The sequence below is a fragment of the Mesorhizobium sp. LSHC412B00 genome, from assembly GCF_000503035.1.
In the GTDB taxonomy this organism is placed as follows: domain Bacteria; phylum Pseudomonadota; class Alphaproteobacteria; order Rhizobiales; family Rhizobiaceae; genus Mesorhizobium.
Window position 1 is genome coordinate 345,679 of record NZ_AYWB01000004.1, and the last position, 57,671, is coordinate 403,349.

General features: G+C 63.9%; 48 protein-coding genes, 1 tRNA gene and 2 pseudogenes (1 of these 51 running past the window's edge). 23 read left to right on the top strand and 28 right to left on the bottom strand.

Annotated elements, in window-relative coordinates; translation table 11 throughout:
- On the bottom strand, window positions 1-733 hold the 5' portion of the coding sequence (locus X757_RS154270; RefSeq protein WP_023725938.1) for a branched-chain amino acid ABC transporter permease. It extends 173 nt beyond the left edge of the window; 733 of the gene's 906 nt are visible here — the first part of the coding sequence; it begins with the start codon at window positions 731-733; the stop codon falls past the left edge of the window.
- 88 nt (window positions 734-821) lie between these two features.
- Here X757_RS154270 and X757_RS154265 point away from each other — a divergent pair, with 88 nt between their 5' ends.
- From X757_RS154265 to X757_RS154225, 10 genes are all read left to right on the top strand, one after another.
- Window positions 822-1,433: a CGNR zinc finger domain-containing protein gene (locus X757_RS154265; protein WP_023725939.1), complete on the top strand. Its 612-nt coding sequence runs from the start codon at window positions 822-824 to the stop codon at window positions 1,431-1,433.
- On the top strand, window positions 1,426-1,956 hold the full coding sequence (locus X757_RS154260) for a hypothetical protein (protein WP_023725940.1): 531 nt from the start codon (window positions 1,426-1,428) through the stop codon (window positions 1,954-1,956). The genes X757_RS154265 and X757_RS154260 overlap by 8 nt, the downstream gene beginning before the upstream one ends.
- Window positions 1,957-2,177: 221 nt before the next feature.
- On the top strand, window positions 2,178-5,648 hold the full coding sequence (locus tag X757_RS154255; protein ID WP_023725941.1) for an indolepyruvate ferredoxin oxidoreductase family protein: 3,471 nt from the start codon (window positions 2,178-2,180) through the stop codon (window positions 5,646-5,648).
- A gap of 91 nt (window positions 5,649-5,739) precedes the next feature.
- Window positions 5,740-8,055: a bifunctional diguanylate cyclase/phosphodiesterase gene (locus tag X757_RS154250; RefSeq protein WP_023725942.1), complete on the top strand. Its 2,316-nt coding sequence runs from the start codon at window positions 5,740-5,742 to the stop codon at window positions 8,053-8,055.
- Between the two features lie 167 nt (window positions 8,056-8,222).
- On the top strand, window positions 8,223-8,993 hold the full coding sequence (locus tag X757_RS154245) for a hypothetical protein (protein WP_023683521.1): 771 nt from the start codon (window positions 8,223-8,225) through the stop codon (window positions 8,991-8,993).
- A 99-nt stretch (window positions 8,994-9,092) separates the two neighbouring features.
- Complete coding sequence (locus X757_RS1000000166400) at window positions 9,093-9,242, top strand: DUF3096 domain-containing protein (protein ID WP_023671341.1); 150 nt, start codon at window positions 9,093-9,095, stop codon at window positions 9,240-9,242.
- Window positions 9,243-9,407: 165 nt separating this feature from the next.
- A complete protein-coding gene (locus tag X757_RS154240; protein WP_023671340.1) occupies window positions 9,408-9,632 on the top strand; it encodes an aa3-type cytochrome c oxidase subunit IV in 225 nt (74 codons plus the stop codon).
- 83 nt (window positions 9,633-9,715) lie between these two features.
- The gene (locus X757_RS154235; RefSeq protein WP_023695932.1) at window positions 9,716-10,993 is read left to right on the top strand and encodes a Re/Si-specific NAD(P)(+) transhydrogenase subunit alpha; all 1,278 of its coding nucleotides are present in this window, start codon (window positions 9,716-9,718) and stop codon (window positions 10,991-10,993) included.
- Window positions 10,993-11,418 carry a proton-translocating transhydrogenase family protein gene (locus X757_RS154230; RefSeq protein WP_032885960.1) on the top strand — a complete coding sequence of 142 codons (426 nt, stop codon included), beginning with the start codon at window positions 10,993-10,995 and terminating at the stop codon, window positions 11,416-11,418. Before X757_RS154235 ends, X757_RS154230 begins: the two co-directional genes overlap by 1 nt.
- Window positions 11,419-11,424: 6 nt before the next feature.
- Window positions 11,425-12,822 (top strand): NAD(P)(+) transhydrogenase (Re/Si-specific) subunit beta, encoded by a 1,398-nt coding sequence (locus X757_RS154225; RefSeq protein WP_023671337.1) that lies wholly within the window; start codon window positions 11,425-11,427, stop codon window positions 12,820-12,822.
- A gap of 92 nt (window positions 12,823-12,914) precedes the next feature.
- On the opposite strand, the gene X757_RS154220 is transcribed toward X757_RS154225, so the two are convergent.
- Window positions 12,915-13,832: a membrane protein gene (locus X757_RS154220; protein ID WP_023725943.1), complete on the bottom strand. Its 918-nt coding sequence runs from the start codon at window positions 13,830-13,832 to the stop codon at window positions 12,915-12,917.
- Between the two features lie 332 nt (window positions 13,833-14,164).
- Here X757_RS154220 and X757_RS154215 point away from each other — a divergent pair, with 332 nt between their 5' ends.
- Complete coding sequence (locus X757_RS154215; RefSeq protein WP_023725944.1) at window positions 14,165-15,610, top strand: hypothetical protein; 1,446 nt, start codon at window positions 14,165-14,167, stop codon at window positions 15,608-15,610.
- A gap of 134 nt (window positions 15,611-15,744) precedes the next feature.
- Here X757_RS154215 and gyrB read toward each other — a convergent pair whose 3' ends face one another.
- From gyrB to X757_RS154200, 3 genes are all read right to left on the bottom strand, one after another.
- Window positions 15,745-18,216 carry a DNA topoisomerase (ATP-hydrolyzing) subunit B gene (gene gyrB / locus X757_RS154210; RefSeq protein WP_023725945.1) on the bottom strand — a complete coding sequence of 824 codons (2,472 nt, stop codon included), beginning with the start codon at window positions 18,214-18,216 and terminating at the stop codon, window positions 15,745-15,747.
- Window positions 18,217-18,361: 145 nt separating this feature from the next.
- Entirely contained in the window at window positions 18,362-20,992 is a 2,631-nt protein-coding gene (locus tag X757_RS154205) for a caspase family protein (RefSeq protein ID WP_023725946.1), read from the bottom strand.
- Between the two features lie 76 nt (window positions 20,993-21,068).
- Entirely contained in the window at window positions 21,069-21,638 is a 570-nt protein-coding gene (locus X757_RS154200) for an NADPH-dependent FMN reductase (protein WP_023725947.1), read from the bottom strand.
- Between the two features lie 210 nt (window positions 21,639-21,848).
- Between X757_RS154200 and X757_RS154195 the strand changes: the two genes are divergently transcribed.
- Window positions 21,849-23,219 (top strand): cytochrome P450, encoded by a 1,371-nt coding sequence (locus X757_RS154195; RefSeq protein ID WP_023725948.1) that lies wholly within the window; start codon window positions 21,849-21,851, stop codon window positions 23,217-23,219.
- A 14-nt stretch (window positions 23,220-23,233) separates the two neighbouring features.
- Here X757_RS154195 and X757_RS154190 read toward each other — a convergent pair whose 3' ends face one another.
- From X757_RS154190 to X757_RS1000000168495, 8 genes and pseudogenes are all read right to left on the bottom strand, one after another.
- A complete protein-coding gene (locus X757_RS154190; RefSeq protein ID WP_023725949.1) occupies window positions 23,234-24,214 on the bottom strand; it encodes a complex I NDUFA9 subunit family protein in 981 nt (326 codons plus the stop codon).
- Window positions 24,215-24,318: 104 nt separating this feature from the next.
- Window positions 24,319-24,768, bottom strand: a pseudogene (locus X757_RS01000000164695) (DoxX family protein).
- Window positions 24,769-25,094: 326 nt separating this feature from the next.
- Window positions 25,095-26,096 (bottom strand): Ldh family oxidoreductase, encoded by a 1,002-nt coding sequence (locus tag X757_RS154185; protein WP_023725950.1) that lies wholly within the window; start codon window positions 26,094-26,096, stop codon window positions 25,095-25,097.
- A gap of 114 nt (window positions 26,097-26,210) precedes the next feature.
- The gene (locus X757_RS154180; protein WP_023725951.1) at window positions 26,211-27,020 is read right to left on the bottom strand and encodes an ABC transporter permease; all 810 of its coding nucleotides are present in this window, start codon (window positions 27,018-27,020) and stop codon (window positions 26,211-26,213) included.
- Window positions 27,020-27,685, bottom strand: coding sequence for an ABC transporter permease (locus X757_RS154175; RefSeq protein ID WP_032893169.1), 666 nt, complete (start codon window positions 27,683-27,685; stop codon window positions 27,020-27,022). Before X757_RS154175 ends, X757_RS154180 begins: the two co-directional genes overlap by 1 nt.
- Window positions 27,686-27,893: 208 nt before the next feature.
- Window positions 27,894-28,694 (bottom strand): transporter substrate-binding domain-containing protein, encoded by an 801-nt coding sequence (locus X757_RS154170; RefSeq protein WP_023671323.1) that lies wholly within the window; start codon window positions 28,692-28,694, stop codon window positions 27,894-27,896.
- Window positions 28,695-28,748: 54 nt separating this feature from the next.
- Window positions 28,749-29,564 (bottom strand): ABC transporter ATP-binding protein, encoded by an 816-nt coding sequence (locus X757_RS154165; protein WP_023671322.1) that lies wholly within the window; start codon window positions 29,562-29,564, stop codon window positions 28,749-28,751.
- A 144-nt stretch (window positions 29,565-29,708) separates the two neighbouring features.
- Window positions 29,709-29,864, bottom strand: a complete 156-nt coding sequence (locus X757_RS1000000168495) for a hypothetical protein (RefSeq protein WP_196815015.1) — start codon at window positions 29,862-29,864, stop codon at window positions 29,709-29,711.
- Here X757_RS1000000168495 and X757_RS154160 point away from each other — a divergent pair.
- From X757_RS154160 to X757_RS154145, 4 genes are all read left to right on the top strand, one after another.
- Window positions 29,791-30,663, top strand: coding sequence for a dimethylarginine dimethylaminohydrolase family protein (locus X757_RS154160; RefSeq protein ID WP_023725952.1), 873 nt, complete (start codon window positions 29,791-29,793; stop codon window positions 30,661-30,663). The genes X757_RS1000000168495 and X757_RS154160 overlap by 74 nt on opposite strands.
- Window positions 30,633-31,301 (top strand): TetR family transcriptional regulator C-terminal domain-containing protein, encoded by a 669-nt coding sequence (locus tag X757_RS154155; RefSeq protein ID WP_023725953.1) that lies wholly within the window; start codon window positions 30,633-30,635, stop codon window positions 31,299-31,301. The genes X757_RS154160 and X757_RS154155 overlap by 31 nt, the downstream gene beginning before the upstream one ends.
- Window positions 31,298-32,878: a 5-guanidino-2-oxopentanoate decarboxylase gene (locus X757_RS154150; protein WP_023725954.1), complete on the top strand. Its 1,581-nt coding sequence runs from the start codon at window positions 31,298-31,300 to the stop codon at window positions 32,876-32,878. Before X757_RS154155 ends, X757_RS154150 begins: the two co-directional genes overlap by 4 nt.
- A 188-nt stretch (window positions 32,879-33,066) precedes the next feature.
- Complete coding sequence (locus tag X757_RS154145; protein WP_023725955.1) at window positions 33,067-33,774, top strand: SDR family NAD(P)-dependent oxidoreductase; 708 nt, start codon at window positions 33,067-33,069, stop codon at window positions 33,772-33,774.
- A 135-nt stretch (window positions 33,775-33,909) separates the two neighbouring features.
- Here the strand turns inward: X757_RS154145 and X757_RS154140 are convergent, their stop codons facing one another.
- The 5 genes from X757_RS154140 to aroA all read right to left on the bottom strand — a co-directional run bounded on the left by X757_RS154140 (window position 33,910) and on the right by aroA (window position 39,474).
- Window positions 33,910-34,731: an MOSC domain-containing protein gene (locus tag X757_RS154140; RefSeq protein WP_023725956.1), complete on the bottom strand. Its 822-nt coding sequence runs from the start codon at window positions 34,729-34,731 to the stop codon at window positions 33,910-33,912.
- Window positions 34,732-34,979: 248 nt separating this feature from the next.
- Entirely contained in the window at window positions 34,980-36,677 is a 1,698-nt protein-coding gene (rpsA, locus tag X757_RS154135) for a 30S ribosomal protein S1 (RefSeq protein ID WP_023671316.1), read from the bottom strand.
- Window positions 36,678-36,881: 204 nt separating this feature from the next.
- On the bottom strand, window positions 36,882-37,526 hold the full coding sequence (cmk, locus tag X757_RS154130; protein ID WP_031201346.1) for a (d)CMP kinase: 645 nt from the start codon (window positions 37,524-37,526) through the stop codon (window positions 36,882-36,884).
- A 26-nt stretch (window positions 37,527-37,552) separates the two neighbouring features.
- Complete coding sequence (locus X757_RS154125; RefSeq protein WP_023695919.1) at window positions 37,553-38,056, bottom strand: hypothetical protein; 504 nt, start codon at window positions 38,054-38,056, stop codon at window positions 37,553-37,555.
- A gap of 59 nt (window positions 38,057-38,115) precedes the next feature.
- Window positions 38,116-39,474, bottom strand: coding sequence for a 3-phosphoshikimate 1-carboxyvinyltransferase (aroA, locus tag X757_RS154120; RefSeq protein ID WP_023725957.1), 1,359 nt, complete (start codon window positions 39,472-39,474; stop codon window positions 38,116-38,118).
- A 206-nt stretch (window positions 39,475-39,680) separates the two neighbouring features.
- On the opposite strand from aroA, the gene X757_RS154115 reads away from it, so the two are divergent.
- From X757_RS154115 to X757_RS0133760, 3 genes are all read left to right on the top strand, one after another.
- A complete protein-coding gene (locus X757_RS154115; protein WP_023683538.1) occupies window positions 39,681-40,073 on the top strand; it encodes a TIGR02300 family protein in 393 nt (130 codons plus the stop codon).
- 173 nt (window positions 40,074-40,246) lie between these two features.
- Window positions 40,247-40,322: transfer RNA gene (locus X757_RS154110), tRNA-Ala, on the top strand.
- A 102-nt stretch (window positions 40,323-40,424) separates the two neighbouring features.
- Window positions 40,425-40,814: a hypothetical protein gene (locus X757_RS0133760; RefSeq protein ID WP_245275050.1), complete on the top strand. Its 390-nt coding sequence runs from the start codon at window positions 40,425-40,427 to the stop codon at window positions 40,812-40,814.
- Window positions 40,815-40,862: 48 nt separating this feature from the next.
- Here the strand turns inward: X757_RS0133760 and X757_RS154105 are convergent, their stop codons facing one another.
- The 5 genes from X757_RS154105 to msuE are packed head-to-tail and all read right to left on the bottom strand — an operon-like array spanning window position 40,863 to window position 45,555.
- Window positions 40,863-41,627, bottom strand: coding sequence for an ABC transporter ATP-binding protein (locus tag X757_RS154105; RefSeq protein WP_023683542.1), 765 nt, complete (start codon window positions 41,625-41,627; stop codon window positions 40,863-40,865).
- Between the two features lie 24 nt (window positions 41,628-41,651).
- Entirely contained in the window at window positions 41,652-42,650 is a 999-nt protein-coding gene (locus X757_RS154100) for an ABC transporter substrate-binding protein (RefSeq protein WP_023725959.1), read from the bottom strand.
- A gap of 42 nt (window positions 42,651-42,692) precedes the next feature.
- Window positions 42,693-43,541: an ABC transporter permease gene (locus tag X757_RS154095; RefSeq protein WP_023711343.1), complete on the bottom strand. Its 849-nt coding sequence runs from the start codon at window positions 43,539-43,541 to the stop codon at window positions 42,693-42,695.
- Window positions 43,542-43,565: 24 nt separating this feature from the next.
- A complete protein-coding gene (locus X757_RS154090) occupies window positions 43,566-44,942 on the bottom strand; it encodes an LLM class flavin-dependent oxidoreductase (RefSeq protein WP_023683544.1) in 1,377 nt (458 codons plus the stop codon).
- Between the two features lie 55 nt (window positions 44,943-44,997).
- Entirely contained in the window at window positions 44,998-45,555 is a 558-nt protein-coding gene (gene msuE / locus X757_RS154085; protein ID WP_023683545.1) for an FMN reductase, read from the bottom strand.
- A 60-nt stretch (window positions 45,556-45,615) separates the two neighbouring features.
- On the opposite strand from msuE, the gene X757_RS1000000167910 reads away from it, so the two are divergent.
- Both X757_RS1000000167910 and X757_RS154080 read left to right on the top strand, forming a co-directional pair.
- Window positions 45,616-45,813, top strand: coding sequence for a hypothetical protein (locus X757_RS1000000167910; RefSeq protein WP_155923261.1), 198 nt, complete (start codon window positions 45,616-45,618; stop codon window positions 45,811-45,813).
- Between the two features lie 82 nt (window positions 45,814-45,895).
- The gene (locus X757_RS154080; RefSeq protein WP_023725960.1) at window positions 45,896-46,915 is read left to right on the top strand and encodes an LLM class flavin-dependent oxidoreductase; all 1,020 of its coding nucleotides are present in this window, start codon (window positions 45,896-45,898) and stop codon (window positions 46,913-46,915) included.
- Window positions 46,916-46,995: 80 nt separating this feature from the next.
- Here the strand turns inward: X757_RS154080 and X757_RS154075 are convergent, their stop codons facing one another.
- From X757_RS154075 to X757_RS154055, 5 genes are all read right to left on the bottom strand, one after another.
- Window positions 46,996-47,841, bottom strand: a complete 846-nt coding sequence (locus X757_RS154075; protein ID WP_023671304.1) for a fumarylacetoacetate hydrolase family protein — start codon at window positions 47,839-47,841, stop codon at window positions 46,996-46,998.
- A 146-nt stretch (window positions 47,842-47,987) separates the two neighbouring features.
- Window positions 47,988-48,719, bottom strand: a complete 732-nt coding sequence (locus tag X757_RS154070; protein WP_023725961.1) for an SDR family oxidoreductase — start codon at window positions 48,717-48,719, stop codon at window positions 47,988-47,990.
- A gap of 292 nt (window positions 48,720-49,011) precedes the next feature.
- Window positions 49,012-51,384: an aldehyde dehydrogenase family protein gene (locus X757_RS154065; protein WP_023725962.1), complete on the bottom strand. Its 2,373-nt coding sequence runs from the start codon at window positions 51,382-51,384 to the stop codon at window positions 49,012-49,014.
- A gap of 225 nt (window positions 51,385-51,609) precedes the next feature.
- Entirely contained in the window at window positions 51,610-52,659 is a 1,050-nt protein-coding gene (deoC, locus tag X757_RS154060; RefSeq protein ID WP_023689207.1) for a deoxyribose-phosphate aldolase, read from the bottom strand.
- Window positions 52,660-52,877: 218 nt separating this feature from the next.
- Window positions 52,878-53,705, bottom strand: coding sequence for a ferredoxin--NADP reductase (locus X757_RS154055; RefSeq protein ID WP_023689206.1), 828 nt, complete (start codon window positions 53,703-53,705; stop codon window positions 52,878-52,880).
- Between the two features lie 220 nt (window positions 53,706-53,925).
- On the opposite strand from X757_RS154055, the pseudogene X757_RS01000000164700 reads away from it, so the two are divergent.
- Both X757_RS01000000164700 and X757_RS154050 read left to right on the top strand, forming a co-directional pair.
- Window positions 53,926-55,978, top strand: a pseudogene (locus X757_RS01000000164700) (hydantoinase/oxoprolinase family protein).
- 1 nt (window position 55,979) lies between these two features.
- Window positions 55,980-57,662, top strand: a complete 1,683-nt coding sequence (locus X757_RS154050; protein WP_023725963.1) for a hydantoinase B/oxoprolinase family protein — start codon at window positions 55,980-55,982, stop codon at window positions 57,660-57,662.
- Window positions 57,663-57,671 lie beyond the last annotated feature (9 nt).

The following is a 57,671-nucleotide window of genomic DNA, read 5'->3' on the forward strand; positions in this document are numbered from 1 at the left end:
CCACCGCCGTCACGAACAGGATTTTCAGCCCGTAGACGAGGCCGGAGCCGAAGCTGACATTGCCGTAGTAAAGGGCGGCCATGATTCCGGCCAGCGCGGCGCAGAAACCGCCGAACAGCACCGCATGCCGGAACACTGCGCGCACGTCCACGCCGCACATGGCAGCCGCTTTGGGATCGTCGGAGACGGCGCGCCAACGGCGACCGAAGCCCGAGCGGGCAAACGCCCATGCAGCGAGCATGATCGCTGCCAGAACCACCGCGCAATCGATGAGCTGGATCAGCGTCAGCGTCGCCTGGAAGCCGGCATCCTGAGCGAAGACAACGGGTTGCGCCAGCATCGGCGGCAGCCACCAGTCATGCGTGTCGGCGGCGATACGGCTTGCTTCCGACAGCACGAGCAGGATGCCGAGCGTCGTCACCACAATGGCATTGGGCGTGCGGTCGGCCAGCGGTTCGAAGACGCTGCGCGACAGCACGTGGCCGATCAGCGCGGCATAAAGGAAAGCCGTGACGACGCCGAGCACTACTGCCGCCAGCAAGGTCAGCCACAATACCTGATAGCCGAAGGCCACGGTCAGGATCATCGTCTGGCCGCAAAAGGCGAACAGCGCGCCATAGGCGAGATTGGTCCGGTGCAGGATGCCGTTGGTCAGCACGTAGCCGAAGGCAAGCAGCGCATAGAGCGCGCCGGAATGCAGCCCGTTCAGCACCTGCTGGAAGAAATAGAGCATAGACAGCTTTCCGGGCGCCGGAGCCCGCGCCAAGGTTTGCATCGTAAATCTAACTTGTCAAACGCGATTTATCGGTTAGATTTCCGGCATGACGGTATCCTGGACCCCGCATCGCTTCACCGGCGGCATTCTTGCGCTCGATACGGCCAACACCGTGGTGTTGCGCAACGATCCGGAAAAGACCTTCGACCGTTTTGACGATCCGGCCGAGATCGCGCGCTTCGCCGATGCCGCAAGCGGCTTTCGCGGCGCCGAGCTTGGCGGCAGACCGCTGGAGGCGACCTCGCCGGACAGCATCGCGCCGGTGGTGCTGGCGATCCGCGAGACGACCGACCGCCTGTTTCGCGGCGCGGTGTCGAAAGGTGCGCTTGCCGCCGGCGACCTCGCCGCTTTTCTCAAGGCCTGCGCCAACGGCCTCGATCGGAGCCCTGCCGAAATCGGCGCACCGGGTAGACCGTTCGGCGATCCATCGACGCCGATCGCGTTCGAGGCGGCGCTGGCGGTTTCGGCCTTGTCGCTGCTGCGCGACGACACGGTCGCCAGGCTCAGGATCTGTCCCAATTGCAGCTGGCTGTTCGTCGACAGGAGCCGCAATTCCAGCCGCCTTTGGTGCGATATGGCTGTGTGCGGCAACCGCCAGAAAGCAAGCCGTCACTATCGCCGCCGCCGCACGGCGCCCCATGAGGTCAACAATGCCTAGGGTTGTTTTTCGTTCGATCCTTGTCGGTGCTGCGCTCATTGCAGCCGTTGCGCTTGGCGCCTGCCGCGACACCGGCGGCGACGGCAAGCTGTTCGAGGTTTCCGGCAAGGTCGTCGTCTTCAACTACCGTCTCGCCCGGGCGACCTATGTCGTGACGCTGCGGCCCCTGCAGCCGATGGGCGAAGGCCAGGTTGCGGTCGCCAGTTTCCAGAATCCGGCCGGCGGCCCTCCCCTGGTAGTCGAGCAGAAGGTCTGGCCGAAGCTCGACAAGGTCAGCCTGGAGAGCCCGGCGCTCACCTGCATCGTCAAGGACAAACCCTATGCGATCTCCATCAACATCAGGGGTCCTGACGGCACGTTCCTGCAGAAGATCGACACCACGCTGATGTCGAGCGAGGACCAGTCGATCCTTCCCGACCGGCCGCTGGTGGTCGACCAGCTCTATACGGCCAATCCCGATCTTGCCGGCCATCCCGACGGCAAGCTGCCGGGTGAGCCGAAGCCGGATTGCTCGAAAGGCTGACGCGTCTTTGCCCGGCGCGACTGCGTGGAAATTTTCGGTCGCCGGACAACCGCCGCGGACCGATTTCGTGCCGGATACGCGACGGCAGCGGATCGTTCGTTGCGCTTTGCCTGGCACTTTCGATTTCGTTTGACCTGCCTTGCAAGCGGAGAAAGACTGCGCCATCTCACTCCTACGTTGGCTGCGCGCCCCCGGTGCTGTCTCCGCAGAGGAAATGCCTGATGACGCTGCACGACGTCGCGCTCGACGACAAGTTCGATCTTGGTAAGGAGCGCATCTTCCTGTCCGGCGCACAGGCGGTCATCCGCATGCTTTTGATGCAACGCGAGCGCGACCGCCGGGCCGGCCTCAACACGGCCGGCTTCGTGTCCGGTTATCGCGGCTCGCCGCTCGGCGGCCTCGATATGCAGCTGTGGCGGGCGAAAAAGCAGCTGGCGCAGGCCGACATCGTCTTCCAGCCCGGCCTCAACGAGGAGCTTGCCGCCACCGCCTGCTGGGGCTCTCAGCAGACGGAATTGCTGGGCGAAGGCAAGCATGACGGGGTGTTTTCGGTCTGGTACGGCAAGGGACCGGGCGTCGACCGCTCCGGCGACGTTTTCCGCCACGCCAACCTCGCGGGATCGTCGAAGCATGGCGGCGTGCTTGCGCTGATGGGCGACGACCATATGGCCGAATCATCGACCAATGCGCACGCCACCGAATTCCTGTTCGTCGACACCATGGTGCCGATCCTCAATCCGGCCGGCGTTCAGGAGATCATCGACTACGGCCTCTACGGCTTTGCCATGTCGCGCTTCGCCGGCACCTGGGCGGCTATCAAATGCGTCAAGGACAACATCGAATCGACGGCCTCGGTCGATGCCGCGCTCGAGCGCCTGAACATCGTCGTGCCGGAGTTCGATATGCCGTCCGGTGGCCTCAACATCCGCGACGAGATCGACATGCTCGGACAGGAGGAGCGCCTGCATGAATACAAGCGCGCCGCTGCGTCCGCCTTCATCCATGCCAACGGCCTGAACCGCATCGTCTATTCGGGCGGCCGCGCGCCGAAGCTCGGTATCATCACGCTCGGCAAGAGCTATCTCGATGTCCGCCAAGCGCTGGAAGACATCGGCATCGACGAGGCCGCCGCCGGCCGCATCGGCATCCGCCTGTTCAAGGTCGGTTGCCCATGGCCGCTCGACCTGCAGCATATCGCCGAATTCGCCCGCGGCCTCGACACCATCGTCGTCGTCGAGGAGAAGCGCTCGCTGATCGAGGTGCAACTGCGCGAAAACCTCTACGGCACCGCCACCCAGCCGATGATCGTCGGCAAGAAGGACGAGCGCGGCGACTGGCTGTTCCCGGCCAAGGGCGCGCTCGACCCCAACGAGATCGCCATTGCGCTGGGCGAGCGCATCCTGCGCACAATCGGCCCTTCGGAAGAGATCACTGCCAAGGTGGCAAAGCTGCGCCAGTTCCAGGCGATGCTTGCCGACACCAGCGATATCGGTTCGCGCACGCCGTTCTTCTGCTCCGGCTGCCCGCACAATTCCTCGACCAAGGTGCCGGACGGCTCGATCGCCGCCGCCGGTATCGGCTGCCATTTCATGGCGCTGTGGATGGACCGCAACACGGTCGGCTTCACCGCCATGGGCGGCGAGGGCGCACAATGGGTCGGCCAGGCGCCATTCTCCAAGCGCGGCCACATTTTCCAGAATCTCGGCGACGGGACCTACAATCACTCCGGCACGCTGGCGATCCGCTTCGCGCTGTCGACCGATGCCAACATCACCTACAAGATCCTCTACAACGACGCCGTCGCCATGACCGGCGGCCAGCCGCATGAGGGCGGCCTGACTGTCGACATGATCGCCAGGCAGGTGCGCGCCGAAGGCGTCGAGCGCATCGCCATCGTCACCGACGAGCCGGACAAATATGCGGGGAAGGCCGAATTCCCCTCCGGCGCCACCATCCACCACCGCGACGACCTCGACCTCGTCCAGCGCGAGCTGCGCGACGTCAAGGGCGTCTCGGTGCTGCTCTACGACCAGACCTGCGCCGCCGAAAAGCGCCGCCGCCGCAAGCGCGGCACCTTCCCGGATCCCGACAAGCGGGTCTTCATCAACGAACTGGTCTGCGAGGGCTGCGGCGATTGCGGGGTGCAATCGAACTGCGTCTCGATCCAGCCGGTCGAAACCGAGTTCGGCCGCAAGCGCAGAATAGACCAGTCGAGCTGCAACAAGGACTTCTCCTGCGTCAACGGCTTCTGCCCGTCCTTCGTCACCGTGCACGGCGCCAAGATCAGGAAGGCCGAAGGCATTGCCGGGCGCTCCGACCCGCTTGACGGCGTGCCGGTGCCAGCCGAATTCCCGCTCGGTAGCGAGGGTTGGGCGGCGATCATCGACGGCGTCGGCGGCACCGGCGTCGTCACCATAGGTGCTGTGCTCGGTATGGCCGCCCATCTCGAGGACAAGGGCTGCGGCATGATTGACATGGCCGGCCTCGCCCAGAAGGGCGGTTCGGTGTTCACCCATGTCCGCATCGCCCGCACGCCGGACGACATCCACGCGATCCGCGTTTCGGCCGGCAAGGCCGACCTGGTACTCGGCTGCGACCTTGTCGTGTCCGGCGCCAAGAAGGTGCTTGGCGCGGTGCGCGAAGGCCATACCATCTTCCTCGCCAACACCGCCGAGATCATGCCCGGCGAATTCGCCCGTTCGGCCGATTTCTCGCTGCCGATCGAGCGCCTGAAGAAGGCGATCCGTGCTGCTGCCGGCGAAGACAAGACGCATTTCTTCGACGCCACGCGCACCGCCACCCAATTGTTCGGCAATTCGCTCGGCGCCAACATGTTCATGCTCGGCTTCGCTTTCCAGCATGGCGGGCTGCCGCTGTCGGCGCAAGCCGTTGAAAGAGCAATCGAATTGAACGGCGAGGCGGTGGCGATGAACATCGCCGCGTTCCGCTGGGGCCGGCGCGCCGCGCATCAGCCGGACTTTGTGCGCGGCCTCATCGCGCAGCCGGGCAAGGCCACTGAGATCGCCGAGACGCTGGACGATATCATCGCCCGCCGCGTCGCTTTCCTCTCTGCCTATCAGAATGCCGCCTATGGCAGGCGCTATGCCGAGAAGCTGGCGGTTTTGCGTGCTGCCGAGGCCAAGGCCGTGCCTGGCTCGACCGCGGTGACCGAGGCCGCCGCCAGAAACCTGTTCAAGCTGATGGCGATCAAGGACGAATATGAGGTGGCGCGGCTCTACACCGACGGCTCCTTCGCTATGGAGCTCTCAAAACAGTTCCAGAGCTACGACAAACTCGAATTTCATCTGGCGCCACCGATCATGGGCAGGCGCGGCAATGACGGCAAGCCGAGGAAATCGAGCTTCGGCCCGTGGATGATGAAGGGATTTCGCCTGCTGGCGGCGCTGAAAGGCCTGCGCGGCACGGCCTTCGACGTGTTCGGCTACAGCACTGAGCGGCGCATCGAGCGGCAGCTTCTGGCCCGCTATGAGGCCGATCTGGAGCTTGTCGCCAAGGCCCTTGCGCCAGGCAGGATCGAGGCCGCCATCGCCCTTGCCTCGGTGCCGGCGCTCATTCGCGGCTACGGCCATGTCAGGCAGGCCAGCGCCGAAAAGGCGGCGGATGAACGAAATCGCCTTCTTGAACGATTCAAGTTGCCGGTGCAGCCAAGCGCATTACAAGCCGCTGAGTAGCCAAAAGGGCCGGAAAAACAGGCCCTTCAGCGCGAGCTAAAGGTTTTTTAATGGGACTATGCCAAGGCTGTGGTTCAGTTGGGCGCCAGTAATGGGCAGAACAAAGACCGATAACATCCCTGTGGATGTTTATATCCAGTTTGTGCGCTCGTTGTTCGACAACGCGCATATGCTGGTCATTGGCGCGCTTTGCCACGCAACCGCCAGCCTTATGGTCTATTGGCGCAACGGCCAGCCTGTCTTCCTGGTTCTTGCCGGAGCACTGCTTGGCATCGGCGTTTGGCGGTATTTCAGCTTGCGGCGGTTCCATCGCCTAGGTGGTTCCATCCACGATGCCTTGGATGCGACACGATGGGAGCGCGAATATATCCTGAACGGCAGCATCCAGGGGCTGATGCTGGGCCTGTTCTGCTTCATTTCGATCTATGTCTACTCGGATGCGTATGCCGAGATCGCAGCGCTCGCCATAACGCTTGGCTCTCTGGTCACGGTCGTAGGCCGAAACTACGGCTCGCCCCGCATGGTCACGATCTTCGCGGTAACCTTCGTCGGGCCGATCGCAGCAGCCCTTATCCTCAGGTTTGACATCCCCAGTGTCGTGCTTGGGCTGCTCATCATCCCGTTCATGTTCATCATCAAGGGCAGTGCCGACCATGTGCGCAACGTGCTGTTCTCGGCCGTGGTCGGGCATAAGCAGGCGAGGCAAATCGCGCAGCGCTTCAACCGCGCACTCAACACCATGTCGCATGGCCTAGTCATGCTCGGACCCGACGGCAAGGTCGTGGTCGGCAATGCCGAAGCAGCGCATCTGATGTCGCTGCGCTCGCCCGACCAGCTGCTCGGGCGGTCGATCCATTCGCTGCTCCTGCGCGGCGTTGCGGGCGGCATGCTGGCGCCGAAAGACTGCCGCTATGTCGAAGCGCAGCTGACGCGCGCGTTGCGCGAAGGCCGTGACCGCAAGGTGCTGGTCTCCTTCTCCAATGGCCAGCACTACGAGTTCTCGGCCCGCGAGGGCAATCAGGACCTCGGCGTCATCACCTTCGAGGACGTCACCGCCCGCGTCGAGTCCGAAGAAAAGATCCGCTTCATGGCGCGCTATGACAGCCTCACCGGCCTACCGAACCGCGCCTATTTCCATGAGCTCGTCGGCGAGGCCATGGCGTCGGGCAGCCGCGACCGGCTGTGCGCGCTGGCGGTGCTCGATCTAGACGATTTCAAGAGCGTCAACGACACACTTGGCCATCCGGTCGGCGATGGGCTGATCTATGCCGTTGCCGAGCGACTGGCGGCCGTCGCCGGGCAAGGCGTCAATGTCAGCCGTTTCGGCGGCGACGAGTTCATGATCTTCTTCGACCGCGTCGAGGATGAAAGCCATCTGACGGGCCTGCTCGACCAGATCTTTGCCGATCTGCAGGGCGAAGTCGATGTCGCTGGTCACAGCCTGCGCATCCAGGCAAGCGCGGGCGCCGTGCTGTCCAGGGTCGAGGACACCGATGTCGACGCCATGATCGTCAAGGCCGATCTGGCGCTCTACAAGGCCAAGGAACTCGGCAAGAACAACTGGCGACTCTTCGAGGCGGCGATGGATGCGGCGTTCCGCAACCGCCAGATGATGAAGGCCGACCTGCGCACGGCTGTGGAGGGCAAGGCCTTGCGGGTGGTCTATCAGCCCATCGTGGCGATGAACACCATGCGCATCGCCAGCTGCGAGGCGCTGTGCCGCTGGGATCATCCCGACCTCGGGCCGGTTTCGCCCAGCGTCTTCATTCCGCTGGCCGAAGAAATGGGCATCATTTCCGAGATCAGCACCTTCGTGCTCGCGGCGGCCTGCGCTGAATGCGCCAAATGGCCCGCACAGACCAGCGTGTCGGTCAACCTTTCGGCCAAGGATTTCCGCAGCCGCGACGTCGTCCAGAAGGTTCGCGACGCGCTTGCCACTTCGGGGCTCGCCGCCGGCCGCCTCGAGATCGAAGTCACCGAAACCGCGCTGCTCGACGACAAATCGCTGACGCGCCAGTATATCGAGGAACTGAAGCAGCTTGGCGTGCGCATCGCGCTCGACGATTTCGGCACCGGCTATTCAAGCCTGAGCTACCTCCACAAGCTGCCGCTCGACAAGATCAAGATCGACCGTTCGTTCCTGATGGACGTGACCCAGAACAAGCGTTCGCTCGACTTGTTGAAGGGCATCGTGGATCTGACCCGCGTGCTCGGGCTGACCGTCACCATCGAAGGTGTGGAAACGTTCGAACAGCTGAAGATCCTGGTGCATTCGGTGAAACCCGACCTCGTCCAGGGCTTCCTCTTCGGCGCAGCTCTCAGCGCGTCCGGCATCGAAACGATGTCCAGTGTGACCTGGCCCTTCGCCGCGGAATTGCGGCCCGTCGCCAAACTCGCGACCACATGAAGCCCAACCTTTAAATCGCGCTTGGAAGCCGTCAAAAAAGCTGTGAATTGCCAAAACGTTAACCTATTGTTAACGTTAATATTCGGTAAACACAGACGATTAGAGTTTCATCTTCTTGTTCATTCGGTCGTCCGGTATGGTTTAGTTGCGACGGCACGAGGGTAACAATGGAAACTCAGCTAGCAGGTATGCCTCTGGTGGCTTCTAGGGCCACCGCTCAGTCTCCTTCGGTGTTTTCTCGTCATATCATGGACGTCCTGGAGCACGTCGAGTATCGCCTTTGCGACGGTGCCGAGGATTTGGAAGCCATCTATCGACTTCGCTACAAATCCTACCTTCATGCTGGCATGGTGAAGCCCGATGCCTCGCGTATGGTAAAGGACGACTTCGACGATCTGCGCAATTCCTACCGATTTGGCGTGTTCTTCGATGGTGTTCTGGTCAGCACCATCAGAATCCACTACGCCTGCGCGAAATACCCTGTTTCCCCCAGCACGGCCGTGTTCGGCGACACGCTGGCGCGGCGGCTGGCAGTTGGCGAGACGTTCGTCGATCCAAGCCGTTTCGCTGCCGATATCGAGTGGTCGACCAGCCTGCGCGTGCTGCCCTACGTGACGCTCAGGCTTGCGGTCGTAGCTTGCAGCCACTTCAAACCGACATATTGCCTGACGGCGGTCAAGGAAGAGCATGCCGGCTTCTATCATCGCATCTTCCGTTCCGAGCAGGCGGTGCCCCCCCGCATCTATCCCGGTCTCACCGTTCCCGTGCATCTGTTCCAGTCGAAGTGCTCCGAAAACATGCAGGCGACGCTGGATCGCTTCCCGTTCTTCAACTCCACGGCGTTCGAGCAGCGCATGCTCTTCCAACGCCCCAAGAGCGGCGAACTCGCACCGCTAACCATCCTGCCCACCGCCAAGTTTTTCCGCGAAGCCGCCTGACACCACTGAAGCCTGCGCAATTTGGCACGCGCACTCTGGAGCTTTCCCGCCGCTTCCGCGTTCTGGATGACGCCGACGCGGCCATAGAAAGGAACCGACATGCATATTCCCGAGCTAGCACTGACCCCGCTGATCTCGCTGATTGCCGGCGTGCTGATCCTGGTGATGCCGCGGCTGCTCAACTACATCGTCGCGCTCTATCTGATCGTCATTGGGCTGCTCGGGCTGTTTCCGCATTTAGCCGGTTGAAACGCAAAACCCTCAACCTTCGACGCCAGGCCGGCGACAAGCCCATACCGCCGGCTTTCAACATTCCTTTGAGGCTGTTGTCACTGGTCGTGCGGCAATAGCGCCATTGCTCTTGGCCCGGCTTTTCGCTATGTGCCTCAAAGATGTCTTCGAAGGGGTATTCCTATGGCTGATCACACGCCGACCGGTCCTGTCGAACTGGGCGCGAAGATGGACTATGCCGAACATGACCGCACCTATCATGGCTTTCTGGCGCTGGCCAAATACGGCTCGCTGTTCTGCGGCGCCCTGCTCCTGGCCATGGCTTTCGGCTTCTTCGCAGGCGGCTTCTTCTCCGCGACCATCCTGTTCGTGCTGATCCTCGCCCTCGGCGCCTTCATTCTCCGATAGCCTATACAGACCCCTTGCCAGGGCGTAGCCGGATATCCGGCCGCACTCTTGCGCAAACAGGTTCCAGCCGAAAGGATCATGCGGTGGGACAGACGGTTTTCATCCCTCGCGAGCTCGATGCCAGCGAGCCTCGTGTTGCGGCCTCGCCCGATACCGTGAAGCGGCTGGCGGCGCTGGGCTTCGACGTCACCGTCGAGACGGGCGCCGGCACCAAGTCGCGCATTCCCGATGAGGAGTTCGCCAAGGCGGGTGCCGCGATCGGCAAGGCTTCGGATGCGAGCCGGGCGGATGTGGTGCTGAAGGTGCGCCGGCCGACCGACGCCGAGCTGAAGGGCTACAAATCGGGTGCGGCGGTCATCGCCATCATGGATCCCTACGGCAATGATGCCGCGGTCGCGGCGCTTGCCGAGGCTGGGGTCACCGCCTTCTCGATGGAATTCATGCCGCGCATCACCCGCGCCCAGTCGATGGATGTGCTGTCGTCGCAGGCCAATCTCGCCGGCTACCAGGCCGTGATTGACGGCGCATCGGAGTATGACCGCGCGCTGCCGATGATGATGACTGCGGCCGGCACCGTGCCGGCGGCGAAGATCTTCATCATGGGCGTCGGCGTTGCCGGCCTGCAGGCGATCGCCACGGCGCGCCGTCTCGGCGCTGTCGTCACCGCCACGGACGTTCGTCCCGCCGCCAAGGAACAGGTGGCGTCGCTTGGCGCAAAGTTCCTCGCCGTCGAGGACGAGGAGTTCAAGGCGGCCGAGACCGCCGGCGGCTACGCCAAGGAAATGTCGAAGGAGTACCAGGCGAAGCAGGCAGCGCTCACCGCTGAGCACATCGCCAAGCAGGACATCGTCATCACCACGGCGCTGATCCCCGGCCGGCCGGCGCCGAAGCTGGTGTCGGCGGCGATGGTCGCCTCGATGAAGCCGGGTTCAGTGATCGTCGACCTCGCCGTCGAGCGCGGCGGCAATGTCGAAGGCGCGGTTGCGGGTCAGGTGGTGACGACGGCCAACAACGTTAAGATCGTCGGCCACCTCAACGTGCCCGGCCGCGTCGCCGCATCGGCCTCGCTGCTCTACGCCAGGAACCTGTTCGCCTTCCTCGAGACGCTGGTCGACAAGACCAGCAAGACGCTCGCCATCAACCGCGAAGACGATCTGGTTAAGGCGACGATGCTGACCGACGCTGGCCGCGTGGTGCATCCGGCCTTCGCCAAGGCGGCGGAACAGCCCCATATCGAACCGGCGGCCATTCCGGCCGAGACCATGGTGGCTGATGCCACGCCGAAGAAGGCTGCACCGAAAAAGGCGTCCGACAAAGCCACTGCCGGCAAGTCCGCCGCCAAGCCGAAGGGGATCGCGTGATGGATCAGACCTTGCAGAAAGCCCTCGATCAGCTCGACCAGGCAAGTGCCGCCGTCCGGCTGGCTGTGCAGAACCTGGCCAACGCGCCCGGTGGCGCCGATGCGGCGGGCGATGCCGCGCACGCACTGTCCGGCGGCGCCATCGATCCCTTCGTCTTCCGCTTCGCCATCTTCGTACTTGCGATCTTCGTCGGATACTACGTCGTCTGGTCGGTGACGCCGGCGCTGCACACGCCGCTGATGGCGGTCACCAACGCCATCTCCTCGGTCATCGTCGTCGGCGCGCTGCTGGCCGTCGGCATCTCGGCCTCCGGCATTGCCACCGGCTTCGGCTTCGTCGCGCTGATGCTGGTCTCGGTCAACATCTTTGGCGGCTTCCTGGTCACCCAGCGCATGCTGGCCATGTACAAGAAGAAGGACCGGTAGAGAGCCATGAACGCCAACTTCGCGTCCTTCCTCTACCTGGTCTCCGGCGTCTTGTTCATCATGGCGCTGCGCGGCCTGTCGCATCCGACCACCAGCCGCCAAGGCAATCTCTACGGCATGATCGGCATGGGCATTGCCATTGCCACCACGCTGGCGCTGGCGACTCCGTCCGCCGGGCGCTTCGGCCTGATCGTGCTTGGTCTGGCCATCGGCGGCGGCGTCGGCGCCGTTACAGCGCGCCGCATCGCCATGACGTCGATGCCGCAGCTGGTCGCCGCCTTCCACTCGCTGGTCGGCCTTGCCGCCGTCATGGTCGCGGCAGCCGCCATCTACGCGCCGGAAAGTTTCGGCATCGGCACGAATGGCGACATCCACGCCCAGGCGCTGATCGAGATGAGCCTTGGCGTTGCCATCGGCGCCATCACTTTCACCGGCTCCGTCATCGCCTTCCTCAAGCTCGATGGCCGCATGTCGGGCAAGCCGATCATGATCGGCGGCCGTCACATCATCAACGCGGTCCTCGGCATCGCGCTGATCGTGCTGATCGTGCTTCTGGTCACCACCGAGGCCAAGCTGGTGTTCTGGCTGATCGTCGCGGCGTCGCTGGCGCTCGGCGTCCTCTTGATCATCCCGATCGGCGGCGCCGACATGCCGGTCGTCGTCTCGATGCTGAATTCTTATTCCGGCTGGGCCGCCGCGGCACTCGGCTTCACGCTTGGCAATCTGGCGTTGATCATCACCGGCGCGCTGGTCGGCTCGTCCGGCGCCATCCTGTCCTACATCATGTGCAAGGGCATGAACCGGTCGTTCATCTCGGTCATCCTCGGCGGCTTCGGCGGCGAGACCGCGGCGGTTGCCGATGACGGCATCGAACGCACGGTCAAGCAGGGCTCGGCCGACGACGCCGCCTATCTGATGATGAACGCACAGAAGGTCATCATCGTGCCGGGCTACGGCATGGCGGTCGCCCAGGCCCAGCACGCGCTGCGCGAAATGGCCGATAAGCTCAAGGCCAATGGCGTCGACGTCAAATACGCCATCCACCCCGTGGCAGGCCGCATGCCGGGCCACATGAACGTGCTGCTCGCCGAAGCCAATGTTCCCTATGACGAAGTGTTCGAACTGGAAGATATCAACTCCGAGTTCGCGCAGGCCGATGTCGCCTATGTCATCGGCGCCAATGACGTCACCAATCCGTCCGCCCGCGACGACAAGTCGTCGCCGATCTACGGTATGCCGATCCTCGACGTCGACAAGGCCCGCACCTGCCTGTTCGTCAAGCGCTCGCTCGGCTCGGGCTACGCCGGCATCGACAACACGCTGTTCTACAAGGACGGCACCATGATGCTGCTCGGCGACGCCAAGAAGATGACCGAGGAAATCGTCAAGGCCATGGATCACTGACCCCGCCGCAACCTTCCACTGGAAGGTTGTCGGTCCATCATCGGAAACAAAAAAGCCCGGTTCGACCGGGCTTTTTGATGTTGAAGACCGGTTCAGCGGCTGGTCAGGAAAACCGCTTCCTCGTCGTCGCGCTGCCTGCCGCCCAGTGCTGCCGCAGCGCTGGCGATGAAGGCGCCGATAACCAGCGACAGGGCGCCAAGCAGTGCGAAGGTGGCGCTGCCTTTCCGTGCGGCGTCGGCGGCCTGCTTGGCCTTGACCTTGGCGTCCTCGACCCTGGCCACCAGGGCGTCGACACGCGCCTTGGCGTCAGCCTCGGAAAGCCCGGTGCGGGCGGCGACCAGCTGCGACAGATAGGTCTTGTCGTCAGCCGAAATTTCGCCTGCCGCCGCACTGGCGACGAGGATGCGCGAAGCCTGCCCGGCCGCAGCCGCATCGCTGTCCGGATTGGCCGCCGCGAGCCTGGCGGCATCAGCCGGACGGAACAGCGTATCCACAAGATAGGACGTCGCATTGTCGGCCGGTGCGCTGCCGGCATTGGCGGACGCGCCGGCCGAAGCACCCATGGCGGCGCCCGAGGCAACAGTAGAAGCCGCCTGCACGCCTGAACCAAGCACTGCCGACAGCGCCGACCCGAGAATGCCGACGACCAGCAATGTCGCCAGCGCCCAGGCGAGGAGGCCGTGCGCGGTGTCACGGAAATAGACCTCGTCGGTGTGGATGCCGACCCATTTGGTGCGCAGGCGTCCGGCAAGATAGCCACCGACCCCGGAGGACAGCCATTGCACGATGATGAGCCAGATGGCGCCGGACACCGCGAAGGTGGTCAGCGAGGCACTGGCGCCGGACCACGGCGAGACCATGGTCAGCCCCAGCCCCGAACCGAGCAGCATGAGGATGAAGGTCAGCGTCGAGGCCGCGAAGGCGCCGGCGATGATCGGACCCCAGCTGACGGCCGGGGCGGAGGATTCTGTTGAGGCGGATACGTCGACAGCCGACACGGTGGACTGCATCGACGCCTCCTACCGTACGAACAGCATGATGAGAATGATGATCGGGATCGGAATACCGAGCAACCAGAGCAAAATACCGCGTCCCATAAAGAGCCTCCCTGCGAGAAATTGATCGATGTCGTCACAATGTTCCTGAGCGATTTCCGTTCCGAAGGGCAATGAAATGATTTGCTTGCCGGGAACGGAACTATTTTCCGCGCGGCCCGAGGCACGACTGCGAAACTGTGGATTGGTTCACGGAGTTCCACATGGGCTGCCGTGTATTGTTGGCTCGGTGAGCCGGGGGTAGCATGAGCGACTCCCGCCGTCGGATGTCGTCAACGGAGACGCTGATGCCCAAGACTGTCGCATCGCTGGCTTACAAAAAGGCGCAGCCCGGCCAGGCGGTGGTGATCGTGCACGGCATGGGCGAGCAGCGGCCGATGGGTACGCTGAGGGGATTCGTCCAGGCGGTCTGGAGCAGCGATCCCACCCGTGCTCCACCCTACGCCCAGATTCCCGATCCGGCCGTTTCCGGCGCCACGATCAACCAGAGCTGGATCACGCCCGACAGCCGGACCAAGTCACACGAGCTGCGCCGCATCACCACGCCCTACGACGTCGATGGCCGCCGTACCGATTTCTACGAGCTTTATTGGGCCGACATCACGCAAGGCACGACGCGCGGCCGGCTGGCCGCCTGGGTGACGAACCTGTTGTGGCGCAAGCTCGCCGACATTCCGCTCGACGCCCGCAAGCTTTACGTCGCCACACTTCTGATCGTTATCGTCATCCTGGGCGCAGCACTCGTGCTGGCAACATCGGTCTGGCAACAGGCCGTTACCTTGACGACCGGCCTGATGATCACCACCCTCGCTTCTTTTGTCATCTGGGCGGTGGATCAGTTCGCCCTGCCCTATTTCGGTGACGTCGCCGCTTATGTGCGCGCCGAGGCGGCGACGATCGAGAAGCGTGCGCTGATCCGCGACAGAGGCCTGACGCTGCTCAAGACGCTGATGAAGGACGATGCTTACGACCGCATCGTGCTGGTCTCGCACAGCCTTGGGTCGATCATCGCCTATGATTTGCTGCAGATCCTGTGGGCCGAGTTCCGGCCGCGAAGGCTGGAAGCGGTCCGCGACAAGGCCAAACTGGCGGCGGTCGAGGCCATCGACAAGGCAACGCTCGGCTCTGATGGGTCAGCGTGGCCAAAGAATCTTGAAGACCTCGCCGGGTTCCGGCGCGGCCAATGGGCGCTCTACCAGCAGCTTCGGACCAAGGACGCCGACCACCCGCTGCCCTGGAAGATCAGCGATTTCGTCACGCTTGGCAGTCCGCTCTCCCACAGCGAATTCCTGGTGACCTACAATCTCGCGGAATTCAGGCGTGGCCTTGCCGAGCGCCTGTTCTCGGCCTGCCCGCCGATTGCCGATGACGGGCGCGCCGGCGGCACCGTGCTTTACCAGGAAGGACACAGCCAAGCAGGCAAGGCGCAGCGCGCGGTGCATCATGGCGCGGTGTTTGCGGCAACGCGCTGGACGAACGTCTACGACCGCGGCAATGGCTGGGCGACAGGCGATCCGATTTCCGGTCCGATGACGGAAAATTTCGGCCCCGGTGTGGAGACCATCCAGGTCGAGCTTCGCAGCTCACTTGGCCGTATCTTCACCCACACGCTTTATTGGTCATCGACGGCAAACGGCGTCGAAATCGCCCCGCCGGCGGGCACCGCGCCGCGCTCGCATCTGCAAGTGCTGCGCGACGCGGTGGACCTCGGGCGAAAGCTGGAACCGAGTTGAGTGCCGGCGTTGAGAACGGTTCATCGCAAACGCTGGAGATTGGCTGAGGCCTCACCCACGTCATCCTAGGGCGAAGCAGGAGCGAAGCTCCGTCGCGAAGACCCTAGGATGACGAAGCGATGGGCGCGCAGCCATCAAATGTCCAGATTGGCCACCGACAGCGCATTGTCCTGGATGAATTCGCGCCGCGGCTCGACCTCGTCGCCCATCAGCCGCGAGAACAAGCTGTCAGCATCGGTTGCGTCATTCACCTTGACCTGCAGCAGCGAGCGCACATTCGGGTCGAGCGTGGTTTCCCAGAGCTGCTCGGCGTTCATCTCGCCGAGGCCCTTGTAGCGCTGCATGGTCAGGCCCTTGCGGCCGGTCGCAAACACCGCGTTGAGCAGCGCCAGCGGCCCCGAAATGGTTTCGGAGACATCCTTGCGGCGCAGCACCGGCGGCTCGCCATAAACCTCCATGAGGCGCGGGGCATAGCGGTCGAGCTGGCGTGCGTCGGCTGAATTTATCAGCCCGGCATCGAGCTGCGCGAATTCCTTGACGCTGCGCACCGTGCGTTCGAACACGTAGCCGCCGACGCCCTCATTGGAGGTCGACAGCCGGCCGGTCCAGCCGCGCTCGGTGTCTTCGGCAATGATGTCGAGGCGCTGGGCGACGCGCTCGGCCATGGCGTTGGCGCGGCCGAGATCGTTCAACACGTCGGCATTGAGCGCGCCGGCGATCGCCGCCTGTTCGACCACACCCCTGTTGTAGCGCGTATGCAGCCCGTTGATGAGCTGGCGTACTGCCAGTGCATCATCGATCGAGCCGCGCAGATCCTGTCCGGCCCGCGCCTCGCCGGAGGCAAGCGTCAGCGAAGCCTCTTCCAGCCCCGAGCCGATCAGGAATTCCTCGAAGGCGCTCTCGTCCTTGATGTATTGCGAGCTCTTGCCGCGCGTCACTTTGTAGAGCGGCGGCTGGGCGATGTAGAGATGGCCACGCTCGATCAGCTCCGGCATCTGGCGGAAGAAGAAGGTGAGCAGCAAGGTCCTGATATGGGCGCCGTCGACGTCGGCGTCGGTCATCAGGATGATCTTGTGGTAGCGCAATTTGTCGGCGTTGAACTCGTCCTTGCCGATCGAGGTGCCGAGCGCGGTGATCAGCGTGCCGATCATCTCGGAGCCGAGCATGCGGTCGAAGCGGGCGCGCTCGACATTGAGGATCTTGCCGCGCAGCGGCAGGATCGCCTGGTTCTGGCGCGAACGGCCACCCTTGGCCGAGCCGCCGGCGGAATCACCCTCGACGATGAAGATTTCGGATTTCGCCGGGTCGCGTTCCTGGCAGTCGGCGAGCTTGCCGGGCAGCGAGGTGACGCCGAGCGAGCTCTTGCGGGTGATGTCGCGCGCCTTGCGCGCGGCTTCCCGCGCCGCGGCCGCCTGGATCACCTTGTCGATGACCACCTTGCCTTCGCTGGGATGTTCTTCCAGCCAGGTGCCGAGCGCCTCGTTGACCAGGCCTTCGACCACCGGGCGCACCTCGGACGAGACCAGCTTGTCCTTGGTCTGCGAGGAGAATTTCGGGTCGGGAACCTTGACCGACAGCACCGCCGTCAGGCCCTCGCGGCAATCGTCGCCGATCAGCGCCACCTTTTCCTTCTTGGTCAGGCCCGAGGACTCGCCATAGCCGGTGATCTGGCGCGTCAGCGCGCCGCGGAAGCCGGCCAGATGGGTGCCGCCATCGCGCTGCGGGATGTTGTTGGTGAAGGCCAGCACGTTCTCGTGGTAGCTGTCGTTCCACCACATCGCCACTTCGACGGTAATGCCGTCGCGCTCGGCCTTGATGGCGATCGGCTTGTCGATCAGCGGTTTCTTGACCCGGTCGAGATATTTGACGAACTCTTCCAGGCCGCCATCATAGTGCAGTTCGTGGCGCACGAGATCGGCATGGCGGGCATCGGTCAAGATGATGCGTACGCCGGAATTCAGGAAGGCGAGTTCGCGCAGCCGGTGCTCCAGCGTGCCGAAGTCGAACTCGACCATGGTGAAGGTTTCGGACGACGGAAAGAAGGTGATCTCGGAACCGCTGCGGCCCTCATAGGTGCCGGGCTGCTTGTTCTGCTCATAGCTGCCGGTCGCCTTGAGCGGCGCATCGGCATTGCCATGCGTGAAGCTCATCTCGAAAATCTGGCCGTTGCGGCGGATTTTCAGCTTCAGCCAGGCCGACAACGCGTTGACCACCGAGACGCCGACGCCGTGCAGGCCGCCAGACACCTTGTAGGAATTCTGGTCGAATTTGCCGCCGGCATGCAGCTGCGTCATGATCACTTCGGCCGCCGAAATGCCTTCGCCAGTGTGAATATCGGTCGGAATCCCGCGGCCATTGTCGATAACGGTGACCGAACCGTCGGGATTGAGCGTCACCGTGACGAGATCGGCATGGCCGGCCAGCGCCTCGTCGATGGCGTTGTCGACCACCTCATAGACCATGTGATGCAGGCCCGAGCCGTCGTCGGTGTCGCCGATATACATGCCCGGCCGCTTGCGGACAGCGTCCAACCCCTTCAAAACCTTGATGGAATCGGCGCCGTATTCGGCCTCAGCGCCGTTGGCGTTGTCGCTTTGATCGCTCATGAAAACCTGTCTGATTGATGCCGCATGCTCAGCGCGAAAAAATGGCTTCGAATCACGCCGCTTTGATGTCCTAGATATAGGCGCAAAAGGCGGTTTTTCCAAGGTTTGCGGGCATTTCAGGGCTGAATCCCGAGCTGGCAGCCGGCTATTTTTTCGCGGCTTTCAATTTGGCCAGAAGACGGCGCAGATATTTGATCGTGGGTTTGTCCCTCGGCGCCAGTTTGCCTGTGCGGTCAAGCTCCAGCGTCAGGTCTAGCGCCTGGGACAACACAGCCTTCGGATTCTTCGCCACATAGGCATAGTTGATGTAGGCCTGTACCAGATCGAATTGCCAGATCGCATTGTCCGGATCGGACAGGGCCAACCGCTGGCGGATGGCCAGGCTGGCTTCGAAGGCCTTCTTCGAGCCCTCATAGTGGCGCTGCTTGGTCTCCAGCAGGCCTATTTCCTCGAACGTGATCGACAGGTCGCGCTGCCAGTCGGAATTGCCCGGGTCGAGATTTGCCAATCGGTTGGCAATGACGAGACTGTCCTGATAGTTCTGCAAAGCACCGGCGATATTGCCCTGGGCATCAAACACGCCGGCAATTTTTTCCAAACAGACCGATAGGTCGCGCTGCCAGTCGGTGTTGCCTGGGTCGCTTGCGGCAAGGTCTCGCGCCGTGGCCAGCGCTTGCTGGTAGGCCTCCAACGCGAGTGGCCAGTCCTTCTGGTCGCCGTAAGCATTGCCGATCTTGGCGTAACCGACCGACAGGTCGCGCTTCAAATCGGTGTCGTTTGAGTCGCGGCGCACCAGCGCTTCGGCGATTATTTGGCTCTTGTTGTAGGCGTCGAGCGCGCCCGCAGCGTCGCCACGCTCGCGCAGAACGTCGCCGATCCTTGTGTAGCTGACGGAGACGGCGCGCTGGTGCCTGGGGTCGTCCGGGTTGTTTTGCGCCAGCGCCAGCCGAATTCTCAGGCTCTCTTCGAATGCAGTCTGGGCGCCATCCAGCTGGCCGGCGGTGCGGGCAAGGCCGCCGATTTCGTCGTAGGTAATGGTCAGGTCGCGCAGCAGATAGACGCTGTTCGGCTCGGCATCGGCCAATTGCTGCTTGATGGACAGGCTTTGCTGGTAGGCCTGGGCTGCCGCACCCAGGTCGCCTTGCGTGGCCAGCACATTGCCGATCTTGTCATTGGCCATGGCGAGATCGCCGAGCCAGTCCTTCTTGTCCGGCACGTCTGTGGTCAGGCCCTGCAACATGTCCCTGGCCGCCTCATAGTTTTGCAGGGAGGCCGGCAGATCGCCTTGCGCCATCTTGATGTTGGCGAACTTGATATGGCCGATGGCCAGGTCGCGCTTGACGCTCGGATCGGTTTCCTGGCGCGCTCGCTGCTCAAGATTGGCGACCAGCGCCGCAAAGGCGCGGCCGGCGGCGTCGGTGTTGCCGACCGTTGTGTAGAGGATGCCGAGCTCTTCCAGCGTGCGGCTTTGGCGGTCGGCCTGTTCCAGGCTGAGCGAGGTCTGCCCGGCTTCGCCATAGAGCGCCAGCACCGTTTCATAGTCCTTGATGGCGGTTGCATAGTCCAGGGTGGCACGCGCCGCGCCGCCCGAGAGAAATCGCGTCGCGGCTTCGGACAGGGTGCGGCTGACGAAATTGGCCTTCAACGCCTGGCGCGAGACATTGTCGACGTCGGCGGCCTTGGCGAGGATCACGCGTGCACCATCGAAAGCGCCGAGCGCCAACTGTTCCTCGGCCTGGCGGCGCAGTTCGGTCACCTGCGGGTCGTCGGCGGCCAGCGTCTTCATCTCGCCGCGCACCTTGACGAAGGCGTCGGCGGCCTCGCGCAGCTTGGCGTCCAGGCTTTCGCCGGAGAGATGGCTGGTGTCGGAACTGATCAGCGCGCCATAGAGCGGCGCCAGCGGCATGTCGGCATCGCTGGCGACACGCTCGACCGCGCCGCGCATTTCCGGCGTCACATCGGCCATGGCAAGCAGCAGCCGCTCGCGCTCCGGCAATTGTTCCTTGGCCGCCGAGGCGAAGAACAGCTTCGGCAGCCCGCTCTCGACGTAGGGCAGCTGTTTCCCGCGCGAAAGGTCGTAGACCTCCTGCTGCACCAGCGTCAGCACCGAGCGGATTTCGAGCCCGTCGGTGCCGAGATATTTGGTCAGCGCCGCCGTGAAGGGCGAATTCGCGCCGCTTCCATCAGCCGCCGTCTCGCCGGGCGCCGCCGAAAAGGCGAACAGGATATTTTCCGCCTTGCCGATGCGCCCGAGACCCGGCTTGATCTTGTCCACCAGATCCTTGATCAGCGATGTCGCGCCGCGTCCGTCGCCGCTGCCGCCCGCAAACGGATCGCTGCGGCAGGCGTCGAGCACGATCAGCCCGACCTTGGCGGTGGCTGTCACGGCGTCGCGCACCTCCTCCAGCGGCAGGCTGGTCTTTTCCAGCTGGTCGAGCGAGGAGGCATCGGCGTCGACCGGCAGCAGCCGGTTGTCGCCGGAGATTTCGACGCCATGGCCGGAGAAATACACCAGCGCCACGTCGGCGCCCTTGGCGTCCTCGCGAAAATCGTCGAGAGCCCGGCGCATGCGCCTGAGATCACGATTGGTCTCAAGCACGACTTCGAAGCCGAGCTTCTTCAGCGCCACTTCCATCACCTCGCCGTCATTGACAGGATTGGCCAGCGGCCGCACCAGCCGGTAGTCGTCCTCGGCAATGACCAACGCCACGCGCCGCTCCGCCACCGCTGTGGCGGTGGTCGCAAGCATCAACAGCAAGGCAAACAACAGGCGCAAATCGAACCGCCCCCGGCTCAGTCACCTGCCGACCATTCCACCTCTTTATGGCATGAGCAAGCCGGGGCCGGCTGCGTTACGTAGCCCGCATCCGCTTCAGCGCCTCGCTCCAGCGCGAGAGCTCGTCCAGCATGGTCTTGGTGCCGCCCTGTACCTGCTCGCTGGCCTGGAAGGAGCCGTCGCTCTCCAGCAGTTTCTGATACATCGGCAGCGCGACGCCTTCCGAGATGGGCATGACGCCCACCGCGGTCAGCAGCGGCTTCAGCGCCTGCGCGGCGCGCAGGCCTCCGGAAACGCCGCCATAGCTGAAGATGGCGGCTGGCTTGTATTTCCATTCGCGCGCAAGGTAGTCGATGGCGTTGACGATCGCAGGCGCCACGAAATAATTGTACTCCGGCGCCACGAACACGAAGGCGTCGGCGGCATCAATGACCTTCGACCAGGCTTTGGTGTGGTCGTTCTGGTAATTGCCGAGCCTGGGGTGATGCGGCTCGTCCAAAACCGGCAGATGGAACGTGTCAATGTCGGTCAGCACCGGTTCGAATTTGCCGTGCTCGCGGGCAAAATCCTCCAGCCAGTGGGCGAAGACCGGCCCGGCGCGGCCCGGCCGCGTGCTGCCGATGATGATGTTCAGCTGATGCTTCAAGCGGGCTCTCCTGCTGGCAGTATCTGTTGGTGACTATCACCTACGGCAGAGTGTCCGATTGGACAAGGCGCGAGCGTTTCACAGGCGGTCTCGATCCGATGAACAGATTGTCTGTCGAGGCATTCCCGCTGCAGCGTTTCGGCTTGCCCTTCGGTCACATGGACGCCCGGATCGTCAACCACTACATCTAAGCTATCAGCGGAGTACCTCATGGACACGCAGCCCGTCCCCTTCGTGCCGCCGGCGCCCAAGCCGCGCACGACGCCGCCTTCGACGCTGGAGATGATGCGGATCGTCTACCGCAATCCCCTCGAACTGTGGGGCGAGCACACCTACAACGAACCCTGGATTTCGGCGAATGGCGTCGGCGGGCATCTGATCGTCGCCAACGATCCCGGCCTCATCCGCCACGTGCTGATCGACAACGCCAAGAACTACAAGATGGCGACGGTGCGCCAGATGATCCTGCGGCCGATCCTGCGCGACGGGCTGCTGACCGCCGAAGGCGAGGTGTGGAAGCGGTCGCGCAAGGCGATGGCGCCGGTGTTCACGCCGCGGCATATCTTCGGCTTCGCCGAGCCGATGCTGCGCCGCACGATGCAGTTCGTCGCCCGCTACGAGGAGGGCGGGATGACCGATGTCGCCCACGACATGACGCTGCTCACCTACGATATCCTGGCCGAAACGCTGTTTTCGGGCGAGATTGCGGGCGAGCCCGGCAGTTTCGCGCAGGAAATCGACCGCCTGTTCGAAACCATGGGCCGTGTCGATCCGCTCGACCTGTTGCGCGCGCCCGAATGGCTGCCGCGGCTGACCCGCATCCGCGGCCGCAAGACCATGGCGTATTTCCGCAAGATCGTCACCGATACAGTCAAGATGCGCGAGGAGCGGCTGAAGCGCGACTCCGACACCGCGCCGCAGGATTTCCTGACGCTTCTGCTGCGCGCCGAAGGCCCCGACGGGCTGACGCGGGCGGAAGTCGAGGACAACATCATCACCTTCATCGGCGCCGGCCACGAGACCACCGCGCGGGCGCTGGGCTGGACGATCTACTGCCTCGCCGAAGCGCCGTGGGAGCGCGAAAAGGTCGAGCGCGAGATCGATGCCGTGCTGGCGCGCGAACCCGACCCGACGAAATGGCTCGACGCAATGCCGTTCACCCGCGCCGCCTTCGAGGAGGCGCTGCGGCTTTATCCGCCGGCGCCGTCGATCAACCGCGAGCCGATCGAGACGGAGACCTGGAACGATCTGGTGCTCCCCAAGCGCGCGGCCGTACTGGTGATGCCTTGGGTCGTCCACCGCCACAGAAAACTGTGGGACATGCCCGACGCCTTCATGCCCGAACGCTTCCATCCGGGAAACCGCGAGAAGATCGACCGCTTCCAGTATCTGCCGTTCGGCGCCGGTCCGCGCATCTGCATCGGCGCCAGCTTCGCCATGCAGGAGGCGATCATTGCGCTGGCCATCATGCTGTCGCGCTTCCGCTTCGATGTGACCGCCGAGACCAAGCCGTGGCCGGTGCAGAAACTGACGACACAGCCGCAAGGCGGCCTGCCGATGCAGGTGACGCGGCGCGTTTAACGGCGCACGCCTTGTTACGCGATGCCGGCGGGCTTGCGCTGGAACTGGCCTGCGGCGCGGAAGCGCCAGAGATAGCTGGGCAGGATGGTGCCGATAGACTGCGGCTGGATGTCGAGGCCGGCAAGGTTCCGGTTGGCCTTGTTGGCCTCCTCCGACACGATGTTGGGCTGGCGCAGCAGCAGCACCTGGTCCTTGGTCAGCAACGGGTTGGGCAGCAGGCCGAGGATCGAGGCCTGCAGATTGGCCATCCACCACGGCACCGGCACCAGGAGCCGCTTGCGCTCGATGACGGTGAGCAGCTCTTCCATGCACTGCTTGAAGGTGAGCACTTGCGGCCCGCCGAGTTCATAGATCTGGCCGCCCTTGATCTTGCCCTCGACCGAACGCGCCACGGCTTCGGCGACATCGCCGACATAGACCGGCTGGAACTTGGTCTGGCCGCCGCCGATCAGCGGCAGCACCGGCGAATAGCGCGCCATGTCGGCGAAGCGGTTGAAGAAACTGTCCTCGGGTCCGAAATTGATCGACGGACGGAAGATGACGGCGTCCGGGATCGTCTCCAGGACGGCCTTTTCGCCGAGCGCCTTGGTGCGGGCATAGTCGGATTCGGCGTTGAGGTCGGCGCCCAGCGCCGAGATGTGGGTGAGCCCTGCGCCGACCGAGCGCGCGGCTTCGGCGACGGCGCGGGCGCCGAATTCGTGCACGGTGTTGAATTTCTGCCGGCCGCTTTCATACGGGATGGCGACCAGATTGATGACATGGTCGGCGCCCTGCACGGCGCGGTCGACCGACCAGCGCACGCGCACATTGGCCTGCACCGGCTGGATCTGGCCGACATTGCCGAGCGGCTGCAGATGTCCCGCGAGATCGGGCCGGCGCACCGCCACCCTGATGCGGTAGCCGCGCTTGGCCAGCGCCCGCACGATGTGGCGGCCGACGAAGCCGGAGCCGCCGAAGACGACCACGAGCTTGGGGATCTGCAGGATTTCGGTCATGGCTGGCTCCGGCGCTCGAAAGCTTGGCTGAAGCCGTTTCATAGTCCGTTTTGGGCCAAAGGCAAAGGGTGACGCGTCGTCGCTGCCACCCTCTTATAGACCCTTCAGAACGCCTTGCCGATGCGCGCGTCGACCGACTGGCGGTTGCCGCCGCGGATAACGAAGAACAGCAGGATCGCCGCCCATAGAAGCGACTTTTCAGCGCCGGAAAAGCCCTGGCCGGCAGTGATCCAGTGGAACCAGACGGTGACCAGCAGCACGATCATGCCGGCAAAGGCGGCGGGCCGAGTCAACAGGCCGATGGCGATCAGAATGCCGCCGAAGAATTCGGTGCAGGACAAAGCAACGACCAGAACGCGCCGGGATAGAAGCCGAGGCCTTCGACCATCTCGGCGGCGCCGAAAGGGTTGGCGATCTTCTGCGAGCCGTGAATGGTGAAACCCGCCGGCGACGACGCGCAGAAGGGTTTCGGCGCCATCATGCAGCGACGAATACAGGCGGCCAAACACCGGAACGATAAGTTTGCCGCGGGAAGCGTCGGTGGTTGCGGAAATCGTAGCTCCTGTTTTTGTGACGATCCCTTGCAAACGCCCGATGGTTCCCGGCAAGTCAAGTTAACAAAGCTAACTTTCGCCACATGTTTTAGCACACAGAGCACGAACGCAGAAAACCCCGCCGAAGCGGGGTTTTCCGGGTGACGCAACGGTCGAGACAGAGCGCAACGGGGCGGATAACCTGAGACGGCATACGCCCGCCCGGGCCCTAAACGCATCCGACAGAAGACACCGACCGGGCAAACCCGACCCGGCAGCTATTGGTCGTTGCGATCGGTAGAAAGGTTCAGTCAGGTCGCGTAAAAATTCGTTGTCGCAGGACCGCTTCAGCCCGAATAGCGCTCGGCGAACTCGGAAATGCGCTGCACCACGGCTTTGGGGGCATTGATGCCGCGCGCCTGCGCCTTCTCGGCCGCTTCGGCCCGCGCCCGGCCCGGCACGTGCACGCCAAAGCGCCGGCGCAGCCGGTCGAGCTGGTCCTTCATGCGTTGCTCGAAATCCGGGTCGAGCAGCTTGGGCTCGACGGCGAGCACGAACAGGCCGGTTCCCGGGCTGTCCGGTCCGCCGGAGAACCAGGGCGCGTCGAGCGACCAGTTGGCGCCCGACAGGCCAGCCGCCAGCACTTCGACCATCAGCGCGATGTTGGCGCCGCGCTGGCCGCCGAAGGCCAGCATGGCGCCCTTCATGGCCGCGGCCGGATCGGTGGTCGGGTTGCCGCTGGCGTCCAGCGCCCAGCCTTCGGGGATCTTCTTGCCGTCCTCGGCCGCCTTGCGGATGTTGACGAAGGCGGTGGCGCTCGACGACTGGTCGATGACCAGCGGCGCGCCATCAGCGGCGGGTGCCGCAAACGACATCGGGTTGGTGCAATAGACCGGCTTGACCGAGCCCGAGCCTGCCAGCACCGCCGGCCCGTTGGTGGCGGCGAAGGAGACCAATCGCAATTGCGCCAGACGCCCGGTGAAATAGCCTAGTGCGCCGCAGGTATAAGCGTTCTTCTGCGAGAAGATGGCGACGCCGAACAGCCTTGCCGCCTTGGCGAGGTCGTCGATGGTGCGGTCGAAGCCGGTATGGGCGAGGCCGCCACGCGCATCGGAGAGATAGACGGCGAGCGCCGGCCTGGTGATCACGGGATCGGCATTGCCGTCGATGCGGCCGGCTTCCAGCGCTTCGAGGTAATCGATGAAATGGGTCAGCCCGACGGTCGAAAGCCCTTCCGCCTCGGCGGCAATGATCGAGGCGGTGAGCGACCTCGCCGCCTCCTCATTGGCGCCGGCGCCGAGCGCCGCCATCCGGCACAGCCCTGTTGCCTGGTCGAGAGAGAGTTGCATGGTGCGGACCCGATTGGTGGTGAGAGTGAGTAGGGAGTAGTCAGTAGGGAGTAGCGAAAGCAAGCGGTTTCCCGGTCATATGCTGACTACTCACTACTGCCTGCTCACTATTCCCTAGCCCACCTTGTTCGGTATGCGCGCCTCGATCTTGCTGAATGCAAACACCAGTATGCCGGTGATGATCATGTAGATCAGCGCCAAAAGCAGCAAGGGTTCGTAGGTGAGGTAGGTGTCCTGCCGGACCTTGGACGAGACTGCGAAGATGTCGATGACGCTGATCGTCGCCACCAGCGGCGTCGACTTCAGCTGCAGCACGGTTTCGCCGGTCAGCGTCGGCAGCGCCCGGTAGATGGCCTGCGGCAGCCAGATGCGGCGGAAAATCTTCCAGCGGCTCATGCCGAAAGCGCGGGCCGCCTCTAACTGCCCCTTCGGCACGCCGGCAAAGGCGCCGCGCATTACTTCGCCCTCATAGCCGGCGAAGGACAAGGTCAGTGCCAGCACGCCATAAGGCCAGGCTTGCCTCAGATACGGCCACATCCAGGATTCGCGGATCCAGGGAAATTGCGGAAACAGCGAGCCCAGCCCGTAATAGAGCAGCCATAGCTGGATCAGCAGCGGCGTGCCCCTGATGACGGTGCAGAATGTCCTGGCGGGCGCGGAAAACCAGAAAGAGCCGGCGGCCTGCGCGAGCCCGAGCGGCACGGCGAGCAGGAAGCCGAGAAAGCAGGTGACGGCCAGGATCCACAGCGACCGCCAGATGCCGAGAAGCCCCATTTCGTAATATTGCGGCAGCCAATCCCAGCGCATGAAGAAGGCTGCGCCGAAAACCAGCGCGATCGCGACCAGGATCAGCACGATGCGATGCGGCTGCAGCCACAGCGACGTGCGCGCGGCAGCGTTGATGATGGTCGCTTCTCCGGCCATCAGCGCGCATCCTTGAGCGACGGCATACCGCGCCGCGACCAGGCCTCGAGGCGGCCGATGAGCAGGTTGGAGACCAGCGACAAGATGAGATAGAGCACGCCCGCGGCGAAAAAGAAGGTGAAATAGGCTTTGGTGACGCCCGCCGCCTGCCGCGTCGCCAGCGCCAGTTCGTAAAAGCCGACGACTGCCAGAAGGGCCGTATCCTTGGTGGCGATCAGCCACAGATTGGCGAGCCCGGGTATGGCGAAGGGCAGCATCGCCGGCAAGGTGATGCGCCGCAGCATGAGCCCGGGTGACATGCCATAGGCGCGAGCGGCTTCGATCTGGCCCTGCGGTATGGCCAGGATGGCGCCACGGATCACTTCGGTCGAATAGGCGCCCTGGACAAAGCCGAGCACGGCGATGCCTGCCGCAAGGCCGCTGACGTCGACGCGCTGGTAGCCCATTGCCGTCAGCGCCTGGTTAATCAGGTCTGTTCCGGCATAATAGAGCAGCAGGATCAGCACCAGTTCGGGCACGGCGCGCACGATGGTGGTGTAAACCGCCAGCAAGTCGCGTACGACCGGCCCGCCGTAAAGTTTGCCAAAGGCGCCACCGGTGCCGATCAGGAGACCAAGGACCGTGGCGCCGAGCGCGATCTCGATCGAATGGAGCAGCCCAAGCAACAGCGTGCCGCCCCAGCCCGGCGGATTGGGCGAGAGAAGTTCTATGATGCCGGCCGCCGAGGCCGAAAGAAGTGCGTCGATCAGCGTCGCCCCCGGATTGCTGGCTTCAACCACCGCCGACGGCAGCGTCGGTGGCAGCATGTCTGGGAAAGGTCGGGCAGGAGGGGCATGGCGTTGGCGCCGTGCCCCTCAGCTCATGCGAGGATCGTCAGTTCGACTGCGCGCCGCCACCACCGTAAATGTCGAAATCGAAGTATTTCTTCGATATCTCGTCATATTTGCCGTTCGAGCGGATCGCCTTGATGCCGGCGTTGATCTTGGCCTTAAGGTCGGTGTCTTCCTTGCGCACGCCGGCGCCCACGCCCGGTCCGAGCACTTCATCGTCCGGAGCCACCATGCCCTTCAGATCGCAGCAGGCCTTGCCCTGGTCCGACTTCAGGAATGCGTCGAGCGCGATCGAATCCGCCTGGACGGCGTCGAGGCGGCCTGCGGCCAGATCGTTGTTGGCTTCGTCCTGGGTCTGGTATTCCTTGATCTCGGCGGCCGTGGGGCCGAAATGCTTCTTGGCATAGGCCGAATGGGTGGTCGACACCTGCACGCCGAGCACTTTGCCCTTGAGATCGTCCGGCGTGGCGCCGAATTTCTGGTCCTTCGGGCCGATGATGGCGGTCGGCGTGTTGTAGTACTTATCCGAGAAGTCGATGGTCTTCTCGCGTTCGGCGGTGATCGACATCGAACTGGCGATGACGTCGATCTTCTTGGTCGTCAGCGCCGGGATGATGCCGTCCCAGGCGACAGGCGTGATGACGCAGTCGAGCTTCTCCTCGGCGCAGACGGCGTCGATGAACTCGATTTCCCAGCCAACCCATTTGCCGGAAGCGTCCGGCGAGGTGAAGGGCGGATAGGGCTCGGCGGCGACACCGATCTTGACCGGATCGGCCTTGGCCACGCCCATGGCGGCAACGCCGAGCAGCAGCGCTGCGGCGAATGTTTTCAGAACAGTCTTCATGTCACGACTCCCAGTTTGTTGTTGGTTCCCGGTTTTCTTCCGTCCCGGCTTGTCCTAGCCGATGTTGCGGATGAACTGCTTCAGCCTTTCGGATTTCGGTGCGCCGAATATCTGCTCCGGCGGCCCCTCTTCCTCGACCAGCCCGTTGCAGAGGTAGACGACATGGGTCGCGACCTCGCGGGCGAATTTCATTTCATGCGTGACCAGCACCATGGTGCGGCCCTCGCGCGCCAGGTCGCCGATCACCTTCAGCACCTCGCCGACCAGCTCCGGGTCGAGCGCCGAGGTCGGCTCGTCGAACAGCATGACGCGCGGGTTGATGGCCAGGGCGCGGGCGATCGCCGCGCGCTGCTGCTGGCCGCCCGAGAGATAGGCCGGATAGACGTCGCGCTTTTCGGCCAGGCCGACGCGCGCCAAAAGCTTTTCGGCTTCCCTGATCGCCACGTCGCGCCTGACGCCCAGAACATGCACCGGAACCTCGATGACGTTCTCGATCAGCGTCATGTGGCTCCACAGGTTGAAGTTCTGGAACACCATGCCGAGCTTGGCGCGGATGCGTTCGATCTGCCGGCGGTCGGCGGGCACGGTGTGGCCGTGGCTGTCGGCCTTGAGTTTGATCTCCTCGCCATTGACGCGGATGATGCCGCTGGTCGGGTTTTCCAGGCAGTTGATGCAGCGCAGCAGCGTCGACTTGCCGGAACCCGAGCCGCCGATAATGGCGATCACCTCGCCGTCGCGCGCCGACAGCGAAACGCCTTTCAGCACATGCAGATGGCCGAATTTCTTGTGCAGGTTCTCGACATGGATGGCTTCGGCGGCGCCGTCCTGCGCCTTGCCGGATTGGACTGCGGCGGTTCCCGCCGCGCTCACCGGGGAACCTCTGCCACAGGGTCCACGGCAGATCGTCGAACGTCTATCCGGCTAATCAACATACGCTGTAATGCCCACTCCAGACTTCAGCATGGACCCAACAGCGCGAGCCCGTCAATCCCGCTCATTACGGCACTTGCGGCCTTATTGTGCAAGTGTATAAATAGCCTCCGATGAAAATTTTTCCATTTTTTTCACCTTGAACACGGCATTGAAAAGGGCACTGATGAGCGCTTTCGGATCACAATCCATGGCGGCGCCGTTGCGGCGCGTGCTGATGCGGTCGGCGGCCAATGCCATGCGCGGTGCCGACCGGGCTACCTGGCACTATGGCCCGGGTTTCGACCCGGCGAAAGCGGCGGCGCAGCACGCGGCTCTCGCTGAGCTGGTGACGGCGTCCGGCGCCGAAATCGAATGGATCGATGACAAGGCCGACGGGCTGTCGGATTCCGTATTCACCCACGACCCGTCGCTGATGACCGACCGCGGCGCGCTGATCCTGTCCATGGGCAAGCCATTGCGCGCCCGGGAGCCATCGCTGCATGAGGAAACCTACACACGCCTGGGTATTCCCATCCTCGGCCGCGTCCAGGCTCCCGGCCAGGTCGAAGGCGGCGATTGCGTATGGCTGGATGCCAGCACGCTGGTGATCGGGCGCGGGGTGCGCTCCAACCAGGAAGGCATACAGCAGGTTTCCAACCTGCTGACGCCGCTCGGCATTTCCGTCTACGGCTTCGATCTGCCGCTGTGGCAGGGCGAGGAGGCGTGCCTGCATCTGATGTCGGTGATCAGCCCGCTGGCCGACGACCTGGCCCTGGTCTATTCACCGCTTTTGCCGGCGCCGTTCTATCAGTTGCTGAAGGCGCGCGGCATCCGGCTGGTGGAAGGCGACGCCGAAGAGTTTGCCGCGTCCAACGGCCTCAGCCTGAACGTGCTGCCGACCAGCCCGCACAAAGTCATTGCCGTCGCCGGCTTTCCCAAGACCAAGGCCGCGATGGAAGCCGCCGGCTGCACGGTTCAAATCTTCGAGGCGGATGCCCTCTGCATCGCCTGCGAAGGTGGGCCGACATGCCTGACGCGGCCCATCCTGCGGCAATGAATGAGCGCCGCAAGTTCCGCCGCGAGGGCGAGGAGCGGCGGCGGCAGGATTTGATCGACGCGACCCTGGACAGCGTGGCCGAACATGGGCTGGAGGGCGCCAGCCTGCGCACCATCGCACTGCGCGCCGGCGTCACCGCGGGGCTGATCCGGCACTATTTCCCCGGCAAGGAAGACTTGCTGCAGGAAGCGTACGCGGCGCTGATGGGCCGTATGACCGAGCAGGCGAAGGCAGCATTGCTCATGGAAGACGCCGCGCCGCGCCAGCGCCTTGCGGCCTTCGTTACCGCCAACCTCAACGCCCCGATCATCGATGCACGCGTGTTTTCGCTCTGGGCAACCTTCATCGGCCGCGCCGGCGCGGATCCGAGCCTGGCTCGCGCCCACCGCGAAGGCTATCTTGGCTTTCGCAACGAGGTGGAAGCAGTCGTTGCTGAAGTGCTCGGCGCCGAGCAGCGCAGGCCAAACGCAAATGAACTGCGCCGCCATGCCATTGCCATCAACGCGATCATCGACGGGCTCTGGATCGAAGGCTGTCTGGCCGCAGAGATGTTCTCGCCTGGCGAATTGGCGGCGATCGGCGTCAAAGCCATAGAGGCCGAGCTCGGCCTCGCACCGCAAAAGGGAGAGAAGCCATGACCACCATCGGCGAAGCGCTGATCACGCTGCTCGAAGCGCATGGCGTCGACACCGTTTTCGGCATTCCTGGCGTCCACACTGTCGAGCTTTACCGCGGGCTGGCGCGTTCAAAGATACGCCATGTCACGCCGCGTCACGAACAGGGCGCCGGCTTCATGGCCGACGGCTATGCCCGTGCCAGCGGCCGGCCGGGCGTTGCCTTTGTCATCACCGGACCGGGGCTGACCAACACCATCACCGCAATGGGCCAGGCGCGCGCCGATTCGGTGCCGATGCTGGTGATTTCGGGCGTCAACGCGATGCCGACGCTGGGAAAGGGGCTGGGCTTCCTGCACGAACTGCCGGACCAGCGCGGCATGATGGAGAAGGTGGCGCTGTTTTCGCAGCGTGTCACCGAGGCCAGCGAATTGCCTGGCGCTTTGGCGCGGGCCTTCGCGCTGTTTTCGTCGTCGCGGCCGGGCCCCGTCCATATCGAGATCCCGACCGACGTCATGGTCAAACCGGCCGACGGCATCGCTGCTTCGCTCACCAATGCAGCGCCGCCGGCGCCGGATGGCGCAGCCATTGCCGAGGCAGCCAAACTGATCGCAGCCGCGCGCCGGCCGCTGATCCTTGCCGGTGGCGGCGCCAAGCGCGCCGAACAGCCACTGCAGCGCCTGGCCGAGCGGCTCGGCGCACCTGTCGTCCAGACCGCCAATGCGCGCGGTCTGCTGCACGCGCATCCGCTTTGCGTGCCGGCCAGCCCCAGCCTGAAGGCGGTGCGTGCGCTGATGGCAGACGCCGATCTGGTCATCGCTGCCGGCACCGAATTCGGCCCGACCGACTATGACGGTTACAGCGACGGCGGCTTCGTGCTGCCCGCCAACCTGATCCGCATCGATATCGGCGCCGACCAGCTCGCCCGCCGCCCGGTGAGCGTCGGCATCCAGGCCGATTGCGCGGAGGCGCTTGGCGCACTGCTTGGCGCGCTCCACCCTGATCATGCCGCGGCGAAGAACGGCGAGAGCCGCGCAGCCGCGTCGAGGAAGGCGGCCTTTGCCGAGCTCAGCCCGGCCTATGCCGCGCAGGTGCGTGCGGTGGAAACCATCCGCGACGCACTGCCGGGCGCAATCATCGTCGGCGATTCCACGCAGCCGATCTACGCCGCCAATCTCTATTACGACCATGACCGGCCAGGCGGCTGGTTCAACGCCGCCACCGGTTTCGGCGCGCTCGGCTACGGGCCGCCGGCGGCGATCGGCGCAGCGCTCGCCATACCCGGCGTGCCGGTGGTTTGCCTCACCGGCGACGGCGGCTTCCAGTTCACCTTGCCGGAGCTGGGCGCGGCGCTCGATGCACCCGCACCGGTCATCTTCGTCGTCTGGAACAACAGAGGCTATCGCGAGATCGAAACGTCGATGCTCGATGTCGGCGTCGAGCCGGTCGGCGTGTCCCCGGCGCCGCCGGATTTCTGCAAGCTGGCCGAGGCCTACGGCATATCAGCCGAGCGGCTTGCCGATACTGCCGGTCTCGCCGATGCGCTCAAACGCGCACGCGCAACCAGACTGCCGCACGTCATCGAAATCACCATCGACTGACGCCTGGCCGCGCGCCGTACGTCCATGCGCGGGGGTCGGAAGGGGCGGTCGGCGGCTTCGAGCGATGCAAAGACGCAACAACTGCCATGTCGAGATGTCGGTTGAGTGATCGTGCAAAAGGCGCGACGCTCTGCGTCGGCGCGGCACGACAAGCGACATAATCATAAGAAACGACAGGAGCGTCCAGGATGACGGAAACAGTTCAGGGCAAGCATATCGTGGTGACCGGTGGCACCGGGGCGCTGGGTGCCGCGGTCGTCGGCAAATTGCTGGCGGACGGCGCGATCTGCCATGTGCCGAATGCCCACGCGTCGGCCCCCTCGCATTTCCCCTTCGCGGCCCATGATCGCGTCCGGCTGGCGCACAATGTCGATCTCGCCGATCCTGCCAAGGTCGATGCCTTCTATGACAGCGTCCCCGAATTGTGGGCCTCCATCCATCTGGCCGGCGGCTTTGCCATGGCCCCCGTCGAGAAAATCGAATCCGCATCCTTTGCCGAAATGATGGACACCAACGCCCGCACCGCCTTTCTGTGCTGCCGCGCGGCAGTGCGCTCCATGCTGGGCTCGAACACAGCGGGCCGCATCGTCAATGTCACGGCACGCGCCGGGCTCGACCCGCGCAGAGGCGCCGGCATGGTCGCCTATACCGCGAGCAAAGCGGCAGTGGCGGCGATGACCGTGGCGATGGCGGAAGAGCTGAAGCACAAAGGCATACTGGTCAACGCGGTGGCGCCCTCGACGCTCGATACGCCGGCCAACCGAGCCGACATGCCGGATGCCGATTTCGGCAAATGGGTCAGCCTCGAAGCCGCCGCCGAGGCAATCGCCTATCTGGCATCACCGGCCAATCTGGCAATGAGCGGAACGCTGGTGCCGCTTTACGGCCGCGCCTGAAGTTCCGCCGCGCAGGCGACTCATTTGGTTTGGCTTCCGATGGCGGCCTTTGCCGACCTCGCCTGATCTACAGCGGAGGTTGGCCATTCAATCATGGCGACCGCCGACGCCTCCACGGCATTAGAAGGCCTGCGACTACGTCAGGTTCGAGACGCCCGCTTCCACGACCTCGACTGCGTCGCCGATGGCGATCGTGCCGGCGTTGTTGGGAATGGCATTCTGGCCGAAGATGATGCCGCCCTTGGCGGAGCGGTGGAGTTTGCCAAGCGTGTGCAACGGCTCGCGCGGGTCCGGCTGCTCGCCGCTCAACGGATCTCGGGTGGTGATGACGCAGCGCGAGCAGGGCTTTGCGATCCGCAACTCCACGGTGCCGATGCGGATCGTCTTCCAGCTGTCTTCAGGCCATGGGCCTTCTGCGTCGACGACGATGTTTGGCCGGAACCGCGCCATCTCGATGGGCCTGGCAAGATGGCTGTTCAGATGGTTCAGCGAGCCCGTCGTGGCGATCAGCAGCGGAAAACCGTCGGCAAAGCCGACGTAATCGCCAGGCTGGCCGAATTCCGCATCGACCGGCCGGTTTCGCGGATCGTCGAAATAGACGAGATCGACGGGCCGGCCGAGAATAGCCGAGAGATATGCACCGGCGGCCGGATCGCCCGGCCGCGCGGCAACCATATCCTTCCAGATCTTGACTTGCCGGAGCGCGGTGCCGGGAGCCGGAGCCTCGACGAAGTGCGAGCCATGCCTGTCATGTTTCAACAGGATGCCCGTTCCGCGATGCTCGACGTCGATCGTCGTCATATCAGGTATCTGGCGAATGGTGAGGAACTGCCCATCCTTGTCGACGACCATCCAGCGGCGGTCGCCTTCCATGCCCATTGTCTCGATGTCGGCGCTCGGCACGGCATGGCCGCGCAGGCTCTTGACCGGATAGCGATAGAGTTCGACGACCTTCATCGCGCATGCTTCTCCGTTGCCCGAAGGGCCGGACTTCCGTGTTTACGTCTGCGACGATAGCCGAGCCTACAGCCGCGCATGCGGAATTGAAGGGGTTCCGCCGTCTTTGTCTTGTGCCAACCGCGTCGCCGAGCATGAAAAAACCCGCGAGCCTTGCGGCCCGCGGGTCTTCTTGTTCAAGCCGCGCGTGAGGCGCAGCCGAGGTTTACGCTTGCGCGAAGCGGCTTACGCGCTGCGCGCGAAGCGGCTTAGCTGCCCTGCTTCTTCAGCGCGGCGCCAAGGATGTCGCCCAGCGAAGCGCCGGAGTCGGTAGAGCCGTACTGTGCGACGGCTTCCTTCTCTTCCGCGATTTCCAGCGCCTTGATCGAGACCTGCAGCTTGCGGGTCTTCTTGTCGAAGGCGATGACGCGGGCGTCCAGCTTCTGGCCGACCGAGAAGCGCTCGGGGCGCTGCTCGTCACGGTCACGGCTGAGGTCGTTGCGCTTGATGAAGGTCTCGATGCCGCTGTCGACCAGCCGCACTTCCAGACCGCCATCCTTGATGCCGGTGACTTCGCAGGTGACCACGGCGTTCTTGCGCAGTTCGCCTGAAGTCGCGGCTTCGCCGACCGTATCCTTGGCCAGCTGCTTGATGCCGAGCGAGATGCGCTCCTTGTCGATGTCGACGTCGAGCACCTGCGCCTTGACCATGTCGCCGCGATTGTACTCTTCAATGACCTGCTCGCCCGGACGGGTCCAGTCGAGGTCGGAGAGGTGCACCATGCCGTCCACGTCGCCTTCGAGGCCGATGAACAGGCCGAACTCGGTCTTGTTCTTGACCTCGCCCTCGACCTGGCTGCCGACCGGATGGCTCGCGGCAAAAGCCTGCCACGGGTTTTCCAGCGTCTGCTTGAGGCCGAGCGAGATGCGGCGCTTGGCCGGATCGACCTCGAGCACCACAACGTCGACTTCCTGCGTCGTCGACAGGATCTTGCCGGGGTGCACGTTCTTCTTGGTCCACGACATTTCCGAAACGTGGATGAGGCCTTCGATGCCCGGCTCCAGCTCGACGAACGCGCCGTAGTCGGTGATGTTGGTGACGGTACCCTTGATCTTCTTGCCGATCGGGAACTTGGTGCCGATCTCGGACCACGGATCGCTCTCGAGCTGCTTCATGCCGAGCGAGATGCGGTGGGTTTCCTGGTTGATGCGGATGATCTGCACCTTGACCGTCTGACCGATGTTGAGGATCTCGGTCGGGTGGTTGACGCGGCGCCATGCCATGTCGGTGACATGCAGCAGGCCATCGATGCCGCCGAGGTCGACGAACGCACCGTAATCGGTGATGTTCTTGACGACGCCTTCGACAACCTGGCCTTCTTCGAGGTTCTGCACGATTTCCGAACGCTGTTCGGCGCGGCTTTCCTCGAGCACGGTGCGGCGCGACACCACGATGTTGCCGCGGCGGCGATCCATCTTGAGGATCTCGAAGGGCTGCGGGTTGTGCATCAGCGGAGAGACATCGCGGATCGGGCGGATATCGACCTGGCTGCGCGGCAGGAAGGCCACGGCGCCGTCGAGGTCGACGGTGAAGCCGCCCTTGACCTGGTTGAAGATGACGCCTTCGACGCGCTCACCCTTGGTGAACTTCTCTTCGAGCTTGACCCAGCTCTCTTCGCGGCGGGCCTTGTCGCGCGACAGGACGGCTTCGCCCAGCGCGTTTTCGATGCGCTCGACCATGACCTCGACCGTGTCGCCGACCTTGAGCGTCGAGTCCTTGCCCTTGACGCCGAATTCCTTCAGCGGCACGCGGCCTTCGACCTTGAGGCCGACATCGATGATGGCCATGTCTTTTTCGATCGCCAGGATCGTGCCCTTGACGACCTGACCTTCGCCGGAGTGACCGGTGGTAAATGATTCTTCGAGCAGGCTCGCGAAATCGTCGCGAGTGGGATTTGCAGCTGACATATTTTCTCCTGGAGTGCCCCGCATCTGAAGCGGGACGGGCGCCGTGGGTTAGCGTTGCGTTGGCCTGCCGGCGTTCCGGGCTACAAAAGCCCTGGGCCGCCTAAGCGGCAATTCCGGCGCATGAAGAATGCTGGCAGGCTGGTTCGTGCCCGATATGGGTATTTTCTTCGCTTCCGGCAATCGGTGGAGCGGGAAAACCCTGGATCAGGCTTTGTCTCTCTTGGCCAGGGCGTCGTCGATGATCGCTTTGGCCGCCAGAAACGCGGCCTCTATAGCCATTTCGGAGGTATCAAGCAAGTGCGCGTCCGCCGCCGGCTTCAGCGGCGAGTCGGCGCGGCCCATGTCGCGCTCGTCGCGGCGCACAATATCGGCAAGAATTTCGGCGAAATCGGCGGTGCCGCCGATGCTTTCGATCTCGGCCAGCCGGCGCTGCGCCCGCACTTCGGCGCTCGCCGTCACATAGAGCTTTATGTCGGCGTCAGGGCACACAACCGTGCCGATGTCGCGCCCGTCGAGCACCGCGCCTGGCGGTGTCCTGGCGAAATCGCGCTGCTTTTCGACCAGGATGCGCCGGACGGTAGGGTAAATCGCGACCTTCGAGGCCGCCTCGCCAACCGCATGCGCCGACAGCACCGCACGGTCGAGCTTTGCCAGATCGACCTGGCGTGCGGCGGTTTCGGCTGCTGAGACATTGTCGAGTGGCAGCGCGTGCCGGATCAACGCATAGGCGACGGCGCGGTAGGTGAGGCCGGTGTCGAGCAGGTTGAGGCGGTAGTGGTCGGCCAGCCGGCGGGCCAGCGTGCCCTTGCCGGCGCCGGCCGGGCCGTCGATGGCGATGGTGAACGGCAATTCGCGACCTCGAAGATTTGCTGCTATCAGGATCGAAACTGGAAACCCGCATCTTTCAGCTTCAGAGCTTCATTTCCAGCGTAAAAGCCACTGTGCAGATGATTTAGATTTTTCCGCACCAGGCGTAGCAGCGCGTCGCCAATCTTGGTGAATGCCGCATGCTTCTCTATCAACTGCCCAAGATCGTCGAAGTCGCGCGCTTGGAAATAAAATCGGCCCTGAAAAATTGAACTGCCTTCGGTCCGGGATGGGTTGTACTGTATCACAGATGAGCGGCTGAGATCGGGATCATACGTATCGTTGTATGGATTGTGCTTCCAAACAATTTCCTCCCTCAGTGCCTTGGGAACGAGATGAAAGCCCTCGACCTTACGGCCCGGGTGCACTCGTTCAAATTTTTCTTTCAGCGAGGGTGCGGGGGTCTTCGACTGGCTGTTGATCACCGCGAATACCCCCTTTGAAAGCACGATGGACTGAAGCTCAGTTTGATCTTTGTCTGACAACCAGAAATTGACCTGCCTGCCCATCATTGCCGCGATTCCGACATTGCACTCTCATGCACGAATACTGCACATTGAGACAGGGAAAATCACCCAATCTCCGCGCCCAGCCCCGTCATCAGCCCCATGAACTCCGGGAAGCTCGTCGCGATCATTGCGGCGTCGTCGATGGTTACCGGCTTTTCCGTTGCCAGCCCCATCACCAGGAAGCTCATGGCGATACGATGGTCGAGATGCGTCTGCACCGTCGTGTCCTGGCCATTGGGATGGCCGCCCAGCCCCTTGCCGCCGGGCTTTCCGCGCACCGCGAGCGAAGCTTCCCCTTCGGTGCAGTCGACGCCGTTGAGCTTCAGCCCATTGGCAACCGCTGCCAGTCGGTCGGATTCCTTCACCCGCAGCTCTTCCAGCCCCTGCATCAACGTCTCGCCCTCGGCGAAGCTCGCGGCAACCGCCAGCACCGGATATTCGTCGATCATAGACGGCGCCCGCTCGGGCGGCACGGTGACGCCCTTGAGCTCGGAGTAGCGCACGCGCAGATCGGCAACATCCTCGCCGCCGGCATTGCGCGGGTTCAAGATGTCGATCTGGCCGCCCATTTCCTGCAACGTTAGAAGCAGGCCGGTGCGGGTGGGGTTCATCAGCACGTTCTCGATGACGATGTCCGAACCCGGCACGATCAGTGCCGCGACCAGCGGGAAGCCGGCCGAGGAGGGGTCGCCGGGCACGGCGATGGTCTGCCCCGTCAATTTGCCCTGGCCCTCGATGAAGATGTGGCGCACGCCGCGCTCGTCGGTCTCGACCGAGAGATTGGCGCCAAATCCCCTAAGCATCTTTTCGGTATGATCGCGCGTCATCACCGGTTCGATCACGGTGGTGATGCCGGGCGTGCTGAGGCCTGCCAGCAGCACGGCCGACTTCACCTGCGCCGAGGCCATCGGCACGCGGTAGGTAATGGGTGCGGCGTGTTTCGGCCCATGCAGCGTGATCGGCATGCGGTCGCCCGGCGTCGCCTTCAGCACCTGCACGCCCATCTGGCGCAAGGGTTCGAGCACGCGGCCCATCGGCCGTCCCGACAGCGATGCGTCGCCGATGAAGGTCGTTTCCATGTCGTAAGTGCCGACGAGGCCCATTGTGAGGCGGGAGCCGGTACCGGCATTGCCGAAATCGAGCGGGCCTTCCGGCTGCAGCAGCGCGCCATTGCCGGTGCCGCGGATCACCCACTCGGCGCCGCGCTTCTCGATATGCGCGCCCATCGCCTTCATGGCGGCCGCCGTGCGCATCACATCCTCGCCTTCGAGCAGGCCGGTGACGCGGGTTTCGCCGGAGGCAAGGCCGCCGAACATCATGGAACGGTGCGAAATCGACTTGTCGCCCGGCACGCGAGCGGTGCCGGAAAGGGCGGATGATTTGCGGGCGGTGGCCGGCTTGGCAGCGGCGGCGTGAGACATGGAATTTCCCTGGACGGAATGCCGGCGCACCGGCGCTTTTCATTTGTTGCGGCGGTCTCGTATCACGGCGGGCACGAATGGTCATCCCCATGGTCGTCGCTTGGCGCGAGGCCTTTCAGTGCTTGGTTTTGTGACGCCGGCTTTTCGCTTTGACAGCGCGGTAAACTGTGGTTAAGGGGACCACTCTTTTACTGACGAGGCTTGACGTGGCAAAAAACGAACTTGGCACAAAGCGTGTCGACCCTGAAACGGGCCGAAAATTCTACGACCTGAACAAGGACCCTATCGTCTCGCCCTATACGGGCAAGACGTATCCGCGTTCCTATTTCGAGGACGGCAAGATCGCCGCCCTCGAAGAGGAAGAGGAAGTGGCCGAGAAGGAAGTGGACGCCGAGGAAGAAGAAGGCGTTGAAGTCGTCTCGCTTGAAGAGGCCGACGAAGACGTCAAGGCCGGCGACGAGCTTCCCGACCTGGGCGACGACGAGGACGATGTCGATCTAGGCGACGATGAGGACGATACTTTCCTTGCCGACGAAGAGGAAGAAGACGACGACGTCGCCGACATGATCGGCGTCGGCGACGACGACGACGAAGTCTAGGAACGCTTCGAACGCATGCATTTAGCGGCGTTCACGGGCTATGATGAAAAAGCGGGCCTCGAAGGCTTGATCTTCAGGGAAGGCGGGGTTAGAAGCCGCCTGCACTAAACGGCGCGGTCCTGAAACCCGCGCCGGACCTCTCGTCGGCAACGGCGACGGCTGACTGCCGGAGTGGGGCCATAGCTCAGTTGGGAGAGCGCTTGAATGGCATTCAAGAGGTCGTCGGTTCGATCCCGATTGGCTCCACCAAACAGTCTCTTTCCGACGCTCGGTTTCGCGGCATTCATGCTTGTCGCCTGCCAGTCGGCGCCTGAACCATCATCGCCGCCGCCAGCGCCCGCACCTCAGCCCATGGCCCCTGCCGCGATCTCTGCTCCTGATGGTGCGGCGGTCCTCGATCCATCCGTGCGGGTTATGCCGCCCGGCGAAGACGTCCCGGCCAAATATGTCGCGTTTTCCGGCATATGGGGCGGACAGCTGGACGGGATGTATGACGGCAAGCTCGCCGTGCTGACGATTACGCGCGGCGGCAATGTCACCGCCACCTATGCCTGGGGCGATGTCGCCGACAACAAACCGGGCGTGGCCGACGGCGAAGGCAAGATTTTCGGCAACACGCTGAAACTGCGGCGCCTTCCCAATGGCGCGGACGTCAGCGCGGTCATTCAGGCGGACGGAACGCTGGCCGTCACCTATGGGCTCGCCGACCGAACCTATACGGGCACGTTCACCAAGCAATAATCGCGAGAGCTAATCTTCCGGGGGAGCCACGGCTGGCCCCTTCCCCGATCAGTGCAGGCCGAATTCGCGCAGCAGTTCTTCGCGATAGCGCACGAAGCGGCTCTCGCTGCGCTCGCGCGGGCGTGGCAGGTCGATGTCGATCAACCGCGCCGCGCCGCCTTTCTCCTTGGGCAGGATCAGCACCCGGTCGGCAAGATAGATCGCCTCCTCCAGATCGTGGGTGACCATCACCATGGTGACGTTCTCCTCGCTCCAGATGCGCGCCAGTTCCTCCTGCATGCCGATCTTGGTCATGGCGTCCAGGGCCCCCAGCGGCTCGTCGAGCAGGAGGATCTCGGGCTGCACGGTGAGCGCCCGGGCGATGCCGACGCGCTGCGCCATGCCGCCGGAAAGCTGGCTCGGAAAAGCATCGGCGAATTCGGCAAGGCCGACCAGGGCGACGTAGAAGCGGGCGCGTTCCTCGGCCTGCCTCTTGGGAACACCGCGCACTTCGAGGCCGAACGCGACATTGCCGAGCACGCTCAGCCACGGCAGCAGCCGCGGCTCCTGGAAGATCACGGCACGCTCGGCGCCGACGCCATGCACCGGCTGGCCGTCGATCGCGACACCGCCGCTGTCGGCCGCCTCCAGCCCGGCCAGAATACGCAGCAGCGTGGTCTTGCCGGAGCCGCTGGCGCCGACAATGACCAGGCATTCCCCCGAACGAATGTCGAGGTTGAGCGTCCGCAGCACGGCAAGCTGGCGCCCGCCGAGGCTGAAGGATTTGGACAGGTCGCGGATCGAGACCTCCCCGCCGCGGTTGGAACCGGTCATCTCATCTCTCAGCTATTTCAGAGCTCAGTTGATCTTGGTTTCGCCGGGCCGGTACAGAATGTCGGCGGCTTTCAGCTTGCCCTTGGCCAGACGGCCGTCGCGCTCCAGCACGGCGACCCAGAAGTCGATGTCGCGATCGGTCGCCTGCGCACCTTCGCGCAGACCAAAGCCGGTCCAGTAGCGGGCGAGATCGCCGTTTTCGCCGCGCTTGTCGAGGATAGTGGCCAGCACCTTGCGGGCTTCGTCCGGGTTCTGGCGCGACCAGTCCGAGGCGCGCGCCGACTGTTCGACGAAGTTGCGCGCCGCATCCGGGTTGGCGGCAATGAAGTCGCGCGTGAGTACGACGAAGCCGCCGGCGAGTTCGCCGAGCACCTGGGTGTCGTCGAACACGCCGCGCACGCCGCCGTTGGCGACCAGCGCGCCGGCAAAGGTCGCCTGCCAGTAGCCGAGGCCGGCAATGTCGACCTGGCGCGAGCGCAGCGTCTGCTCAAGCTGCGGGCCGGGCACGACAATGAGGTTGGCGGCGGTCGGCGGCAGGCCGACGCTGTGCAGGGCCTCACGCACCGTATAGTCGAGATGAGCGCCGAGCGTGTTGACCGAGATGGTCTTGCCGGCAATGTCGGCGATCGATTTGATCGGGCTGTCTTCCAGCACGTAGAAGACGCTCTTCACATCCTTGTTGATGCCGTTGCTCGGATACGCCGCGACGAAGTCGTTGCCGCCGGAGATCGAGTTGATCACCGCCGCGGTGGCGGCCGAGCCGATGTCGACGCTGCCGGAAGACAGCGCAAACAGCGATTCCGGTCCACCCGAGGAATAGCCGACATTCTCCAGCTCGACGCCGAGCCCTTTGAAGTAGCCAAGCTCGTCGGCCAGCTCGTGCGGGGAGATGCTGCCACGGCTGGCGAGGTAGCGGAACTTGACGGCTGCGGCTTGCGCAAAGGCCATGCGCGGCAGGCCGGCGGCGATGAGGCCGGCGGCAAGCGGCGCGCCGGCAAGCAGCGAACGGCGGGTGATTTTCATGATCGGGTCCTTCCTGGAGGTAAACGGTGAGGGGCGGACTGCTCAGTTGACAGGATTGCTCCAGCGACAGAGCCGCCGCTGCAGGGTGACCAATGCCTGGTTGGCGATCAGGCCAAGCCCGGCGAGGATGACGATTGCCGCAAACATCAGCGGGATCTGGAAATTGTACTGCGCGTTCATCACCTGGAAGCCGATGCCCTTGTTGGCACCGATCATCTCGGACGCGATCAGCAGCAGCAGCGCCGTGGTGGCGCTCAGCCGCAAGCCGACGAAGATCGACGGCACGGCGCCCGGCAGTACGACGCGGCGAAACACGGTGAGCCGGCTCGCACCATAGACGCGCGCCATTTCAAGCAGCTTGGGATCGACTTCCTTGACGCCGCTGGTGGTGTTGAGCAGCAGCGGAAACAGCGTCGCCCAGAAGATGACGAAGATCTTCGAGGTCTCGCCAAGTCCCAAGAGCAGGATGAACACCGGATAGAGCGCCAGCGCCGACGTCTGCCGGAACACCTGCAGGATCGGATCGAGCGCGGTTTCGACCGGGCGCACCTGGCCCATGAACAGGCCGAGCGGAATGGCAACGGCGACAGCCGCCGCAAAGGCGATGCCGGCGCGTTGCAGGCTGATGGCGATGTCGCCGAGCAGGCTGCCGCCGGCAAGCCCCTTCCAGAGTGCGACGACGATCATGTCGATCGGCGGCAGCACCGCCGCGTTGACCCAGCCGACGCTGCTCGCCACCTGCCAGAGCGCCAGGAAGCCGGCAAGCACGCCGTAGCGCTTCAGGAAGCGAACAGCCGCCTTGCTGCCGAGGTTCAGGAAGTCGGTGCCGAGCCCAGTTTCGCCACCACTGCGGCGAACCGTGATCTGCCGATCGATGTGCTGCAGCGTCATTGCTTCACCCCTTCGATGCCAAGGTCATTCGGCGGCAAGGACGGTCGAGCGGGCGACGGTCCATGGATTTTCCGGGCGCCTGAGGCCGAGATTCTCGCGCAGCGTGCGGCCTTCGTAAGCCGTGCGGAACAGGCCGCGCCGTTGCAGTTCGGGAATGACCAGGTCGACGAAATCGTCGAGCGCGCCGGGCAGCCAAGGCGGCAGGATGTTGAAGCCGTCGGCCGCCTCGCTGGTGAACCATTCCTCCAGCTGATCGGCGACCTGCGTGACGCTGCCGACGATGGTGTAGTGGCCGCGCGCCGTCGCTACCCATTGGTAAAGCTGGCGGATGCTGAAATTGTGCTCGTCGGCAATCTGCCGGATCAGCGCCTGGCGGCTTTTCATGCCTTCGGTTTCCTTGCTCGGCGGCAACGGGCCGTCGAGCGGATAGCCCCTGATGTCGAGCGTCTGGCCGGCCAGCCCGTTGAGGAGCGCAACACCGTCCTCGGGCAGGATAAGGTCGTTAAGCTGTTGGTATTTGGCACGGGCCTCGTCCTCGGTGCGGCCGACGAAGGGCGCGACGCCCGGCATGATCAGCACCTGGTCGGGATCGCGGCCGACTTCAGCCACGCGCGCCTTGATGTCGCGGTAGAATTCCTGCGCCGTCTCGAGCTTCTGATGGGCGGTGAAGATGACCTCGGCCGAGTGCGCGGCAAGCCCACGGCCGTCTTCCGACTGCCCCGCTTGTACGACAACCGGATGTCCTTGCACCGGGCGCGGCACGTTGAGCGGACCCTTGACGCTGAAATGCTCGCCCTTGTGGTCGATGTCGTGCAATCTGTCCTTGTCGTAGAAACGGCCCGACTGCTTGTCGCGGATGAAGGCGTCATCCTCCCAGCTGTCCCACAGCGCCTTGACCGTCTCGACATGCTCATGCGCCCTGGCATAGCGCTCGGCATGGCTGGGCTGGACGTCGCGGTTGAAATTGCGTGCCGTTTCGTCGCCGGCCGAGGTCACCACGTTCCAGCCGGCGCGGCCGTTCGACAACAGGTCGAGCGAAGCGAATTTGCGCGCCAGCGTGTAAGGCTCCTCATAAGTGGTGGACGCCGTTGCGATGAAGCCGAGATGCGTCGTCAGCGGCGCCAGCGCCGCAAACAGCGTCACCGGCTCGAAACCGGCGATCTTGGCATTGCCGCCCTCGCGGGCGCCGAGGCCGACGGTCAGGTTGTCGGCCAGGAAATAGGCGTCGAACAGGCCGCGCTCGGCGGTCAGCGCCAGCTGCTTGTGGAACTCGAAATTGGTGGCGCCGTCGGCTGGCGCATCGGGATGACGCCAGGCGGCGATATGCTGCCCGCCGCCGGGCAGGAAAGCGCCGAGCTTGATCTGCCGCGGCCTGCTATCGGACTTGCTGGCTCGAGTCATTGCAGGCGTCCTTCTGGTCTATGCGGGATGGAATATTGCGTCGCGGATCGTGGTTTCAGGCGGCAAGGACGACGCTGTAGGGCACGCCGGCCACCCGGCATGCCTCGGCGACCGCCTGCCGGGCTCGCGCCTTGACTGCCTCTGACACCAGCACGCCATCTGCAAAGTCCTTGTCCGAGGCGTAGATCGCGGTCGGCAGGGTCTGCGCCTCGAAGAAGCCGAACAACGGCCGCAACTGGTGTTCGACGACAAGCGAATGACGCTCGCCGCCGCCTGTTGCCGCCAGGATGATCGGCTTGCCGCGCAGCGACGACGGGTCGAGCAGGTCGAAGAAGTGCTTGAACAGCCCGGTGTAGCTGCCCTTGAAGGTCGGGGAGCCGACCACCAGCACGTCGGCGCCGAGCAGCTGCTCGATAATACCGCGCGCCGCCGGATCGAGATCGCCAAGCTGTCTTGCAGGCGCAAAGGACGGGCCGAGATCCTCGATGTCGAAAACGCTCAAAGCCGAGCCGGCCCGGCTCGCCACCTCACCGGCGATGTGGCTGACGAATGCCTTCGTCTTGGACGGACGGGTCAGGTTGCCGGACAACCCCACCACCAGCTTTTTTGACATCCGAGGCTCCTTCTCGCAAACGCACTATCCGCATTAAGCCTACCGATTTTGTAGAATTAAATGAGCGAGAAGATTTCAAAACCGGGCTCTGAAGCGAATGGAGTTTGCGGTACATCGCCTTTGGTTGGTTCATTTGGCCCCAAAAGCGCCGCGGCAGATGCTGACGCGGTCGCGCAGGGCATCGCCGGGGACCATGGCCTTGGTCCTTTGCGCACCGATGGGTATCGTTGCGAAACCGTCAAGGGCCGGCGGCATTGACACTGCGTTGTGTGAGTGTCGATTGAACCCGATCGCGTGGGCGACGAAGTAGGCAACTGGAATCAAAGAACAGGATGCGCGCATGAAAAAGATCGGCTTTCTTTCCTTCGGCCATTGGTCGCCCTCGTCGCAATCGCAGACGCGCTCGGCGTCCGACGCGCTGCTGCAGTCGATCGACCTGGCCGTCGCCGCCGAGGAGCTGGGCGCGGACGGCGCCTATTTCCGCGTCCATCATTTTGCCCGCCAGCTCGCTTCGCCGTTTCCGCTTCTGGCCGCGGTCGGCGCCCGCACCAGCCGCATCGAGATCGGCACCGCCGTCATCGACATGCGCTATGAGAATCCGCTGTATATGGCCGAGGATGCGGGTGCTGCCGACCTGATCGCCGGTGGCCGGCTGCAGCTTGGCATCAGCCGCGGTTCGCCGGAGCAGGTGATCGACGGCTGGCGCTACTTCGGTTACGTGCCGCAGGACGGCACAAGCGATGCCGACATGGCACGCAACCATGCCGAGGTGTTCCTTAACGTGCTGCGCGGCGAAGGTTTCGCGCAACCCAATCCGCGGCCGATGTTCCCCAATCCTCCGGGAATGCTGCGGCTCGAGCCATTCTCGGCCGGCCTGCGCGACCGGATCTGGTGGGGCGCCGCTACCAACGCGACCGCCGAATGGGCGGGCAAGCTCGGCATGAACCTGCAAAGTTCGACGCTGAAGTTCGATGAGGGCGGCCAGCCGCTCCACATCCAGCAGGCCGAACAGATCCGCGCCTATCGCGCGGCGTGGAAGGAGGCCGGCCATGCGCGCGAGCCGCGCGTGTCGGTCAGCCGCAGCATCTTTGCGCTGGTGAACGACCGCGACCGCGCCTATTTCGGCGGCGGCAGCAGCGAAGATCATTTCGGCTATATCGAGCCTGAGAAGCTTGCCGTCTTCGGCCGCTCCTATGCCGCGGAGCCCGATGTGCTGATCGATCAGCTGAAAGAGGACGAAGCGATCGCCGAGGCCGACACGCTGCTTCTGACCGTCCCCAACCAGCTCGGCGTCGAGTACAACGCCCACGTCATCGAGGCGATCCTGAAGCACGTCGCGCCGGCTCTCGGCTGGCGCTGACAAGAGGCGCCAGCCGCCGGGGAAACAAAGAGATTGAGCGTTTCGCCGCCAAACGGTGAAACGCTCAAGAGAAGAGATGGCTAAACATCCGCCTTGAAGGTCTGCTTCTGCTGGCCGAGCCCCTCGATGCCCAGTTCCACCACATCGCCAGCCTTCAAGAACACCGGCGGCTTCATGCCCAGCCCAACGCCGGGCGGGGTGCCGGTGGAGATGATGTCGCCAGGATGCAGCGACATGAACTGGCTGAGATAGGAAACGAGATAGGCGACGCCGTAGACCATGGTCCTGGTCGAGCCGTTCTGCATCGTCTTGCCGTTGACCGTCAGCCACATTTTGAGGTTCTGCGGATCGGCAACCTCGTCCTTGGTGACAAGCCACGGCCCGGTCGGACCGAACGTGTCGCAGCTCTTGCCCTTGGTCCACTGGCCCTGGCGCTCGGCCTGGAAGGCTCGCTCGGACACGTCATGGGCAACGGCATAGCCGGCGACATAATCCAGCGCCTCGGCTTCGCTGACATATTTGGCTTTTCTGCCGATGACCACGGCGAGTTCAACCTCCCAGTCGGTCTTTTCCGAACCGCGCGGGATCAGCACGTCATCGTCGGGACCGACAATGGCCGAGCTCGCCTTCATGAAGATGATCGGCTCCGGCGGCACGGTGGCGCCGGTTTCGGCGGCATGGTCGGAATAATTCAGGCCGATGCAGATGAACTTGCCCGTGCCTGCGACGCAGGCGCCGAGGCGCGGCTTGCCGGAAACCGCCGGCAGCGAGTTCGGATCGAGCTTCGACAATGTCTCGAGCGACGCCGGATCGAGCGCCTTGCCGGCAATGTCGGTGACATGACCCGAAAGATCGCGGATCGTTCCATCCGCATCGAGCAGGCCGGGGCGTTCGCTCCCTATCTCGCCATAGCGCAGCAGTTTCATCTTGCTCTCCAAATTGCGGCCCAAGGCCGTTTTCAACTCACTCTGCCAAAGCGACGAGGACTGGCCGACTCTGGCTAACGGATCCGACCTGGGGCAAGCCGGACTTTAGGACTGGTCGACCCGGAACCTGCGTATCGAGACTATGCTCAGATCGACCAGCCGCCGTCGATATTATAGGCCTGCCCCGAGGTGTAAGTGGCGCCGGCGAGGTAGACGGCAAGGTCGGCGATTTCCTCGGGCGTGCCGAGACGGCCCATCGGCTGGCGGGCAATGAAGGCTGCGCGGGCCGCCTCGTAATCGCCCTGCGCATGCATGCGGTCCTGCAGCGACGGGCTCTCGACGGTGCCGGGGCAGATGGCGTTGCAGCGAATGCCCTTGGCGACATAGTCCGCGGCAACCGCCTTGGTGAGACCGATCACGGCCGCCTTGGAGACGCCATAGGCGAGGCGGTTGGGCACGCCCTTGCCGGCGCCGGCGACGGACGACATGTTGATGATCGAGCCATCGCCGCGCTCCAGCATGCCGGTTAGTACCGCCCGAATGGTGCGGATCATGGCGCGGACATTGAGGTTGAAGGCGAAGTCGAGATCGGCATCCTTCATCTCGAGGATGGACCCGGAATGGACGAAGCCGGCGCAGTTGAACAGCACGTCGACGCGGCCGATTTCGGCGAAGCCGGATGCCACCGCATCGTCGTTGAGAACGTCGAGCTTGCGGGTCTTGATGCCGGAGGTCTTGGCGAGTTCGGCCAGCAGCGCCTCGTTGATGTCGGTGGCGTGCACGATGGCACCTGCCTTGGCGAAGGCCAATGCGCTCGCTCTGCCGATGCCTTGTGCCGCCGCGGTGACGACAACGACCTTGCCTGCTAGATCCGCCATGCGTTTCTCCTCGCCCTCTTTGGCCACTGCTCGGCCCGATTTACTGCCGGCTGACTGGGGCGTCCTGTGCCAGACAGGCGCGACTATGCGGCCTGCACAATCCATCAGTCCTTAAATAACAAATGTTTTTTCTGGTTAAAGAACACATGTCCAAGCGTCAAGCCCGAACGCGATCACCTTCGCGACGGCTGATGTAATGCACATCGCTTGCTCTGATGCAACAACATGTATGACAACCGGACAACGAGTCACGCTGCCATGGTTCACTCAAGCACAGCGCGCTTCGGCGGCATTAGTCGCCGTATGGCACCCAGACGTTCTTCACTTCGACGGCGCGGCGCAGCAGGGCATCGCCGGCGGCCTCGTCGGAGGCCCAGTCGAGGCTGCGGCCGTTGCCGGTCCAGACGCGCTTGAGATTGCCGACGGAATCGGCCTCCGCCCTCGCGCAAGTGTCGGCGTCGGCGAACAGCCAGAGCCCGTCGACATCGTCATGCTTGGCCAGCACGCCGGCAAGCTCCGCCGTGCGGCCGGTGACGATGTTGATGGCGCCGGCCGGAACGTCGGAATATTCGATCACCTGGTAGAGATCGGTGGCGAGCAGCGGGTATTTTTCCGACGGCACGGCCACCACGGTATTGCCCATGGCAAGCGCAGGTGCGGTCAGGGAGATGAAGCCAAGCAGCGGCGCGCTGTCCGGGGCGACGATGCCGAGGACGCCGACCGGCTCGTGCAAAGCGAGCGTGACGGCGCGGGCCGGTGGCTGATGCACCCTGCCCTCATACTTGTCGGCAAGGCCGGCATAGAGGAACAGGCGCTCGATCGATTGTTCCACTTCCTCCCGCGCGGCCTTGGCGTTGGCGCCGGTCAGTTCGGTCAAGCGTGCGGTAAATTCGCCGGTGCGGCCGGACAGGTTTTCGGCGAGATAATAGAGCACCTGGGAACGATTGTAGGCGGTCGCCTCCGGCCACGCCTTGCAGGCGCGGGCGGCGGCAACGGCGTCGCGGATGTCCTTGCGGCTGCCGAGACCGACTTCGCCGGCGAGCTTGCCCTTGGCAGTGGCTATCGCCAGCGAATAATTGCCGTCGGGCCGCACCTGCTTGCCGCCGATGAACAGCTTTGCGGTACGATCGATGGCGCCGCCATCCGATTGCTCGACCGGCTGCGCCGAAGACGCCGTCGGCTTGATCACGGGACCAAGCGGCAGCTTTGCCGAGAGATACTCGAACATGCCCTCGCGCCCGCCCTCGCGGCCAAAGCCGCTTTCGCGATAGCCGCCGAAGCCGCAGGCGGCGTCGAACATGTTGGTGCCGTTCACCCAAACGACGCCGGCCTTCAATTGCGGCGCGACATGCAGCGCGAGGTTGATGTTTTCGCTCCACACCGAGGCGGCCAGCCCATAGCGCGTGTTGTTGGCAAGCTCGATCGCTTCCTCGGTGTTGCGGAAGGTCATGGTGGCCAGAACCGGACCGAACACCTCTTCCTGCGCCAATATATTTGCCGGCGAAACACCGGTGGCGAGCGTCGGCAGGTGGTAGTAGCCGGAAGACGGCAGCACCGCGTCGGGCTGCCAGCAGACGGCGCCCTGTCTGGCGCCTTCGGCGACCAGACCCTTGACGCGGTCGAGCTGTGTGCCGTCGACCAGCGGTCCGATATCGGTGTTCTTGTCGAGCGGGCTGCCGACGCGAAGCCGGCTCATCCTGACCTTGACCTTGGCGATCAAGGCATCGGCAATGCCTTCCTGCACCAGAAGCCGTGACCCGGCGCAGCAGACCTGGCCCTGGTTGAACCAGATGCCGTCGACCAGTCCTTCGACGGCGCTGTCGAGATCGGCGTCCTCGAAGACGATGAAGGCCGACTTGCCGCCGAGCTCCAGAGACAGCTTCTTGCCCGATCCGGCCGTGGCTTTCCTGATGATCTTGCCGACCTCCGAAGAGCCGGTGAAGGCGATCTTCTGGATGCCGGGATGGTTGACGATGGCGACGCCCGCTTCCGGCCCGCCCTGGACGATGTTGACGACGCCCTTCGGCACGCCGGCGCGCTCGCAGATCTCGGCGAACAGGATGGCCGTGAGCGGGGTGAATTCGGCCGGCTTCAGCACCACCGTGCAGCCGGCGGCGAGGGCCGGCGCAATCTTCCAGGCCAGCATCAGCAGCGGGAAATTCCATGGGATGATCTGGCCGACGACACCGACGCCCTTGTGGCCGGAGAAATCCATGTCGAGCGCCTGCGCCCATCCGGCATGATGGATGAAATGGCGGATGGCCAGCGGCACGTCGATGTCGCGGCTTTCGCGGATCGGCTTGCCGTTGTCGATTGACTCAAGCACTGCGAACAGGCGCTGATGACGCTGCATCGCGCGGCCGATGGCGTAAAGCACCTTGGCGCGCTGGTAGCCGGAGGACGCCGACCATTTCGGTAAGGCCTTGGTGGCTGCGGCGACGGCTGCGTCGATATCGGCGGCGCTGGCATCGGAGATCTTGGCCAGCAGCTTGCCGGATGAGGGTTCGCTGGTCTCGAAGGTCTTGCCGCCGCTTGCTGCCTTCCAGCCGCCGTCGATGAACAGCGCCTTGCCGAAATCGCGTCCGGCAAGCCAGGCATCGGCCTCGGTGCGGGCTTCCGGCGCTGGGCCGTATTCCATGGCGTGATAGCGTTCGAGAATGTTCATGACGCGCTCCAGATAATCGTCTTGGCAGGCGCTCTGTGGCGCCCCCCTCTGTCCTGCCGGACATCTCCCCCACAAGGAGGGAGATTAGCCTTCGCGCCTGTCGGCTCTGAAACGTCGACAATTGGCGAAATCGTCGACGTTAGCCAATCTCCCCCCAAGTGGGGGAGATGTCCGGCAGGACAGAGGGAGGCGCGAAGGAACTCGACGTTCAAGGCCTTCTCCGCCTCACGCCATCGCGTGGCGGTGATTGGCCGAATAATGCCCGGTCAGATGGTGCTCGAGCTGGCGCTCGATGTCGGTGAGCAGGCTCGAGGCGCCGAAGCGGAACAGGTCTGGCTCCAGCCAGGGCCGGCCGAGCTCCTCCTTCATCAGCACCAGCCAGTCGAGCGAGGCCTTGGCGGTAGAGATGCCGCCGGCCGGCTTGAAGCCGATGAGAAAGCCGGTCTCCTCGAAATAGGCTCGGATGGCGCGCACCATGGCAAGGCCGACGGGCAGCGTGGCGTTGACGCTTTCCTTGCCGGTCGAGGTCTTGATGAAATCGGCGCCCGCCATCATCGCCACCATCGAGGCCAGCATGACATTGCGCAGCGTGGCGAGGTCGCCGGTGCCGAGGATAACCTTGAGATGCGCATCGCCGCAGGCTTCGCGCATCGAGACGATCTCGTTGTAGAGCTCCTGCCACTTGGCGCCGAAGACCAGGCCGCGCGGGATGACGACGTCGATCTCGTCCGCGCCGTCGCGCACCGATGCCTCGATCTCCTGCAGGCGGGTCGACAGCGGCGCAAGGCCGTGCGGGAAAGCGGTGGAGACGGCGGCGACATGGATGCCGGTGCCGCGCACGGCATCAACAGCCGTCGCGACGAATGGATGATAGACGCAGACCGCCGCCGGGCGGATTTTTTCGCCCTCGATGCCAAGCCCCTCGACGATGTCGCGGCGGAACGGGTTGATCGCCTTGGCGCACAGGCGGCGGACGCGCTCTTCGGTGTCGTTGGAATTCAGCGTCGTCAAATCCATGCAGGAGACGGCGCGCAGCAGCCATGCCGCCTGGTTGTCGGCCTTGATCGAACGACGCTTGGTCAGGCTGGCGACGCGGCGCTCCAGCGCCGAGCGATTGACCGAGCGCACCGATTCCATGAAGCCGAGATCGAGCCGCATGCCGGTGTTGCGGGCGATGCCATGCGATTGCGGAACGGGCGTGTTGGCTGCGGCACGCGCCGGCAGCGGCGTGACCTTGGACCCGCCGAGATCGGCTTCGCGGATTGTGCTGCTCATCTCCTGCCCTTTCGCTCGACGATTTTACGTCGTGGTGCGTGTCGTTGCTCCCGGACCGCACGGCGGCTTTAGGCGACGCACACCGAAGATAGCCCGTGAAGCATCGCTTCACGAGTCCTTCAAGCGGTCATAGCGGAAAAAGGCGGCGAAAGCAGCTGAATTTTGACCGCATGGTCAAAATTCCAATCGAGAAGCAGGCGCCGAGGCGCCTGCTTATGTCAGCCGACGAAAGCGCGCTCGACGACGAAGGTCGAGGGATGGCTGAGCGAGCCCTCATGGAAGCCGAGGCTTTCGGCCATTTCCTTGACGTCCTTCAGCATATGCATCGAGCCGCAGATCATGATGCGATCCGTCTCCGGATTGAGCTTCTCGATGCCGAGGTCGTCGTAGAATTTGCCGGAGCCGATCAGCGCGGTGATGCGGCCCATGCGCGCCGACTCTTCGCGGGTCGTCGAATTGTAGAGGGTGACGCGGCCGCCGGTCAGTTCGCCGATCAGGGGATCGTTCTCGAGCGCGGCCACCAGTTCCTGGCCATAGGTCAGTTCGGCATTGTCGCGGCAGGTGTGGGTCAGGATGACCTGATTGAATTTTTCGTAGGTATCGGGGTCGCGCAGAAGGCTGGCGAAGGGCGCGATGCCGGTGCCGGTCGAGATCATGAACAGGCGCTTTGCCGGGGTCAGCGCGTCGACAACCAGCGTGCCGGTCGACTTCTGGCGCATGATGACGGTGTCGCCGACCTGGATCTTCTGCAGTTCGGAGGTCAGCGGACCATCCGGCACCTTGATCGAGAAGAATTCCAGCTCCTCGTCCCAGGCCGGGCTGGCGACCGAATAGGCGCGGTACACCGGCTTTTCGGCATTGGGCAGACCGATCATGACGAACTCGCCGGAGCGGAAGCGCAGCGAATGCGGACGGGTGATGCGGAACGAGAACAGGCGGTCGGTGTAATGCTTCACCGAGACGACGGTTTCGGCATAGACATTGGCCGGAATCGGAAACTGCAGCGGACGGGCGCCGGCTGTGTTGAGTGCGGATGTGGTGTTCATCAAATCCAACTCTGTCTTGCCCACGCCTGTGCGGGCGCCAAACCGTTTCCTGCGCGCCCAGACCATTCAGGTCCCGGCGAGCCGTTCACACACTCCAAAGCAGTGAGCTCTTGTGTCCCAAATTTATTAGTATACAAACGATATTTGTGTCAAGATACCACGCTAAAACAGCTTTCCAAACTGCGGCATATTCGTAGTTCCGCCATTTCGGATTTCGACAATGAAAGAGAATTTTTCGGTGCAACAACCGGATTCCCTGGGTCACGTCGTTGCCGGCATCGATGTTGGCGGAACCTTCACCGACCTCATTTTGATCGACGGAAATGACGGCGGAAAGGTGCATATCGCCAAGACGCCGACGACGGTCGACAATCAGGCGTTCGGCGTGGTTTCAGCGCTCGGCGCCACCGGCTTTGCCATAGACGGCATCGACCTCATCGTGCATGGCACGACCACCACCACCAATGCGGTTCTGGAACGCCGGCTGGCGAAAACCGGCATGATCACCACGCGCGGTTTTCGCGACGTGATCGAGTTGGGACGGCGCACACGGCCGCAGCCCTATGGCATGACCGGCACCTTCGTTCCGATCATCCCGCGCGATCTCCGGCTCGAAGTCTCGGAGCGCGTCGAAGCATCCGGCGCGGTGCGCACCCCGCTCGATGAGACCGAGATGCGCGACGCCGTGAAGACGCTGATCGTGGCCGGCTGCGAGTCCCTGGTCATCCATTTCCTGCATTCCTACGCCAACCCTTCGCATGAGCGGCGCGCGGCCGAAATCGCCGCCGAGCTTTGGCCGAACGGCTACATCACGACTGGCCATGCGCTGCTGTCGGAAGCCCGCGAATTCGAGCGCGGCGTGACCGCCGCGGTCAACGCCTCGGTGCAGCCGATCCTCGAGCGTTATGTCGAGCGGCTGCGCAAGGAATTGGCCGCCAAAGGTTACGCCCGCGACTTCCTGATCATGAACGGCAATGGCGGCATGATCTCGGCCCGTTTCGTCACCAGGGAATCGGCCAAGACCGTGATGTCCGGACCAGCCTCGGGTGTCATCGCCGCCGCCTATACGGGCAAGCGCGCCGGCTTTGAAAACCTCGTCACCTACGACATGGGCGGCACCTCGACCGATGTGGCGCTGATCCGCAATGCGGAGCCCGCCGTCTCGAACGAGATCGAGATCGAATATGCGATGCCGATCCACGTGCCGATGGTGGCGGTGCATACGGTCGGTGCCGGCGGCGGCTCCATCGCCCGGGTCGATGCGGCCGGGCTGATCCAGATCGGCCCGGAAAGTGCCGGCGCCAATCCCGGCCCGATCTGCTACGGTCGTGGTGGAGCCGAGCCGACCATCACCGACGCCAATCTGGTGCTGGGCCGGCTGGCGCCGAAGAAGCTGCTGGCGGTCGAAAATCCGGTCACCGTCGAGCGGGTCACCGGGATCTTCGAAGACAGAATAGGCAAGGCCGCCGGCCTCTCCGGCGTCGAAGCGGCGGGCGCGGNCCATCCGCATGGTCTCGGTGTCGCGCGGCCATGATCCGCGCGATTTCGCGCTGTTCGCCTTCGGTGGCGCCGGGCCGTTGCATGCCTCCGCCCTGGCGCGCGAACTCGGCCTGCCCCGTGTGCTGGTGCCGGCGCGTCCGGGCATCACCAATGCGCTCGGCTGCGTCGTGGCCGATCTGCGCCATGACTTCGTCAACACCATCAACCAGCCGGTCGCCGTGCTCGATGAAGCCAGGCTTCGCGAGGTGCTGGAACGTCACCGCGGGGAAGGCGAGGAACTGATCGGCAAGGAAGCGGTGAAGCCGGAAACGATCCGCGTCACGCACTCTGCCGACATGCAGTTCGTCGGCCAAACCCACATCATCAACGTGGCGCTGCCGTCTTCATCGGTGACAAGGCAAGAGTTGCAGGCGCTGTTCGAAAAGGCCTATTTCGCCCGCTTCAAGGTCGAGTTGCCGGAGATCCGCGCCAATCTGGTCAACCTCAACACGTCGGTGACGGGCGTGCGGCCGGCAATCGACCTGTCACGGCTGATCGACCCGGCCGGACGTACAAAGACGCTTGACGAGGCACGGCGCGAGATCAGGCCGGTCTGGTATGCCGGACGCTGGCACGATACGCCGATCTATGCGCGTGAAAAGCTGCCGCTCGATGCCGTCATCGAAGGGCCGGCGATCCTCGAACAGATGGATGCGACCACCGTGCTCGAACCCGGCGACCGCGCAAGATCGGACGCCGACGGCAACATCATCATCGATATCGGCGAGGCCTGAGATGCAAAAGCTCGACGCCATCACGCTTTCGGTTCTGCAGGCTGCCCTCCAGCAGGTCTGCGACGAGATGGATCTCACTTTCTCCCGCGCGGCCTTCTCGCCGGTCATCGCCGAAGCCAATGACCGCTCCGACGGCATCTACTCGGCCGTCGACGGCTCGCTGATCGCACAAGGCAGCCAGGGCCTGCCGGTGTTCGTCGGCGTCATGCAGTATTCGACCAAAACGGTGATCGAGATGATCGCCGACGGCCGCTGCCTGCCCCCGGAACCCGGCGACATCTACATCGTCAACGATCCCTATCTCGGCGGCACGCATCTGATGGATGTGCGCTTCGCCATGCCGGTCTATCGCGACGGCAAGATATTTTGCTGGCTATCGAATACCGGCCACTGGCCCGATATCGGTGGCTCGGTGCCGGGCGGCTTCTCCGCCTCCGCCACAGCCGTCGAGCAGGAAGGCCTGCGGCTGCCGCCGGTCAAGCTGTTCAAGAAGGGCGTGCTCGACACCGAAATCTACGCCATCATCTGCTCCAACATCCGCGTCGCCGACCAGCGCATCGGCGATATAAGGGCGCAAGCCGCGGCACTGCTGATCGGTCAGGACCGGCTCAATGGAATCCTCGATCGTTACGGGGACGAAACCGTCGTCGGGGCGATCGCCGAACTGCGTCGCCGCGCCGCCGAGCAGATGCGCGCCAACATCTCCGCCATTCCAGACGGCACATACAGTTCGAAGGCCTTTGTCGACTCGGACGGCGTGGTCAACGAGCCGCTGACCATCGCGCTCGCGGTGGAGAAGAAGGGCGATACGCTGACCTTCGATTTCACAGGTTCGTCAAAACCCTGTGCCGGGCCGATGAACAGCGTGCTGGCGACGACATTGTCGTCGGTCTATCTCGCCATGCGCCATATTTTCCCTGATGTGCCGATCAGCGCCGGCGCTTTCGAGCCGCTGATCGTCAAGCGGCCGGAAGGCACGTTCCTCGACGCCAAATACCCGCGTCCCGTCTCCGGCTGCGCGGCTGAAGTCTCGCAGCGCATCGCCGAGGCGGTGTTCGCGGCGATGGTGCAGGCGCTGCCGGAAAAGGTGACGGCCGCACCCGCCGGCTCCAGCGGCAATTTCGCGCTCGGCGGCAACGATCCGGCACGTGGCCGCGACTATGTCATGTATCAGATCTCCGGCGGCGGCTATGGCGGCAATTCAGGCCATGACGGCCTGACCAATGGCTGCTCGACCATCGGGATTTCGAAATCGCCGCCGGTCGAGATCATGGAGCAGGCATTTCCGGTTCTCTACCGCCACTATGCCTTGCGCGAAGGCTCGGGCGGCGCCGGCAAGCAGCGCGGCGGTTTTGGCCTCGCCTATGAGGTCGAGATATTGCGAGGCGAGGCGCGCGCGTCCTTCGTCATGGACCATGGCCGTTTCGGCCCGCAAGGCGCGCTCGGCGGCAAGGACGGCGCGGTGAACACGGTGACCGTGTTCCGCGGCGGCGAAGCCCACGTACCGCCGCATCTGTCCAAGGAACAGGACATCGCGCTCAAGGCCGGCGACCGCGTGCGCGTCGGCACGCCGGGCGGCGGCGGCTATGGCGATCCGCGTCAGCGCGATCCGAAACTGGTCGCCGAGGATGTCCGGCTTGGTTACTACACCGATGAACAAGCCAAAGAGCTGTTCGGAACCTGAGAGCCGACA

What these genes read in the sequence shown, in the direction of transcription:
- X757_RS154095 (WP_023711343.1), bottom strand. Translation starts at nt 43,541, where the DNA reads ATGACGCTGCAGCACATCGATCGGCAGATCACGGTTCGCCGCAGTGGT.
- X757_RS154075 (WP_023671304.1), bottom strand. Translation starts at nt 47,841, where the DNA reads ATGAAACTGCTGCGCTATGGCGAGATAGGGAGCGAACGCCCCGGCCTG.
- X757_RS154250 (WP_023725942.1), top strand. Translation starts at nt 5,740, where the DNA reads ATGGGCAGAACAAAGACCGATAACATCCCTGTGGATGTTTATATCCAG.
- X757_RS154180 (WP_023725951.1), bottom strand. Translation starts at nt 27,020, where the DNA reads ATGGCCGGAGAAGCGACCATCATCAACGCTGCCGCGCGCACGTCGCTG.
- X757_RS154105 (WP_023683542.1), bottom strand. Translation starts at nt 41,627, where the DNA reads ATGACCGGTTCCAACCGCGGCGGGGAGGTCTCGATCCGCGACCTGTCC.
- X757_RS154090 (WP_023683544.1), bottom strand. Translation starts at nt 44,942, where the DNA reads ATGACTCGAGCCAGCAAGTCCGATAGCAGGCCGCGGCAGATCAAGCTC.
- X757_RS0133760 (WP_245275050.1), top strand. Translation starts at nt 40,425, where the DNA reads ATGGCCCCTGCCGCGATCTCTGCTCCTGATGGTGCGGCGGTCCTCGAT.
- X757_RS154125 (WP_023695919.1), bottom strand. Translation starts at nt 38,056, where the DNA reads ATGATGGGCAGGCAGGTCAATTTCTGGTTGTCAGACAAAGATCAAACT.
- aroA (WP_023725957.1), bottom strand. Translation starts at nt 39,474, where the DNA reads ATGTCTCACGCCGCCGCTGCCAAGCCGGCCACCGCCCGCAAATCATCC.
- rpsA (WP_023671316.1), bottom strand. Translation starts at nt 36,677, where the DNA reads ATGTCAGCTGCAAATCCCACTCGCGACGATTTCGCGAGCCTGCTCGAA.
- X757_RS154240 (WP_023671340.1), top strand. Translation starts at nt 9,408, where the DNA reads ATGGCTGATCACACGCCGACCGGTCCTGTCGAACTGGGCGCGAAGATG.
- X757_RS154215 (WP_023725944.1), top strand. Translation starts at nt 14,165, where the DNA reads ATGCCCAAGACTGTCGCATCGCTGGCTTACAAAAAGGCGCAGCCCGGC.
- X757_RS1000000167910 (WP_155923261.1), top strand. Translation starts at nt 45,616, where the DNA reads ATGAGCGAGAAGATTTCAAAACCGGGCTCTGAAGCGAATGGAGTTTGC.
- deoC (WP_023689207.1), bottom strand. Translation starts at nt 52,659, where the DNA reads ATGAGCAGCACAATCCGCGAAGCCGATCTCGGCGGGTCCAAGGTCACG.
- X757_RS154155 (WP_023725953.1), top strand. Translation starts at nt 30,633, where the DNA reads ATGCCTGACGCGGCCCATCCTGCGGCAATGAATGAGCGCCGCAAGTTC.
- X757_RS154265 (WP_023725939.1), top strand. Translation starts at nt 822, where the DNA reads ATGACGGTATCCTGGACCCCGCATCGCTTCACCGGCGGCATTCTTGCG.
- X757_RS154150 (WP_023725954.1), top strand. Translation starts at nt 31,298, where the DNA reads ATGACCACCATCGGCGAAGCGCTGATCACGCTGCTCGAAGCGCATGGC.
- X757_RS154230 (WP_032885960.1), top strand. Translation starts at nt 10,993, where the DNA reads ATGGATCAGACCTTGCAGAAAGCCCTCGATCAGCTCGACCAGGCAAGT.
- X757_RS154225 (WP_023671337.1), top strand. Translation starts at nt 11,425, where the DNA reads ATGAACGCCAACTTCGCGTCCTTCCTCTACCTGGTCTCCGGCGTCTTG.
- X757_RS154050 (WP_023725963.1), top strand. Translation starts at nt 55,980, where the DNA reads ATGCAAAAGCTCGACGCCATCACGCTTTCGGTTCTGCAGGCTGCCCTC.
- X757_RS154260 (WP_023725940.1), top strand. Translation starts at nt 1,426, where the DNA reads ATGCCTAGGGTTGTTTTTCGTTCGATCCTTGTCGGTGCTGCGCTCATT.
- X757_RS154195 (WP_023725948.1), top strand. Translation starts at nt 21,849, where the DNA reads ATGGACACGCAGCCCGTCCCCTTCGTGCCGCCGGCGCCCAAGCCGCGC.
- X757_RS154080 (WP_023725960.1), top strand. Translation starts at nt 45,896, where the DNA reads ATGAAAAAGATCGGCTTTCTTTCCTTCGGCCATTGGTCGCCCTCGTCG.
- X757_RS154255 (WP_023725941.1), top strand. Translation starts at nt 2,178, where the DNA reads ATGACGCTGCACGACGTCGCGCTCGACGACAAGTTCGATCTTGGTAAG.
- X757_RS154190 (WP_023725949.1), bottom strand. Translation starts at nt 24,214, where the DNA reads ATGACCGAAATCCTGCAGATCCCCAAGCTCGTGGTCGTCTTCGGCGGC.
- X757_RS1000000168495 (WP_196815015.1), bottom strand. Translation starts at nt 29,864, where the DNA reads ATGGCATTGGCCGCCGACCGCATCAGCACGCGCCGCAACGGCGCCGCC.
- X757_RS154100 (WP_023725959.1), bottom strand. Translation starts at nt 42,650, where the DNA reads ATGAAAATCACCCGCCGTTCGCTGCTTGCCGGCGCGCCGCTTGCCGCC.
- X757_RS154140 (WP_023725956.1), bottom strand. Translation starts at nt 34,731, where the DNA reads ATGAAGGTCGTCGAACTCTATCGCTATCCGGTCAAGAGCCTGCGCGGC.
- X757_RS154170 (WP_023671323.1), bottom strand. Translation starts at nt 28,694, where the DNA reads ATGAAGACTGTTCTGAAAACATTCGCCGCAGCGCTGCTGCTCGGCGTT.
- gyrB (WP_023725945.1), bottom strand. Translation starts at nt 18,216, where the DNA reads ATGAGCGATCAAAGCGACAACGCCAACGGCGCTGAGGCCGAATACGGC.
- X757_RS1000000166400 (WP_023671341.1), top strand. Translation starts at nt 9,093, where the DNA reads ATGCATATTCCCGAGCTAGCACTGACCCCGCTGATCTCGCTGATTGCC.
- X757_RS154245 (WP_023683521.1), top strand. Translation starts at nt 8,223, where the DNA reads ATGGAAACTCAGCTAGCAGGTATGCCTCTGGTGGCTTCTAGGGCCACC.
- X757_RS154055 (WP_023689206.1), bottom strand. Translation starts at nt 53,705, where the DNA reads ATGAACACCACATCCGCACTCAACACAGCCGGCGCCCGTCCGCTGCAG.
- X757_RS154220 (WP_023725943.1), bottom strand. Translation starts at nt 13,832, where the DNA reads ATGCAGTCCACCGTGTCGGCTGTCGACGTATCCGCCTCAACAGAATCC.
- X757_RS154070 (WP_023725961.1), bottom strand. Translation starts at nt 48,719, where the DNA reads ATGGCGGATCTAGCAGGCAAGGTCGTTGTCGTCACCGCGGCGGCACAA.
- X757_RS154185 (WP_023725950.1), bottom strand. Translation starts at nt 26,096, where the DNA reads ATGCAACTCTCTCTCGACCAGGCAACAGGGCTGTGCCGGATGGCGGCG.
- X757_RS154160 (WP_023725952.1), top strand. Translation starts at nt 29,791, where the DNA reads ATGAGCGCTTTCGGATCACAATCCATGGCGGCGCCGTTGCGGCGCGTG.
- X757_RS154145 (WP_023725955.1), top strand. Translation starts at nt 33,067, where the DNA reads ATGACGGAAACAGTTCAGGGCAAGCATATCGTGGTGACCGGTGGCACC.
- msuE (WP_023683545.1), bottom strand. Translation starts at nt 45,555, where the DNA reads ATGTCAAAAAAGCTGGTGGTGGGGTTGTCCGGCAACCTGACCCGTCCG.
- X757_RS154065 (WP_023725962.1), bottom strand. Translation starts at nt 51,384, where the DNA reads ATGAACATTCTCGAACGCTATCACGCCATGGAATACGGCCCAGCGCCG.